Raw genomic sequence first — 49725 nt, 5'->3', positions numbered from 1 at the left:
CGTTGTCGCCCTCGCCGCGGATGACGATCTCGCCCCGGGAAAGGAGGCTGTCGGTCTCATCTTCCGGGGTGTCGGGCAGGTTGGCCCGGCACATGGCCACGCCGTCCTTGAACAACACGTTGGCGGTCGCTCGGTCCTGCCCGATGGCATAGACCTCAGACCGTTTCACGCCGTGCCAGCCCATCATGTAAAGGCCGATGCCCGCCATGAGCGGCGACTTGGCCTGTCCCTTGCCGGTCTCCAGCCAGCCTTGGCGGAACCGGAGGCGGCCGCTTTCCTTCTTCCAGCCAAACAGCGAACCGACGGTGAAAGCGTGCCAGGGAAGCAGGGTGAACGGCTTCCCCTCGTGCGTCCCCGCGGTGATCGTCAGTAGAGCCGGGAAGAAGCCCAGCACCCGGGCCGCTGCCGCCTCATCGAAATAGAGTCCACGCGCGGCGCCGTCCTTCAGGTCGCGAAGGTGGCGCTCGGCAGCCAGGCCGACCAGCTCTCCCGCTATAATCCGCCCGGCGACGACGTCGGTTGCCCAGCGGGACGTGGGGTCACTTGGCGACGGGCCGGAGATACGAGTCCGAGGCACGCTCAGCCCTCGCTTTCTTCACGATCTTCGCGGCGCCGGAGCGGCGTCGCGGCGACAAGCCCAGTTCGGCCTCCAGCGCGGCGGCGTCCGACGCCGCTTCACGCATGGCCTGAAAGTGCGGGCTCAGTCGGGCGATGGCCTTCGGGTTGCCGCGCTTCGGTTTCAGCACCGCGCCGTTCTCGGCGACCTCGCGAGAGCAGCGGTCGTAGATGACGTAGGACAGGACGAGGCGCTGGACGGCGTGGCCGTTCGACGGCGACAGGATGTCCCGCTCCTTCATCTCCGTGGCGATGCGCCGCCAGTGATCACCGGCGGCCTCGATCTCCAGATCGTCGGTCAGGAGCATGCGCCAGTGCGGCTCCGGCACGATGTCGCCCGTCCCCGGCACTATGTTCATGCTGCATCTCCCCCCTACGGGGGGAGCCCCCAACTTTTAGGTTCGAAACTACTCTCGGTGCGAATGCAGCTAGGCCGCCGGTGTCCGTCCGAAAGGTCTGGAGCTTTTGACTCCCCCCTCCCAGTGCGGTCAGGCGGGGCGGGCGCGGTTCCAGGGGTGCGCCGGGTCGAGTGGTCGACCCGAAATGCTGACTGGACTGGCTTGCCGCTGACCAAACTGCTCCCTGGTCCTGATGGTGTGACAATCCGCGCAGAGGCAGCGGATGTTGTCGTCCGTGTCTGGTCCGCCTTGGCTCAGCGGCTTGATGTGGTCAGGCACGGTCGAGGCGGTGACGACGCCTTTGACAAGGCAGTCCCTGCACAAGGGCTCGGCAGCAAGGCGGCGCTTGCGCTGCTCGACACCTCGGCGTCCTCGCAGGCGCTGAGTACCAATGGCCGAGATGTGGTCAGGTCGGCGGGCCATGCTGTCATCCAATCTCATCCGACCAGCTCGCGTCCGAGTCGGTTTGGTTGGCATGAAAGCGATCGGCGAAGAGACCGAACCTATTGACGGGATCGCCGCTCCGATAGGCGTCGCTCTTCCTCGTTCAATGCCCAACCTGCAGCCAGGGCGACCACAAAAATGATCCACCCAGGCACGTCGAAATGTAGCGCGCCGGCAGCCGCAAGCGCGCCGATGCAAAACATATCGCCGGGGCGAGAAAGCCTGATCATGCTGCGAACCCCGCTTCAGATAAGGTGACTATCTGAACTATGCGGGTAAAAGAAAAGGCCCGCCGGTTTCCCGATGGGCCTATCTTGTGGACGCGCGAAGCGACCTTGGCCTTTTGTACCACATATGGTGGCGTTGAAAAGCCCCCTATGCGGCTTGTGCGCGCCGCTCCTGAAACTCGCGGCGAAGGGTGGGCATCCGATCCCACACCCAAGCCAGATGCGCGCAGGTTTCTCGGACGCGGGAAGCTTGTGCGCGCGGATCGCTCTCAGCGGTGTAGCGTTCCACCACCGCCCGCCAACGCGTCATCAGATCAGCGTCCGGCTGCAGCAATGCCAGGATCATACGCCACTGGTCGGGGCGCATCGACTGGCCCACGATCTCAAGGTCTCGGCTGGCGGCGACCATAGCGTCGGTGATGTTCTGCCCCGGTGCGCCTGCGCCGCTGGAGCGGACATGATCAGGCCGGCGCTCCTCGACGTTCTCGCCGTTTGCGGTCCGCACCGTCTCTTCGAGCCAGTCGATCGCCTCCCGTTCGCGGGCCCCGGCCGTGAGCAAAGTGTTGAAGCAGTTCAGCCGCCAGGCGCCCGTCAGGCGGCCCGTCCGCTTATCCACGTTGACTGCCGTGCTGGGCTGGGCCCGCAGACGCGCTATCTCAGCTTGGCTCTCGGCGCGCTCCTGGCGATGCCGTGCGGCTGCGGCCGGATCATAAGGCTTCTTCTTCCGGCTCATGCGGCTTCTCCATACTGGTCGAGGTCGTATCGGGGCTGGATCGCCTTGCGGGTCTCCAGCTTGGCGCGCATCTCCGCGCTCATGTGGCTGCCGGCGGGCAGCGGCGCGGACGGCGTCGGCTTCATCGCCTGCTTCCGCGCCGCCAGCGCCTTCGCTGTCGGTGTCTCGGCCAGGGCGGCCAGCGTCTCGGCGACCATGGCCTTCACCTCCTCAGGCGAAGGGCGCTCCTCGACCGCCGGCTTGGGCTCTGCCGCCTTCTGGTTGGCGACCACCGCAGAGCGGGCGCGGTTATAGGCCCGGGTGAAGCGGCCGGTCGTCGGCGTGGTCTTCGCCAGTTCGGCCAGGCGGCCGGGCTTCGGCAGGAACTCGGCCTTGGGGTCCTTCACGTGCGCAGCCATGCCCGCCTCGATCATCGCCGGGGTCAGGCCCTCCAGCGCGTCGAAGTAGTCCGCCCAGAACGCCGCTGCCTCGCCCTCGGTGCGCTTGGGCTGCGGATAGGTCGGGAACCGCGAACCGATGATGGCGCGGATCTCGTCCGGGCTCGCCGGGCGCAAGGCTGCCGCGCGCAGCGCTGGCATGGCCATCGTCGCCTCGCTCCGCAGCAGGTCGCTCTTGGCGATGACCTCGATGGCCTTGGCGTCAGAGGTTTCGTCGAGCAGCCAGCAACTCAGCGCCCTGCTCAGCGCCGGACCAGTGGCGGTCGTAGTTGTCGAGGACGGCGACGTGGCGATCGGTGCGGCGGACATCGGAAGGGGCTGCATGGCGGGCCTCAGGAATGTTCAGGGCTTGGCGGTTGTCGGCGATGGACTGGGCGATGGGGGCGTCGAAGAACTTCCACGACGAGATCGGCTGGCCGGGCTTGGCGGCGATGGTGGTGACTACGGGCAGGACGTCGTGTTCCCAGCTCGCCCCGTCTCGGCGCCAGGCGGCCAGGCGGCCCAGCGTCGTGGTCAGGCCGGGCTGGCGGGATGGGTCGAGGCGGATCGTCTTGGCGGCCCGGCTCAGCAGCTCAGCGTGATGGCGGGCGTCGCCCTCGGGCCAGTCGCTGACCACCGTCTCGACGACCTGAGCCACCGGGACCGGATCGTTCGCCGGCTCGCGCGCAGCAACAGCATCTTCCCCTAACGGTTCCTCTAACGGTTCAAACGAAGTGGGCCCCGACACTGTGTCGGGTAGGTTTGGACAGGATGTCTGTTTGGTTTGGACAGGGTGTCTGTTAGGCGCGCGCCTACCCGACTTATTGTCGGTTTGGTCGTTCTCCCTCCGTTCAGGGTGTTTCGGACCCTTCGAGATGATCAGATCCGACGTCCGCGAACCGTCCTTCCGGTGGCGACGTTCACGCTCAATCCAGCCCGCCTTTTCGAAGGCCGCGAGCGACCGCTCGACCGTCTTGATCGAGCAGCACGCCTGTTCCGAAATGGTCTCCTGACCCACGAACGTCGTGCCGTCAGGCCCCACGTAGTTGGCCACGACCAGCAGCACGGCCTTCTCGGTCGCCGTCGCGCACGTCTGCTCCAGAGCCCATGTGATGGCCTGAACGCTCATGCCGCCAGCCTCGCCCTATCCACCCGCACGCGGGCTTCGTTGATCAGGGCTTCCAGATGCTTCGACGCGGCGTCGATTTGCGCCGACAGCATCAGGTCGCGCGGCTCGGTGCTGCTCAGCCGGAAATGAGCCACGACCTCGGCCACCTCTGCGCGGATCGCGTCATCGACCGGCAGCAGGCTCTCGATCTTTCGGATGCCGTGCAGAATGGTCGTGTGGTCACGCCCGCCCAGCAGCCTGCCGATCATCGCCGAGCTGACATGCGGGCACAGCGTGTGCGCGCAATACATCGCCACCTGACGGGGGCGGGCTATCCGGTAGGCGCGGTTGACCCCCGCCATGACCGCGAAGTCCAGACCATGCCTGGCCCCGACGTGCTCGATCACCGAGCGGGCCGAGATACGGTTGATGTGCATCATCGCTTCACCTTCCGGCGAAGCAGGCTGTACCGAGCCTCCGCCGTCCTCAGGTCGCAATCGACCGCTGTCGCGATGGTGTTGGCGCCGAACCCCTCCAGGTACAGGCGCTCCGACTCGGCCAGTTTCTCTTCCGTCCAGGCGAAAGGGCGTGGACGCGGACCGCCGACCGGCAAGCCTTCGTCGTTGGAGGCTTCCAGGCCCTGCAGGTCTTCACGACAACGCCCCATGACGTTGGCGATGGTCTGCCAACCCCGACCCTTGGACCGCATTTGGCGGGCCATCTGGACCTCTTGCGGCGTCAGGCCGCCTCGCCGGGACGTGGCGAAGGCGCCGGTGTTGGTGGTGTTGGCGCGATTGGTGGCGACTGTCATCGGGCACCTCGCAGGCACTCGTTGGTCACGATGTTGCGGGCAGCCTTCAGCTTTCCGACAGCGGTCATGTCGCGGCGCTCAGTCGCGCGCTGCTCGAGGGCGTCGAAGACACCCTGAACCGTGGCGAACGGGTCGGGCTGGCCGCGCAGGAGGCTGTCTTTGCCGGTCAGGGCCAGAACGGCGGCGTGAAGACGTGCGAGGAACGAGCCCATCAGGCGGCGTCCTTTCGCCGGGGCCAGAAGGCCGCGAGCGCCAGCAGGACCAGCGCAACGAAGACGCTGGGCGGCGGCGGCCCCTCCATCGAGTCGAGGAAGATCCGAGCCATCCGACCGGCCACGGCCGGGGCGATGGTCAACAAGGCAATGCCTGCGAGGATCGTTCGCATCAGGCCACCACCCGAAGCGTCGGCCGGATGTTCATGGCGGCGTCGTACTGGCGCTGCGCGGCCTCAAGGTTCTCCCGCGCCCGGTCCTTGATCGCCTCATCCTCAAGCGGATCGATGATCCCATCGGCCTTCGCGGCGTGGATGGCTGTCAGGGCGGCTGAACTCGCGGCAGTGGACAGGACGGCCGCAGCAAGGGTGTCCGCCGCGGGGTCGCCCTCGACTTCACGCGCTAGCGTGCCAAAGACGAGCGACTGACCGCAGACCTGCTCCAGCTTGGCGATCTGCATCACCGTGGGCAGGTCGTTGTTGGTCGTGCTGATCAGTTGGCCTACGCGCTGGCGGCTGATGCCCAGGAACACCGCCGCTGCGTCCTGGGTGCCGACCGCCGCGACCAGTTGGTCGAACAGGGCCTTGATGTGGGTGGGGTTCAGCTCGCGCATTGCGAAGTTCCGGTCTGGGGCAAGGTGACGACCGGGAAGCCCGGCCATACGGTCAAAGGGTCAGGCCGCCCGAGGTGGCGGCTCATCGGGAGGTGAAGGGTGGTCGGTGTTGGCGACGGTCATGGAGGGCGGCAGTCCAGCCAGCGCGGCGCGTTGCAGGCGCTCGGCGCCGTCGGCTGTCGACTGAGCTGTCAGGGCGGTGTCGAGAACGATCCGCCTCGCCCGCGCGATGGTGAACTCGTCCGCTCGGTCAGCCAGCAGGCTTTCCAGCGCCAGCGTCGCCTCGGCCTGCGACCGGATCGTGCTGATCAGGATGTCGACCACCGACCGCGTCGGCCTCGTCCCCTTGATGTTGCCCCCCGCCATGGTCAGGCCGCTCGCTGTCGGGCTTCGGGGTCTTCGGCCCCGGGGTCTTCGTCGGCGGCTCCGTCGTTTGCCGCGCGAAGTTCGGCGCAGACCGAGGCCGCCTTCACCTCGCCCTTGCTCCAGCGCTCGATCCTGAGCGCCAGTCGAAGAGAGGCGTCGCGCTTCCCGTTCTCGATTTCGGAGAGCCAGCCCTTGCTTGAAGGGCTGAGGCCGAGGGCCACGGCGCACTGCTCAAGCGAGAGGCCGAGGGCTGCGCGATGCTGAGCGAATGTCATGCAGAGAGGTTCACATAGTTTGAACCTCTCGTCAATCTCACATGTTCACATGGTGGCGGGCGACTTCCTGTGGAGAAGTTCGCATCATGTGAACATGGAACAGCCCGATGGCCCCGACTGGTATTTGCACGAGTGGTTCGCCACGGCGGGCCTGAAGCAGCATGACCTTGTCACGAAGCTGGACTATCCGAAGAACACGGCGAACCGCTTGTGGCACGGCCTCCAGCCGTTCCGGCGTGATCACATCCAGGCCATTTCCGAGCTGCTGAATATCCGGCCGCACGAGCTTCTGATGCATCCAGAGGAGGCTATGCGTATCCGGCGCCTAGAGGCCGCTGTGCGCGAGGTGGCAAAAGAAGAAGCAGTGCCAGTCGTAAAGGCGACGGCTGAGAGCAAAAAGCCGACCGGCCGCGCCGCATAAACATTCACTGGTGAATGTCGAATGACCTCGGGGGAGAGGTAAGTGGGCAATGTTGATCCAGCGGCCGTGAAGCTGCCGCCGTGGACGGCCGCCAGAAGGCCGAGGCCGCACCTACGCCCGATCGTCAAGAAGAACGCGATGGCTATCGGTTCTCTTCTGATGGCCTGGAATGAGGCGCATGGAAGCCTCTTCGACGTGTTTCAGTGGATGGTCGTGGACGGCGACACCGTCGTGGCCCGCAACCTCTGGCTGGCGCTCCAGTCCGACGACATGCGCCGTAAGGCGGTTCGGGCGGGAGCTGCGGCGATCGATCACAAGAAGACGCTCCACTCGGCCCTCATCTGGTCGCTTGATCAGCTCGACAGCGCGAATGAACAGAGGAAGTTTGCCGCACACGTCTATCTTCGAGACTGGGGCGACACGATCACTCCCGATTATTTCACGACGGACATCAAGAAGATCAATCGCCATGAGAGCGATCCATGGATGGACGACGCTGACGCGCTCGTCGGTGATCTTTACGCTATCGCCGACTACATCCGAGGCATTGGCATGGCGATGCGGCCAACCGGCCGACCACGGCCGTATGTTCGAAAGCCACGCCTTCAAAGCCGCCGGCTGGGTCAGGCCGCCCAGGGTGCGACTAAAGCTAAGGTCGCGAAGAAGGGGCGTCGAAGCGCGCCGGGAAATAGCTCGAGCTGAGCATCCCTCCGCAAGGGTTTCCGTCGTCGTTTTCCATGGAGTCGGCGCTGATGACCTCAAGGCCGACGGTATCATCGCGCATTATGACAAGGCGCGGGACATCGCCATCCTCAAGCGGGTAGGGCAGACGGCCGAGCGCAGCAGCCAAAAGCGCTTCGTAGCGCTCAACAATCTCTCTGGCTTCGGCTTCGGTCATAGTGGCATGCTGCCATAGGAACGAATTCCTGTGAACCTCAGGCGGCATCCTCGGCTTCCTGCGGGACGTCTCCTACTGTCGCCAGCGTTTCGACAGCGCTCCAGATGTCCCCTTCCTCGCCGCACTCAATCTTGAAGAAGACCAGGCCGTCTACGCGACCCATCATCGCTTTGCCCTGGCGAAAGGCCGCCGCCTCGTCTGGGAAGGTCAGCAGATCGCCTTCGGCCAGTTTGCCTCGGCGACGCTTGAACTGCGCCACGTGGTAAGTCCGATCCCTTCGCATCCCGCCCTCAGAAGTTAACGCACACTGATCGCTGACCTATCGGGCGGTGTCGAGGGGCGATGCGTCAGTCTCGGTCGTTAGTTCAAAAGGTGTGAACTAATCTCTTGACGTTCAGTTCAAATGATGTGAACCATCTCTCAACATCAAAGGGGGAGACGTTCGTGGCCCAAGACGCCTACATCGACATGCGCCCGCATCCGCTGGGCATCGGCTTCCATCCGAACTGGCAAGCTGTTCGCGACCGGCGCGCTGAGCGCGAGTGCAACCTGATCCTGCGTCAGGCCGCCGAGGCCCAGCGTCAGGAGCGCCGCGAAGCCGCCGCCAAGTCCGCCGCCGGCCGCGCCGGCAGGGCCTTCGTCATCACCTGGCAGGCGGGGACCTGCCTCGGCCTCGCCGCCTGCTTCTGGTGGGCCCTGGTCTGATGCGAGAGTTCTATTCCATCGTCAGCACCGGCACGCCGAAGCGCGACATCGACCTGTTCGGCCCTACGACCGTCCGCATCGACGGCGCCCGCGAGCCGGGCGGGGCAGGGGTGCCTGTCCTCTACCTGTCGGCTTATGTCGACGACGCCGGGGTGTTCGCACAGCGCCTGTGCGACGCCATGACCTGGCTGAACGACAACCAGAACCTCGCCAACCCGGCGCCGCCGCCTGTTCAACACGTCGCGGCGGCCGTCGTCGAAGAGGTCGGGCCCTACAGCCTGCCCGAGTACGTCGAGGACGTGGACTGGTCCGAGCGCCTGTTCCTGCCCGAAGACCTGACCGCCACCGACTGGCGCGGCTGGGCCGAGGCCTTCGAGCGCCGTGTGGATCTCGCCACCTCGGACAGCCAGCTCGCCATGCTGGAGGCCGAGAACGGTCTGGGCCTCAAGGCCTGCCCCTTCCGCTACCGCGGCCCCATCGGCCGTAAGCTCCAGACCCGCTACGTCGAAACCGCCAGTCAGGAAGCGGCATGATCCACGAGCATCCCCGCCGACTGCTGGCCGACGAGGCCGACCTACTGCGCGCCGTCAGGCCGCTCCAGCAGTTGAACCGCTGCGCCTTCGCAGGCGTGCCTTTCCGCCTGCTGCCCGAGGTCATGGGCGGCTATGACGACCGCCTGACCTTCCCCGAAGAGCTGGTCCTGCGCCTGATCGCCAAGGGCTATCTCCTCGCTGTCCAGCAGGCCGCCGCATGGCCTGAGCGCGGCATCCCCGCCCGGCCTTTCACGGTCCTGCTCACCCCAGAGGGCGAGCGCACCCGCAACAGCCTCCTGAAGCAGAGCTGCACGGTCACCATCGACAGGGCCGCCGCATGAGTCGGTCGCTGTTCCATATCAACGCCGATCTCACGCGGTTGCGCGAGGAGAAGCGGGCGCTCAAGCGCAAGCACTTCGCCCCGGGCCATGTCCGGTCCCGGTCCTTCCGGCCCGAGGGCCCCGGCCAGCGCCAGCCGCGCGAGCGCGACAACAAGCATCTGGCCTTCATCCGCCGGCTGCCCTGCGCCGCCTGCCGGGTTCCGGGCCCCTGCGACGCCGCCCACCTGAGGGCAGGGGACATCACCATCGGCAAGCGCCACACCGGCAAGGCTGAGAAGCCGTCCGATCGCTGGACCGCGCCCCTTTGCCGGGACTGCCACACCAAGCAGCACTCCGGCGCCGAACTGACCTTCTGGCACGCCCTGGGCATCGACCCCTTCGAACTGTGCCAGGCCCTCTACGCCGTCTCCGGCGACATCACCGCCGGTGAGCAGATCATCCGCAACCACCGCCCCCAGGAGTCCCAGCCATGACCACCCCAACGGAAGTGCTTGAGGCGGATTCGGTTCGCTTGATTGTTGATTTCATCGATTGGGTCGACGACTTCACCGGAACTATCCCCGAAGCTCAGTCGGACAAGCTGTTCGCACTCTACGCCAGAGCGAGAAGCTTCTACTTCGCCGCCGATCCGGCCGGGCATGACGCCCAGCGCGAGGCTAGAATCCGCCAAGCCTCCCGCCGTGGGGGTGAGGCATGAGCCGCCGATATAGCTACAGCACCTGCCTGTCGTTCGGGACGGATGGCGAGGCGGACTACTGCGAGCTGGACGCGACGATCAGCTATGTCGTCCGCCAGGGCCGGGCCGAAACGCCCCCCGCCTACGCTCATGGCGGACTGCCAGCCGAGGATGCGGAGATCGAGGACATCCGCGTCGAGAAGATCGACGGGCATCCCGTCTCGACGGGCGACGAGGCCACGGAAGAGGCGATCCTGGCCAGGTTCGACACGGGCGACCACGACGCCTACCTGATGGCCGAAGCCGCCGAGACAGACATCTATCGCCGGGAGAACCGCGCATGACCGTCACCCCAACCACCCAGAGCGTCGTCGTTCCGGTTCGCGGCCCCGGCCATTGCGATGATGACGCCGCATGGGCCGAGTTCGTCCGCCAGTATGACGGACAGCCCCGTTCGCGGCCCGACCTGACCGACTTCGCACTGGCGAACCGCGTCTTCATGGCGGATCGGAACGACCTCGACCTGATCGTCTGGCAGACCGCTGCCAAGGAGCGCATCCGCTGGCTGTCGATCGAACTGGCGAAGGCTCAAGCCGCCCCCGCCCCGTCATCGCTGGCGGGTGGGGAGGACGTGCAGAATCGCGTCGAGCGGATCGTGTTCGAGGATTTCTACGCCACATCTCTAACGGGCTCGAAAGAGCGGCTGGCAAAGGCGCTGATCCGCGAGTTTGGCCTCGCCGCCCTATCCCCGGAAGCCCCAGAGCGGGAGGGGGTGGAATGGGCCTGCATGACCTGTAACTCGCCGCGCGCCGTCGATCCCTGCCAGAAATGCGGGACCGCGCTGACGAAGCCCGCTGACGGGTGGGAATGGCCCGGCCTTCCTGACATCGACCGCATCCGCGAACTGGCGCGGGAAGTCGGCTACGCCATCGGCGTTCATGGCACGATGGAGCGCGACCTGGACCTGATCGCCGCACCTTGGGTGGCTGAGGCAGTTGGAGCGTCCGAACTGGCGCAGCACATCGCGTATGGGCTTGGCGGATCGATCGTCAACGGCGACCAGCAGGACAAACCATGTGGCCGATGGTCCTGCAACATCCACACGCCGGACTGGACCAAGCTGATTGACCTATCAGTCATGCCGCCAGCTCTCACCCCCCGCCATGAAGCCCCAGCCTCACCGGCATGGCGAGACGAATACAACCGCGTAGAGGCCATCAGAGAGGCCGCTGAGGGGCAAGATCGGATCGCACGAAGCGCGGCGGACCCGACAGCCCGGTCTGACGCTGAGACGCAGGCGGCGGGGCACTGGAAACGGTACGACCGAGAGCTTGCCAAGTTCAACGCTCTCAACGCGGAAGCCGCGCCTATCACGGAAGCCATGGTCGAAGCGGGAGAAGGAGCGCTTCGAGACTTTACCGACACATACATGGACGGCTCCGAAGTTGTGGGGGCTGGGGCTGTAGAGGCGATATTCGCCGCCATGGTTGCCGCGAGCCATGAAGCCCCAGCCGAGGGGGCGGGGGAGCGTGAAGGCCGAGATGCGGAAGTTCGCGTGGCCGCCGTCGCGGCGGGCGCGCAGGTTGAGCAGGTCTATGGCGGCGAATGGTGCCTCGACCCGGCAGTCGAGTTTCGCTCGGACCTGATCAAGGTTCTCGCCCTCCGCGCCCGTTCGTCTGCGCCGGAAGCCCGCTCATGAAAGCGGAGATCATCACCTATCTGCCCTGGCTCCTGTCCGCGATCACGATCTGGATGACCGTGCTGGCGGGCAACAAGCATCGCTCCGCATGGGCCATCGGCCTCGGCAATCAGGCGCTTTGGCTTGGCTGGATCGTCACGTCAGCGACTTGGGGTCTGCTCCCCATGAACGTCGCGCTCTGGGTCGTTTACGCCCGCAATCACCTGAAATGGAGGGCCTGACGATGGCCGATGAACGCCCCGCCTTTCAGGTCATCAACGACCTGTTCGCCAAGCACGGGCTCAGCGCCCCGCCGTGGAAGCTGCGCGATGAACTTGCATCGCATCTGTTGTCTCATCGTCGCCAGCCGGAAGCCCGCGAGGGGCATTTCACCCAGCCCCTCTACCCCCACCCAGCCGCCCCGAGCGCCGACAAGCTGCGGGAGGTCCGCCAAGACGTCATCAACCAGATGGCCGACAACATCGAAAAGCTGGCGCTGACCCCTGCCAAGCGCGAACTAGTCAAGGCTGCGTTCCGCGCGTGCATCGGCCCCCTCTCCACCCCTGACGCCCTGAAGGGGGATGCGAAATGAGCGTGATCGCAACACCGAAGGCGCTGACCGGCGCAGAATGGGAAGTCATGTGGTGCTTGTTCAAGCACGGGCCGACATGGGACGGCGAGGTTCCCAGCAAGGCCGGTCGCTCTGACCTCTTTGACCGTGGTCTGGTTCAGCGCGCGGACGGCTGGAACTGGCTGACCGACGATGGAGTGAAGATCGCAGTTGAGATCGGCATGGGCGAGCGCAAAGATCGTGAGGCACGTAAATGACCGCCCCCACCACCCGAGAGACAGCCGACCATGCGGAACTGCTGGCGTCTTTGCGTGCATCGAAGCGGGACCGCCACGGCATCTATGGCCGCGTTTTAGCCAACCCTGATGGCCCGCGTGCTGCCGACGTCCTCGAAGCCCTCCTGTCCGAGATAGCGGCGCTGCGTGGCTACGGACGCGATGTTGCGAAAGAGGCGCTCGAATACCGACGCCAGCGCGACGAGGCCGTAGGGCTGCTGCGAAAGGCGACGGGCCTGAAATGCGACGACTGGCGCGGCTTCGCGTCGTTCAAGACCAATGCCCGCGCGCTGCTAGCCAACCAGGGAGCCGACCAATGACCGTGCGGCTGATTGTCTGCCTGATTTGCGGGCTTCACTACGCAGCAAACATGAACAGCCTCCATCCGAGGTTGTGTCCGTCATGCCGAAGAAAGAAGAAGGACGCGTGGAAATGACCGACCATAGCGCGCTCATCGAACGGCTGGAGCCGACAGACGATCAGATCGTCACCGCACTGCGCGACGGCGGGCGAACGGCACACGTTGCTGACCGCCTCGGTATGCTCATTCGCCGCCCCTACATCCTTCGCCGTATGCGGCGGCTCGAAAAGGCGGGCCGTGTCGTCCGGGCGGATCGCTACACGTCCGCCAACGACATTTACTGGCTCCCCCTCCCATCCGCCCCTAACCAAGCAAAGGAGGCTGGAGAGTGATGGTACATTCCGCCGAAGACGGCTCCATCCCTGTGCCTGACAATCTCGCCGTCATCACTGAGCTTCAGGCCGTGGCGCTGGCAATCCGCATGTTCGGCCTCGATGGTCTGGACAAGGTGATCGTGCGGCGACGGAACGAAGGCGCTGAAAGCGGCGTAGTCTCCCCTATTCTCAAAGCCAAGGCACAGGGCGGATGAGCGAAGTCGTCAGGCTATACGACAAACAGGAGGCCGCGATTGCTCGTGAGTTCGCGCGGACATTGGCTGAGGACGGGCCGCTCGCCGCGACCGAACTGGTGCAGGAATGGTCCGAGCGCCGCGCCCGTCTTCGCGCCCCCACCACGCCCCCTGATGGAGAGGGACGATGAGCGCCGCGAACGACAGCACGCCGACCCGCCGCGTCCGTCTGGAGGGCGCCGCCGACATCGCCAGCTATCTCGGCCGCCCCGAGCGCTGGGTCTACCACGCGCGGGAGAAAGGCTGGACCTGCCCGATCCGGAAGCGGGACGGGATCGGGCTCTATGCCTTCCCCGACGAGCTGGACGCATGGCTGGAGGCTGACGAGACCCTAGCGCCGAATGTGCGGGTCGCGTGACGGATGACATCGGCGGCCTGACGTGCCTGTATGCGGCACGCTCAGGGGCTTCGCATGGCTAACGTCCGCAAGATCAAGAACCGGCCGCGCCAGGACGGTAGCGTCAAGGTCAGCTGGCGCGCGACCTGGGCTGGCCCTGACGGCGTCAGGCAGTCCAAGAACTTCGACCTGAAGGGTGAGGCCAAGGCGTGGCTCGACAGCGTTTCGGCCGGGCTGGTCGGCGGGTCGTCCACCATGACAGTGACGCAGCTGGCCGAGGCCCACATCGCGAACTTCCACGGCCTGGTCAGGGCGGGCGCCCGACGCACCGGGACGGCGGACGGCTATCAGTCGATCCTCGACACCCATATCCGCGACCACAAGATCGGACGCACCCGGCTCTCCAACCTGCGGTCTCCCGACATTCAAGGTTTCCTCGACGAGGTCGTGCAGAGCGGCGGCTCCATCAACCTCGCGCGCCAGATCAGGCGCTCTCTGGTGACGTGGTGCCGGTTCGGAGCTCGCCGCGGCTGGCTGCTGGCGAACCCGGCTCAGGCCTGCGCCGTCGAGGGCGATGGGGAAAAGGCCGACAGCGAGCCCTTCTCTTTGCCGTCGAAGGATCAGCTCGCCGCATTGGTGAAGGCCGCGACCGAGAGCGCCAACCCTGAACGCGACAGCGCCGTGGTGCGCATCCTCATGTTCGGAGGGCTGCGGATCTCGGAAGCTCTTGGCATGGCAGACGATGCCGCAGCTGTTCGGACGACGGGCGGCAAGCTGCGCGTGAAGGAGCGGCTAGACCGGACGCACCGGACACTGGACCCGCCGAAGACGAAGAAGGGCCAACGCGACGTGCCGATCGGGCAGACGACAGCCCTTGCCGTGCGCGCCTGGCGCCTGAAGCGCGGGCCGGTCGGCCACTTCCAGCACGTAGACGGCCGCCGGGAGCGCCGAATGATGCCGGGCCGGCTGTTCCCGAACCCGAAGACCGGCGAGGGCGTGTGGGGCTATGAGGACTTCATCCGCGATTGCTGGATGCCGCTGATGCGCGCCGCCGGGCTGGTGATGATGCTCCCCGACAGCAAGGGCAAGAACCGCCCGGTTGCCGAGTTCAAGCCCCACGTCCTGCGCCATGTCGCCGTCAGCCTCTGGCTGGCGCAAACGCCGCAGCCCAAGCCGAAGAAGGTTCAGGAGCTGGTCGGACACGCCACGCTGAAGATGACGATGGACACCTACGGCCATCTCTGGCGCGACGAGGAAGAGGACGACGCCATCGCCCAGGCCAGCGAGCGGCTCATAATCTGATAGCGCCGCGCCAGCGCCGCAAATCCGGCAAAGTGTTGAAATTGCTCAGGGCGTCTCAGACTTAAAATCTGCCGACCTCGGTCTTGCGGGTTCGACCCCCGCCGCTCGCACCAATTTTTGCGCCGATGAGAAGTCCCCCGGTCAGCCTCCGGGGGCTTCGGTAATCGCGTCTAGCGGGGTTTCCTGATGAAGGACGCTGTCACTATCACGGCGCCAGCAATGATGGATCCGATCGCCGCATAAGCAGCTGTTATGGTCCAGCCCAAGGCGTCGTTGGCCACTATGTCGAGCCAGTATTTTGCGAATACTAGACGGCAGGCGATGTATGCGATGACGCCGAACAGGCTGACTGCCATGCCAAAGGTGCGGCCGCGACGAGAAATCCAGGTGTCAGTCATGATGGCCTCTCATTGATTGGCTGCAATGGGCTTCGGCTTCCCTTCCCATTGTGGCTCCAAAAAACTGTAGAACGGCGTTCTATTGGTGCAAGCGGTAATAGTGTTCGCGCGCGGCGAAACTGATCGGCGAGTGATGCCGGGCCTCCGGTCATGCAAGGCGGATGTCACGGCCCGACGCTTCTGGAACCGGCTGAGCCGCTCATCTGAGCCGTTGTCTTGGCGCCGTTACGCTGGGGGGGTAGTCACCCTTCATCCTGTCGTGTTTCCGGTGTCCAAGATGATCCGCAGCCGTGTTCTGGCCTCCACCCTGACGTTCGCTCTTCTGTCGGGCGCGTCCCTGCCGGCTCTGGCGCAGCAGGCGGCCCAGCCCGCAGCGACGACGGCCCCGGTCGCCGCTTCGACCGCGCGTGCGGCGCCGCCGCTGGTAGTGACCATCGTGGTGGACCAGTTCAGCGCCAATCTGTTCAGCCAGTATCGCAGCCGGTTCACCGGCGGTCTGAAGACTCTGGCGGATCAGGGGCTGGTGCATGTCAACGGCTATCAGACGCACGGCCTGACCGAGACCTGCCCGGGCCACTCCACCATCCTGACCGGGATGCACCCGACCGAGACCGGCATCCTCGCCAACGACTGGGTCGATCCGGCCACGGGCAAGGAAGTCTATTGCCTGGCCGCGCCGCAGAACACGCTGGCGCACGGCAAGAACACCGACAACGGCCCGGTCGGCCCCGACCAGCTGATGGTTTCGACCCTGGCCGACTGGTTGAAGGAAAAGAACCCGCAGAGCCGGATCTTCGCCGTTTCGGGCAAGGATCGCGGCGCGATCAACCTGAACGGGCACAAGGGCGACGGGGCCTACTGGTTCACCGACGGCTTCGGCCTGACCACCTATGTCGAGCCGGGTCAGAGCGCCGAGGCGCGGCTGGCGCCGGTGGCGGCCTTCAACGCCCGCTTCCGCGCCATGAGCGAGGCGTCGAACCCGGCGCCCTACTGGACGGGGGCGTTCAGCGACTGCCAGGGGCTGGACGGCGACTGGACCATTCGCGGCCAGACCTTCCGCGCGGCCGTGCCGCCGGCCAACCCGGTGTTCGACACCTCGCCGGCCCTGGACGAAGCGACCCTGGTGGCGGCGGCGGACCTGCTGCAGTCGCAGCAACTGGGCCGGCGCGGGACCACGGACATGCTGGGCGTCAGCCTGTCGGCCACCGACCGCATCGGCCACAGCTTCGGCACCCAGGGGCCGGAAATGTGCGAGCAGATGCACCGCCTGGATGCAGCCCTCGGCCTGTTCCTGAACAAGCTGCCGGAAGGGACGCTGGTCGTGCTGACGGCGGACCACGGCGGATCGGACTTCGTCGAGCGCCTGCACGACCACGGCTATCCGCACGCGCATCGCGCCGATCTGGAGCGGGTGGCGCGGGTCAATCTGGCGCTGAAGGAACGTTTCAACCTGGAGGTCAATCCGCTGCAGCAGGGCGGCAGCGGCCTGATGGTGGCCGGGCGCGGCGGCGTGGCCCTGGCCGATCCGCTGCGGACCGAGGTCGCGAATGCGGCGGTCGAGATGCTGAAGACCAATCCCGAGATCGCCTTCGTCGCCACGCGCGACGCGGTGCTGACGGACCCGATCCCGGCCTCGGACAATCCCGACATGCTGACCCTGCGCGAGCGCGCGCGCCTCAGCGCCGTGGCGGGACGTTCGCCCGACATCCTGATCTTCTACGCCCAGAACGTGGTGCCGGGCGGCAGCGTCGGCCGCGCCATCAGCGGCCACGGCACGCCCTTCGACTATGACCGTCGCGTGCCGATCATCTTCTGGACCAAGGGGGCGGAAGGTTTGGGGCAGGAACGCTTCCTGCCGATCCGCACCCTCGACATCGCCCCGACCCTGGCCCACGTCATGGGCGTGACCGCCCCCAAGGTCGAAGGCCGATGCATCGACCTGCCCGGCTTCGCGACGGGGCGTTGCGAGACGGTGCAGCCGTAAGGTCGTGTTCCAAGGCTCATAAACTCGTGTTTCCGGCCGGAGGCGTGGTCTTACGCCCTCGGCGTTTCGTTGGCACAAGGGACCTCAAGGCCTCTGAGGGGAGGTCATGGCCGTGAGAGCCGCCTGAGGAAGCACCATGAACAGAGCCCGCCGCGCGCGCATCGTCGCGACCCTTGGACCCGCCAGCCGCGCCCCGGGCACGGTCAAGGCGCTGGCCCAGGCAGGCGTCGATGTCTTCCGCCTGAACTTCAGCCACGGCTCGCATGAGGATCACGCCGCCGCGCTGAAAGCCGTGCGCGGCGCCGAGATGGCGCTGAAGCGCCCGCTGGGCGTGCTGGCCGACCTGCAGGGTCCCAAGCTGCGGCTGGGCCGCTTCGCCGACGTCGAGATCGCCATCAAGCCGGGCCACAGGATGCGCTTCGACCTGAACCCTGCGCTCGGCGACGAGACGCGGGTGCAGATGCCGCACCCGGAAATCTTCAAGGCCCTGCGCACCGGCATGCTGCTGCTGATCGACGACGGGCGCATCCGCCTGCGGGTCGGCGAGCGCAGCGACAAATGGGCCGATGTGACGGTCGAAAGCGGCTCCAAACTGTCCGACCGCAAGGGCGTGGCCGTGCCTGAGGCCGTCATTCCTGTGTCGGCCCTCACGCCCAAGGACCGCGAGGATCTGGCCTTCGCCCTTCGTCTCGGCGTCGACTGGGTGGCGCTCAGCTTCGTGCAGAAGGCCGAGGACATGGCCGAGCTGAAGCGCATCGTGAACGGTCAGGCTGCCTGTCTGGCCAAGATCGAGAAGCCCCAGGCCCTGAACGATCTGGAGAGCATCCTCGACTACTGCGACGGGGTCATGGTCGCGCGCGGCGACCTGGGCGTCGAGATGGACCCGGAAGAAGTGCCGGTGGCGCAGAAGAAGATCCTGCGCGCTGCTCGCCAACGCGGCGTGCCCGCCATCGTCGCGACCCAGATGCTGGAGTCCATGACCAGTTCGCCGGCCCCGACGCGGGCCGAGGCGTCCGACGTGGCCAACGCCGTCTATGAGGGCGCCGACGCCCTGATGTTGTCGGCGGAAACGGCCTCGGGCGACTATCCGATGGAGTCGGTCCAGATCATGAACCGCATCATGGAGCGGGTGGAGCGCGACCCCCTGTGGCCCGGCCTGATGGACGCCGAGCACGCGGGCATGGACATCCACGACGTCGATGCTTTGGTGGCGGCGGCGAGGAAGGCGGCGGAGGCGGCCTCGACCGCCTGCATGGTGGTGTTCACGACCCTGGGCGGCACGGCGCGGCGGATGTCGCGCGAGCGCCCCTTGCAGCCGGTGCTGGCCCTGACGCCCAAGCCCGAGACGGCGCGCCGCCTGGCCCTGGTCTGGGGGCTGGAGCCGCGCCTGGGCGAGCAGCCGACCTCGCTGGAAGGCCTGACCGATGATGCGGTCGAGGCGGCCATGATCTATGGCCTGGCCGAAGCCGGTCAGCGCATCCTGATCCTGGCCGGAACGCCTTTCGGCGCGCCGGGGGCCGCGAATCTGTTGCGTCTGGCCCATGCTCCGGCCCATGTTCCGCAAGGGGCGAAGCGCGCCCGGAAGACCTGACGGGGCGGAATGATCAAGTACATCGGCTCAAAGCGCGCGCTTCTGGGCCATGTCACGGGTGCGGTGCGCGCCGCCCTGCCGGACGGCGGGACGGTGTGCGACCTGTTTTCCGGTTCGGCCCGCGTCGGTCACGCCCTGAAGGGACAGGGGTTTCGCGTCTGGTCGAACGACCACAACGCCTACGCCCACACCCTGGCCACGGCCTATGTCCAGGCCGACCGCGAACGCTGGGCGAGCCAGGCCGAGATGGTTCTGGCCGAGCTGCGGACGCTGACGCCCGAGGCCGGCTGGTTCACCAAGGCCTTCTGCGAGGACGCCCGCTTCTTCCACCCCGACAACGGCGCCCGCATCGACGCCATGCGCACCCGCATCGAGGCCATGGGGCTGGAGCCGGAGCTGAAGGCCGTGGTTCTGGTCGCCCTGATGGAGGCGGCGGACCGGGTGGATTCCACCGCCGGGCTGCAGATGGCCTATATGAAGCAGTGGGCGCCGCGCGCGCTGAAGCCGCTGGAGCTGCGACTGCCAGACCTGCTGCCGGGCGTGGCGGCGGGGCCGTGCAAGGCCACCCAGGACGACGCGGTCGAGATCGCCGATCAGGTCGCGGCCGATCTCGTCTATCTGGACCCGCCCTACAACCAGCACTCCTATCTGGCCAACTACCATTGCTGGGAAAGCCTGATCCTGTGGGACAAGCCCGAGACCTACGGCGTGGCCAACAAGCGGGTGGACGTGAAGACCCGCAAGAGCCCGTTCAACAGCCGCCCCGGCATCGGCCCGGCGCTGCAATCCGTGGTCGAGCGGCTTCAGGCGCCCAACCTGATCGTCAGCTTCAACGACGAGGGCTATCTGAGCCGTGACGACCTGACGGCCATGCTGTCGGCGCGCGGCCATGTCCAGGTGGTCGAGATACCGCGACCCCGCTACGTCGGCGCCCGCATCGGCATCCACAATCTGAAGGGCGAAAAGGTCGGGGCGGTCGGGCGTCTGCGCAACGTCGAGCATCTGTTCGTCGTGACCCAGAAACCACTGAGCCTGCCCGTCGCCGCCTGACGCGGAACATTCTTGCGGGGGTCGGGTTATCGGCAGCATGAGTATGCCTGCCCAACGTCCGCCGTCCCATCACCGGGCTTCAACCGGCCTTCCCAACTGGGCGATCATCCTCGCCGTCGCCGTGGTCGTATTGGTGATCGGGTTGCTGGTCGGCGGGGCTCTGGGGGTCTAGGCGGTCTCCAGCAAGGCCTTGATCGGGGCCCAGCTGCGGCGGTGCGCCGGGCAGGGGCCGAGGGTGTTCAGAGCGTTCTGATGGATGGGGGCGTTGTAGCCCTTGTGGCTGGCGAAGCCGTAGCCGGGATAGACGGCGTCCATTTCGATCATCAGGCGGTCGCGCGCCGTCTTGGCCAGGATCGAGGCCGCGGCGATCGACAGGGACAGGGCGTCGCCGCCGACCACGGGCGTCACCGCGCAGGGCAGCTTGAAGCGGTAGTTGCCGTCCACCAGGGCGTGAACCGGCGGATGGGCCAGGGCCTCGACCGCGCGGCGCATGGCCAGGCCCGTGGCGTGCAGGATGTTCAGTTCGTCGATCTCCTCGACCGAGGCGAAGCCGACGGCCCAGGCCAGGGCGCGGGCCTTGATCTCGGGTTCCAGCGCGGCGCGGCGCTTTTCCGTCAGGGCCTTGGAGTCGTCGATGCCCGGCGGCAGGTCGTCGGGGTTCAGGATCACCGCCGCCGCCGACACCGGCCCGGCCCAAGGCCCGCGCCCCGCCTCGTCCACGCCGCAGACATGGCCGTTCCACGTCGCGCTGGCCTCAAGCTCCAGCATCAGGGTGGGGAAGGGGCGGTCGATCTTGGCGGCGGCTTTGGGCGGCTTCATCGCGCGTCAGTGCCATGAACGGGCGCGGGGCGGAAGCCGGTCGAGGGTAGGCGGCGCTAAGCAGGCACGTTGAACGTCAGCTGGGGGTGGGACGCGGACTCTGCCCGATCAGCCCGATTTCGGTCGGTAGCGATCTACCTCGGTTTGGGAATGCGAACATTTCCCTATCTCATCTAGGTACACTCCGCCGCTGTCGTAACAGGCGTCAACCTTGTCGAAGAAGATCAACGTGGCTCCTAACCCAGCGACGACAACTCCGAGACCGATCCCTAAAATGATCTTGTGGCGCTTGTTCATAAGGGAAGAACTCGCCATCGAGTGAAGGAAGTCAATGTCCGCAACGGGGCGAAAGCGGACGGCAGCGTCACGCCGGAAATCAGACCTTGGCGGCCAGCCCTGATCCGCCCGCCCCGCCCACCTCCCCATGCCGGAAGCACGTCGTCTGGTGGTCGTTGACCATGCCGACGGCCTGCATGAAGGCGTAGGTGATGACCGGGCCGCAGAATTTGAAGCCGCGGGCCTTCAGGGCCTTGGCCATGGCGAGGCTTTCGGCGGTCTGGGTCGGGGCCTCGCGGAAATGGCTCCACTGGTTCACCAGCGGCTTTCCATCGACGAAAGACCAGAGCCAGGCGGAGAAGTCCTCGCCGTTGTCGCGCATGTTCAGCCAGAGGCGGGCGCCGTTGATGGCGGCCTCGATCTTGGCGCGCGAGCGGATGATGCGTGGGTCGGCCAGCAATCGGGCGCGGTCGGCGTCGTCGTAGCGGGCGATGATCTCGGGATCGAAGCCGTGGAAGGCCTCGCGCATCCCTTCGCGCTTTCTCAGGATGGTGATCCAGGCCAGTCCGGCCTGAAACCCGTCCAGCACCAGCTTCTCCCACAGGGCGCGGGGGTCGTATTCGGGCACGCCCCATTCGGTGTCGTGATAGGCGATGTAGAGCGGGTCGGTCGTGCCGCACCAGCCGCAGCGGCCTTCAGCCTTTTCGGATTCGGTCATGGGGCGATGTTGCGGGAATGTTCTGGTGGCGCAAGTGAAAAGGCCCGGCGTTGCGGCCGGGCCTCTCGTCGCATCGGGCGTGCCGCTTACAGGCGTTCGACCGTGTAGCCGCGCGCCTTCAGCATATCCACGACGCTGTCCTGATCGGCCAGGTGGGCGACGCCGACGGCGACAGCAGCGGCCGGCGCAGCGGCCTGTTCGGCGTGAGCGGCGCCGGGGAAGGCGGCGAGGGCGGCGGCGTCGGCCGGGAGGGCTGGGAGGTTGGATCAGAAGGTGTTGGAAACATTGCTGGCGATGACGGCGACGGGCTGGGCCCGGCCGAAGGTGGGGACGGCCTCGATGGCCGTGGTGATCAGCAGGGCGCCGCAGAGGCCGAGGGCGAAGCCCGAGAAGCGGTCGACGATCGAGGAATAGAGATTGAACATGGGTCTGGTCCTGAAATGAGCTGAGGGCTTAGCGAGCGGTGACGGCGGCGGGGGCGTTGAACCAGGCGGCGGCCTGGCCGGGGCTGGGGAGGGTCATGACGGCGAGGCTGATCAGCAGGGCTCCGCAGACGCCCAGGGCGAGGTCGGAGACGTGTCTGGCCGCTTGGCCCATGCGGTTGGCGCAGGTCATTGGTTAATCCTTTGAATGTCGGTGTGTTTTTGGTAGCTGGCGGGCACTAGGGCTCGCCGGGATCACTGCACGAAGATGGCTTCGATCGGTCGGCCGAAGAGGCGGGCGATGCGGAAGGCCAGGGGCAGGGAGGGGTCGTAGCGGCCCTTTTCCAGCGCCTGAACGGTTTGACGGGAGACGTCGAGCCGTTCGGCGAGGTCGGCCTGGGTCCAGTTGCGCTCGGCGCGGCAGACCTTGAGGCGGTTGACGAAATCGCTGGTCATCGGCGGGCCGTCCACCAGGCGCACCAGGCGATGCCGTAGCCGATGGCCTGGGCGGCGAAGGCGGCGACGACGCCGAGGGCGATCAGGGCGGTGTCGGTGTGCGGCACGCGGGCCGGCAGCAGGTCGGCTCCGTTCAGGGCCGCGATGACGACGGCGGCGCCGCCGGCGATGAAGCCCAGATTGCCGCCCCACCACCAGGCCCACTTGTGGGCTTCCTTCGCGGCTTCATCGAGGGCGCGCCACCAGTAGAGGGTGTGCAGGGCCAGGAAGACGGCCAGACCGGCGGCCAGGACGACCACGCCGATCGACGGGGCCTGACCCCAGACGGCGGGCCAGAAGGGGGTGGCGGCGGTGGCGCTGACGCCGACCACGGTGAGGGCGCACAGGCCGACCGTCAGATCGTCCATCTTCTTCTTGTTGGCGGCGGCGGTCTTGGTTGCGGTGTTCATGACAAGCTCCCATGTCGTTGTGACAAGTGAACTTTACCAACGTCGCGTTTTGCGTCAAGCAACTTTTACATCATGACAAGCAGATTTTCCGTCTTTCCGAAATTAGCCTTGAAAATCAGGAATCCAGCCGGGCTTTTGGACGCGCACGGGACGGCCATCGACGCTCAATTCGCCCTCCAGGCGGTCCAGACGCATCAGGGCGATGGCGCGGCCGTCGTCTCCGGTCATGACCTCGCCGGCGCGAAGCTCGCCGTTCAGCACCTCGGCCCCGCGTTCGGGCGCGGGCCCGTCGAAGGCGATGGCCATCATGCGGTTCTTGATCGAGCCGCGCCGCTTCATCCGAGAGGTGGTCTCCTGACCGATGAAGCAGCCCTTGTGGAAGTCGATGCCGTTCAGCAGGTCGAAGTCCGCCTCGATCGGATAGGTCTTGTCGGTCAGGGCATCCGCCGTCGGGTCCGGCACGCCCAGGGCCAGGCGGTGCGCCTGCCAGTCGGCCTCGGTCGCGTCGATCTCGCACTGATCGCCCCAGCGGCGACCGCCGAGGTCCGGCAGGCGGGGGTCGGGGACGAAGCCCTCTGGCGTCTGGTTCCAGGCGACGAAGACCGCGTCGGGGATGGGCATGACCTCGACGTCGGAGCGCAGGCGATACATCGACAGACGCTGGACCAGGGCGTCGCGCCGCTCGGCGGCGACGTCCAGCACCACGCCGTTCTCCTCGCCCCACAGGAAGAGGTCGAACAGCAGCCGCCCCGGCGGAGACAGCAGGGCGCCGAAGCGCAGTGCGCCGGGCGTCAGGGTCTCCACGTCCTGGGTCAGCAGATTGTGCAGGAAGGTTCGGGCGTCAGGGCCGGTGACGCGGATCAGGGCGCGGCTGTCGAGGCGGGCGATGGACATAAGGCCAAGATAGGGAGGGGCGGGCGGCTACACCACCGCATACCGCGCCGTGACGCCGTCGGGCTGAAAGTCATGCTCGGCCAGCCTGTCCAGCGAAGCGATCACGCGGGCGACGAAGTCTTCGGGATCGCCCTCCTCGACGGCGGGGCGCAGCCAGTCGGTGACGACGGCGCGGGCCGGATAGGTCCCGACCGGGCCGGGCACGCTGAGGGCCACCTCGACCCCCTCGGCGATCCAGCCGGCGACCGCAGCGAAGAAGTCCATCCCCGCCAGGAAGTCGGAGCGGCGCACGACATAGAGGGTGATCTCGCCGCGCTCGACGCCGTCGGGGCGGATGATGACGCCGCTGCGATCGGGCCGCCAGTCGTCCGACAGCTCGACCGCCCGCCACAGGCAGAACCAGACGCGGCAGGTCTGGGGCCGGATTTCATGCACCGAACAGCCCGCCCCGTCGACGCAATAGCCGCACAGCTCGCCCGTCGGCTTGGCCAGTTCGGGCAGGTTCAGCGGGATCACGCGGCAGCACTCGACGCAGCCGCCGCAGGTCCGATCAGGAAGGAGAGGAAGGCTCATGGGCGGGGTCTAGCGCAAGGCGAGCGGAAATGCGCGGGCCGCTCGCCTTGCGTTAATCGAGCGCGAACGTCCGGTCAGGCGGGGTCGGCGTCGGTGACGCTGTCCTGGAATTCGTCAGCCGGGACGAAGGCGGCGCCCTCATGGTCCAGCACCCACATGCCGATGAAGGCGGGGTGTTCGGGGTCGAGGTCCTCGTCGATCAGGTCGCCGTCGTAGAGGCCGATATTGCTGTAGTCGAAGTCGAGAAGCAGTTGACCGGCCATGCCGACCATTTCTTCGGCCATGCGGCGCGAGTAGCCCAAGGCTTCGCTGACATCGACGAACTCGTCGGAAAGCGTGTTGACCTCGGCCGCCTCGCTGCCTTCGGTCGCGCTGGTGGTGACGATGGTATAGGCGGGCATGGGCGTCTCTCTTGGAATTGGATCTTCCCACTAACCCGTTTGCCGACGGGCGCCGCCTAGATTCTGCAAAACTGAACCGTTCGTGACCATGAGCATGGCGACGCCCCGTTGCAGGATCAGTCGCGCAGGCCCCGGTCGTTCCTCTTGGTGGCGCGGTAATGTTTCTGTAGGCCCGCGAGGCGGCGGCGTTCGACGTCCCTGGCGGCGCGTTCCGCCTTTTCTTCGGCCGCCGCCAGTTCCAGCTTCAGCTTCTGGAAGTGGGCCCAGCGTTCGGGGGCGAGGGCCCCGCTTTCAAGCGCCGCGCGCACGGCGCAACCGGGCTCGTTGGCGTGACTGCAATCGTTGAAGCGGCAGTCCTGGGGCAGGCGCTCGATGTCGTCAAACACCGCATCGACGCCCTCTTCGGCGTCGATCAAACCGACTTCGCGAACGCCGGGCGTGTCGATTATCATTCCGCCGCCGGGCAGGAGGATCAATTGGCGATGGCTGGTGGTGTGGCGCCCCTGGTCGTCGGCCTCGCGAATGGCCTGGGTCGCCATCCGGTCCTCGTTCAGGAAGGCGTTGACCAGGCTGGACTTGCCCACGCCGGACGAGCCGATGAGCACGCAGGTCTCGCCGGGCTTGACCTGGGCGAGCAGGGCGTCGAGGCCGAGATCTTGTCGGGCCGAGACCATGAGCACCGGACAGTCGGTCGCCAGGGCTGCGATCTCGGCGACCTGAGCCTGCGGATCATCGCAGAGGTCAGACTTGGTCAGCACCACAACGGGCCGGGCGCCGCTCTGCCAAGCGGCGGCGAGATAGCGCTGGATACGGCGCGGATTGAGGTCGGCGTTCATCGAGGTGACGACAAAGGCGACATCGATATTGGCGGCGATGATCTGCAGCCCGCGCGAGCTGTGCGCCGCCCGGCGGACAAAGGCCGTGCTTCGCGGCAGGATGGCCTGGATGACGCCGGTGCGTTCCTGCGGGGTCAGCGACACGGCCACCCAGTCGCCGACGGCCGGGTGGCCGATTTCCTTGGCCTCATGCAGCAGGCGGCCGGAGGCCTTGGCCCGCACCTCACCCTGATCCGTGACGACCAGATAGCCGTCCCGTTGCTGCAAAACGACGCGCCCGGGCGTGTGGCCGGCGCGCGCGTGCGGCGCAAAAGCCTGCGTCAGCAGGTCAGACCATCCGTATTGCTCGATCAACTCAGACGCATCCCTATCGCGGACAAGCTGCCGCTGACTCGCGTGTGTAACCCTCTATGAGGCCGCTGGCCCGCTGCGACCAGAATCCTCGTGACAGCCTCTCATCGCATCTACGCTGAATTCCGTAGAGAATCCCTCTAGGGTCAGCGTTATGCATGGGCGGTTCCCGATCCTCTATATCGCCGAGGCGGACGCCGAAGAGGCGGTCCTCTCGTCGGGGGCGCTCGCCCATCTGGTCGAGGCCATCCCGCAGGCCACCTTCACCGTCGTCGGATCGCCGGCCAGCGCGCCCCTGTTCGCGGACACGCCTCGGCTGGAGCGGCTGATCGTTCTGGACCGTGACGGGCGCTGGGACTGGATCGCCCTGTGGAACCAGGTGCGCGAGACCAACTGGGGCCTGGTGGTCGACATGCGCGGCTCGACCCTGTCGGGCAAGCTGCGGCGCCAGAAACGGGCGGTGAAGGGCAAGGTCCTGCCCGACGTCCATCTGGTCGAGCAGGCGGCGCGGGTGCTGCAACTGGACGAAATTCCGGCGCCGAAACTGTTTGTCGGGCGCGATGCGCAGGAAGCCGCAGACGCTCTGATCCCGCCGGGTGACGGCCCGATCCTGGCTGTCGGGCCGGGCGTGGACTGGATCGGCAAGCGTTGGCCCGCCGACCGCTACGCCAAGGTGGCCCTGTCCCTGCTGGGCGAGGACGGGCCTCTGGCGGGCGGGCGGCTGATGATCGTCGGCGAGGAGGCGGACCGCGACGCGGCCCACTCCATCCGTTTCGCCGTCAAGCGCGAGCGGGTGATCGAACTGCAGGGGCGGCTGACGCGGCTGCAGACGGTGGCGGCCCTGTCGCGGGCCGACTTCTATATCGGCGGGGACTCGCTGTGGACCCAGCTGGCGGTGGCGGCGGGCGTGCCGGCGGTCGGGGTGTTCGGCCCTTCGGACGAGACCCTGCGCCGTCCCTGGACGGGGGTGGCGGTGCGCGGCCCGCGCAGCCTGCAGGAGTTCATCGACCTGGACCCGCGTCTGAACCAGCACATCCAGCACATGATGGACCTGCCCTATGAGCGGGTGCTGAAGGCGTCGAAGAAGCTGCTGGCGCAACTGGCCGACTAGGCCTTCGGGGGTTGTCCCCTGGGCCGTCGGACGCGCATAAGCGCCTCGACCTCAGGAGATGCGCCGATGACCCAGACCTATGACCTGATCGTGCGGGGCGGCGAAGTCGCCAACCACGCCGGACGCGGCAAGGCGGACGTCGGCGTCATCGACGGGCGCATCGCCTTCATCGGCGACCTGAGCCAGGCCTCGGCGGGCGAGGTGTTCGACGCCACCGGCCTGACGGTCCTGCCCGGCGTCATCGACACCCAGGTCCATTTCCGCGAGCCGGGTCTGGAATGGAAGGAAGATCTGGAGACCGGCAGCCGCGCGGCGGCTTTGGGCGGCGTCGTCGCCGTGTTCGAGATGCCGAACACCAACCCCAACACCACCGACCCCGACACCATGGCCGACAAGCTGGTCCGGGCCAATAACCGGATGTGGACCGACCACGCCTTCTACGTCGGCGGCACGCATGAGAACGCCGAGCATCTGGCCGATCTGGAACGGTTGCCGGGCTGCTGCGGGGTCAAGGTCTTCATGGGCGCCTCGACCGGCGACCTGCTGATCGCCGACGACGAGGGGGTGAGGAAGGTCCTGTCGAACGTGCGCCGCCGCGCCACCTTCCACTCCGAGGACGAATACCGACTGGTCGAGCGCCGCGGCCTGGCCCGCACCGGCGACTGGACCAGCCACCCCGAGGTCCGCGACGCCGAAAGCGCCATCATGTCCACCCGCCGTCTGGTCGGACTGGCCAAGGAGACCGGCGCCCGCATCCACGTCCTGCACGTGACGACCAAGGACGAGATGGAGTTCCTGCGCTTCCACAAGGATGTCGCCACCGTCGAGATCACGCCGCAGCACCTGACCCTGGTGGCGCCCGAGGCCTATGAGCGGCTCGGCGCCTATGCCCAGATGAACCCGCCGATCCGGTCGCAGGAGCATGTCGACGCCCTGTGGCTGTGGGGGATGCAGCAGGGCGTCGCCGACGTCTTGGGATCGGACCACGCGCCGCACACCAGGGAAGAAAAGTCCAAGCCCTATCCGGCCTCGCCGTCGGGCATGCCGGGGGTGCAGACCCTGGTGCCGCTGATGCTGACCCATGTCGCTGAGGGCCGTCTGTCGCTGGAACGCTTCATCGACCTGACCTCGGGCGGGGCGCAGCGGGTGTTCGGCACGGCCAACAAGGGGCGGATGGCCGTCAGCTATGACGCCGACCTGACCATCGTGGACCTGAAGGCGAAGAAGACGATCACCCACGACCAGCAGGCCAGCCGCTGCGGCTGGACCCCGTTCGACGGCTTCGAGACGACGGGCTGGCCGGTGGCCACCATCGTGCGCGGCCGCGTGGTGATGAAGGACGGCGAACTGATCGGCCAGGCCCACGGCCAGCCGGTGCGGTTCCAGGAAACCCTGGCGGGGTGAGCGGCGCCAAGCCTACGCTCGGACTGATCGGCTTCGGCGCCTTCGGGCGGCTGACGGCCAAGCATCTGTCGCCCTGGTTCGACATCCTCGCCCATGATCCGGCGGCGAGCGACGGCGAGGGGCTGGCGCGGCTGACGACGCTGGAGGAGGCCGCCGCCTGTCCGACGGTGGTGCTGGCCGTGCCGGTCGGGGTGCTGGCGGAGACGGTCGCGGCGATAGCGCCGCATGTGTCGCCCGGCGCCCTGATCCTCGACGTGGGGTCGGTGAAGGTGAAGCCGGCTAAGGTCATGCTGCAGGGGCTGCCCGAGGGTGTCCAGATCGTCGGAACCCACCCCCTGTTCGGACCCCAGAGCGGCAAGGACGGCATCGCGGGCTTGCGCATCGCCGTCTGTCCGGTGCGCGGCGATAAGGCCGCGTGGCGCGTGGCGGCGTTTTGCAGGAAGGCGCTGGGCCTCAAGGTCTTCGTCGTCACGCCTGAGGATCATGACCGCGAGGCGGCCACGGTCCAGGGCCTGACCCACCTGATCGCCAAGGTGCTGCTGGCCATGGAGCCGCTGCCGACCCGCATGACCACGGCCAGCTTCGAGCGCGTCATGCAGGGCGTCGACATGGTCCGCCACGACAGCGCGGCGGTGTTCCGCGCCATCGAACACGACAACCCTTATGCGGCCGAGGTGCGGCGGCGGTTCTTTGATCTGGCCGAACAGGCGCGGGCGGAACTGGACGGGTAGGGCGCCTCAGCGCGACTGCAGCACGAAGTCCGCCACCGCCTCGACCACGCCGGGGGCCAGCGGCAGGGTCGGGTCCATGTAGGTGGCGGCGTTGGCGGCGCGGTCGGCGGGCGCGGTCTTCAGCACGTGGTTGACGCCGTCCCAGAGGACGAGCGTGGCGCGGGGCTGGGCGGCCTTGATCGCCTCGGCGTCGGCGACGCCGACCTGAAGATCGGTGGTTCCCTGACCGACGAAGATCGGGCCGTCGTAGGCGGCGGCCAGCTTGGCCGGGTCCAGCGCCAGCCACGAGATGAGGTAGGGCTGGACCGAGGGACGGAACAGGGCGGCCAGTTCGGCGGGCGGGTTCGCCACCGTGCGGCCAGCCTCCAGTTCGGTCAGGGCGGCGTCGGCCTGGGTCTTGAGCGGCTCGGGCAGGGCCGCCAGTTGTTCGCGCAGCACCGCGCCCGCCGGCCGCCCGGCGCCGGACAGCAGGATCAGGCCGCAGATCTTGTCGTCGCCGTTCGCCACGGCGGCCAAGGCGACCAGAGCGCCCTCGCTGTGGCCGATCAGCCAGGCGCAGGGGCGGCCGGTCTTCGCCGCCGCCTCGGCGGCCCAGGCGCGGGCGTCGTCGACATAGGCGTTGAAACGCAGGTTAGCCTCGGCGGGACCGGCGGCGGCGCTTTCGCCGACGCCGCGCTTGTCGATGCGGATGGTGGCGATCCCGCGCTCGGCCAGACCCTCGGCCAGCAGGCGATAGGGCGCGGCGCGGAGGCCGAACTGGGCGCTGTCGCCGTCGCGGTCGGTCGGGCCGGAGCCGGGCAGGACGACGGCGGCGGCCCGCGTCGGACCCTCCGGCGTCAGCAGGGTTCCGTGCAGGGGCGCAGGGCTGGAGGCCAGTTCGACAGGCGTCGCGACCGGCGAGAGCAGCAGGGCGGCGGCGAGGGTCAGCATGCTTGTCTCCGTCTTGAGGTTCGGGGTGAAATCAGAAGGGCTGCCGGTCGGGATCGGCGCGCCAGACACGCCAGCTCTCGAACACCGACCAGGCGGCGGCGATCAGGACGCCGACGATCAGGCTGATCAGTCCCGCGGGCTGGGGGATGAAGGGGCTGGCGATCAAGCCGACCGCCCCCAGCCAGAACATCAGTCGGCCGGCCAGGCGGTTGGAACGATCCCACGCCAGCCGCGACTTGTAGGCCCAGGGCGTCTTGACCCCGATGAAGGGGTTGGGGGTGACGCGGCCCAGAACCGCGCCCGTGATCAGCAGGATGAAGGCGGTAAAGGCCATGGCGACGCCCGGATGGCTCGCTCCGGAAGCGGCGGCGGGGCCGAGGCTGGCCCAGGCGATGAAGGCGGCCACCGCGCCGATGATGCCGATCGACAGCCATTGTCCGCGCCGAAGCCCCTTGCGTCGGACCGGGTCCACGACGGACTCGGCCTGGCGTCCGGTCATCCAGGCCGCCAGCACATTGAGCAGGGCCAGACCGGCCAGGGTGGCCGCGACTTCATATCGACTGCCGTAACGGTCGGCCTGCCCGGCGGCGTTGAAATGCACCGGAATCGGCGTCTCGGGGCCGTAGATCGCGATCCATGCCGCCCCGGTCAGGATCAGAAGCGAGACGATGGCTGCGGCCGTGTCGGCTGCGGTGAAAGGTTTCATAGGGGCTCCTCCTCGTCCATTTTGCCCGTTCTGCTCAGGTCCATCAGGAAGGCCAGGGCCTCCTCCACCGCCGAGATCTCCAGCCGATAGCGGATCGACTGGCCGTCGCGCTCGGTGCTGACCAGTTCGGCCTCCTTCAGCGCGTTGAGGTGTCCGGTGACGGTCGGCCAGCTCATGTCGAAGGCGGCGGCGATCTCGCCCGAGGACAGCGGACCAGCCCGCAGCATGGCGATGATGCGACGGCGCACCGGATGGGACAGGGCCTTGAACAGGTTGTTCATGAGGGAGAAGGCTAATTAGGAAGTATCCTAAATGCAACCCGCGTTCGTCCGCAGGAGTTCGCCGACGCGGTCCTGTTCTTCGCCTCGCCGTGGAGCCGGGCGGTGACGGGTCAGAATCTGGTGGTCGACGGCGGCCTGGTCAGGGACTAAGCCTGCCGCGAAATCCCTGACAGCGGAGCGGACATGAGCGGCACGATTCTGATCACCGGCGCGACGGCGGGCATCGGCCAGGCGGCGGCGCGCCGCTTTGTCAGCGCCGGCTGGAAGGTCGTCGCCACCGGCCGCCGTCAGGACCGTCTGGACGCCCTGGTCGCCGAACTGGGCGCGGACAAGGTCCATGCCGCCGCCTTCGACATGCGCGACGAGGCCGCTATCGACGCGGCGCTGGCGGCCTTGCCCGAAGGCTTCGGCGACATCGACGTGTTGCTGAACAACGCCGGTCTGGCGCTGGGCACGGCGGCGGCCCAGGACGCCGATCTGGATCAGTGGCGCCAGATGATCGACACCAACATCACCGGACTTGTGACCATCACGCGCCGCCTGCTGCCCCTCCTGATCGAACGCAAGGGGGCGATCCTGAACATCAGTTCGGTGGCCGCGACCTATCCCTACAAGGGCGGCAACGCCTATAGCGGGACCAAGGCCTTCGTGCGCCAGTTCTCGCTGGGGCTGCGCGCCGACTTGCACGGGACGGGGGTGCGCGTCACCTCGATCGAGCCTGGCATGACCGAGACCGAGTTCACCCTGGTCCGCACCGGCGGGGATCAGGCGGCCTCCGACGCTCTCTATGGCGGCGCGAAACCGATGACCGGCGAGGACATCGCCGAGACCCTGTTCTGGGTCGCAAGCCTGCCGCCGCACCTGAACATCAACGCCCTGGAGCTGATGCCGGTCAGCCAGTCCTTCGCCGGCTTCCAGGTGGCGCGGGGCTGACCCCGGGCCAGGCCGGTCGCCATTCCGGCCCATTGTCATTATAGGGGCGGGCCATGAGCCAACACCCGCCGCACAGACTGTCCGTCGCCCCGATGATGGACTGGACCGACCGCAACTGCCGGGCGTTTCACCGTGCGCTGAGCAGCCGGGCGCTGCTCTATACCGAGATGGTCACGGCCCCCGCGGTGATCCACGGCGACCGCGAGCGGCTGCTGGGCTTCGATCCGGTCGAGCATCCGGTGGCGCTGCAGCTGGGCGGGTCGGACCCGGCGCAACTGGCCGAGGCGGCGCGGATCGGCGAATCTTACGGCTATGACGAGATCAACCTGAACGTCGGCTGTCCCTCGGACCGGGTGCAGTCAGGCAGGTTCGGCGCCTGTCTGATGCGCGAGCCGGAGCTGGTGGCCGACTGCATGGCGGCGATCAAGGAGGCGGTCAGCGTCCCGGCCACCGTCAAATGCCGCATCGGCGTCGATGATCAGGACCCGCAGGAAAGCCTGTTCGCCACGGTGGACGCCTCGGCCGCCGTCGGTATCACCAGCTTCATCGTCCACGCGCGCAAGGCCTGGCTGAAGGGCCTGTCGCCCAAGGAAAACCGCGACGTGCCGCCGCTGGACTATGCTCTGGTGCGGCGCCTGAAGCGCGAGCGGCCGCATCTGACCATCTGCATCAACGGCGGCGTCGCGGACCTGGATCAGGCCGAGGCGCATCTGGACGACGCTGACGGGGTGCAACTGGACGGGGTCATGCTGGGCCGCGCCGCCTATCACGAGCCGGCCCTGCTGGGGCAGGTGGACCGGCGGCTGTTCGGGATGGATGTCGAGGACGTCGATCCCTTCGCCGCCATCGAACGCTATAGGCCCTACATGGCCGGACGGTTGGCCGAGGGGGCGCATCTGGCGAGCATGGCGCGGCACATGCTGGGTCTGATGCACGGGCGGGCCGGGGCGCGGGCCTTCCGTCGCATCCTGACCGTCGAGGGCGTCAAGGCCGGAGCCGGGCTGGAGGTCGTGGACCGCGCGGTCGAGGCCGTGCGCGAGGCCGAGGCGCGGCAGGCGCGGCTGGGCGAGAGCGAAGAAGCCGCCTGATCCTTCCATCCGTCATCCCGGCCTTGAGCCGGGACCGCCCAAGGCGGCGTCGTTTCTGCGGTCCCGGATAGCGGCTGCGCCGCTTCCGGGATGACGAAGGGCCGGGCGAGGGCTATGCCCAAGCCATGAGCGCCTTGCCCCTGTCCGAACTCCTGATGATGTTCGCCGCCCTGATCGCGGCGGGCGCGGTGGCGGGGGTGATCGGCGGCCTGTTCGGGGTCGGGGGCGGGACTGTGCTGGTGCCCGCGCTGTTTTACGCCTTTTCGGTGCTGGGCGTGGGGGGCGAGAGCAATCTGCACGTCGCCATCGGCACCTCTCTGCTGACCATCGTCGCCACCTCGCTGCGGTCGCTGGCGACGCACCGGACGCACGGGGCGGTGGACGAACAGGTGCTGAAGACCTGGACGCCCTGGGTGGCGTTCGGCGGTCTGGTCGGGGCGGCGATCGCGGGCTTCACCTCGATGGAGGGGCTGGCGATCGTCTATGGCGTCTGCCTGCTGCTGATCGCCATGCAGATGGGGCTGTTGCCGGAACATGTGACCCTGAGGAAGGACCTGCCGACGGGCTGGGGGCGGCGCGGCGTGGGGACGGGCATCGGCCTGCTGTCGGCCATGATGGGGGTGGGCGGCGGCAGCTTCGGCGGCATGACCATGACCCTGTGCGGGCGGCCCATCCATCAGGCGGTGGCCACGGCGAGCGGCTTTGGACTGGCCATCGGGGCGACGGCGGCCCTGGGCTTCGCCGCCTTCGGCTGGGACGCGCCGGGCCGGCCGCCCCTGTCGCTGGGTTATGTCAACGTGCCGGCGGCGGTGATCATGGGGCTGCTGACCGCCCTGACTGCGCCTTATGGCGCGCGTTTGGCGCACCGGCTGGACCGCAAGGTGCTGCGCCGGGCCTTCGCGGTCTATCTGCTGCTGACGGCCCTGTCAGTGGTGCTGAAGGCGCTCTAGCGGCGACTAAGTAAATTACCGCTGTCGGACGATAAGGCTTTGGCGAACAGCGAATGGGTAGGAAGCAGCTTCACTCCCCCCGTGAGCGTAGAAAATGCTGCAGAACCTGTCCGTTCCCAAGAAGCTGATGCTGTCTTTCGCAGCCGTGATCGCGGCCTGCGGGATGGCGACCCTGGTGGTGTTGTGGTGTGTCGCCGGTCTTCAGCGCGCCGACGCGGCCGACGCCGCTTCCCGAGAGATCTTCAAGGCTTCCGATCTGGTTCTGGCTTCGGCGGTGGAACAACAGAACGCCATGCGCGCCTTCGTCGCCACGCGCGATGAGGACTTCATTGCGAAGTATGAAGAGCCCGGTCGCCAGTTCACGGCCCGTCTGGCCGATCTTGCCGCCAGCGACGGGGCCGGCGCCTACCAGGCCGAGCAGACGGCGCTGAACGCCGCTGGCGTGGAGTTCCACAAGAGCGCCGACGCCCTGATCGCCCTGGCCCGCGATCCCGCCACCCAGGCGCAAGCTGTCGCGGCCATGGAGAACGCCGCCCGCCTGTCGGACATCCGGGCCGCCGTCGCCGCCATCCAGGAGAAGGAGGGCGTGGTCGCCGCCGCCCGCGCCAAGGCCAAGCAATCCGCCTATGCTCAGGCATACGTCAGCTTCGCCATCGGCGGGGTGCTGGCCCTGGCCATCGCCATGGGCGCCGCCCTGTGGCTGATCGGCGCCCTGAGTCGACCGATCGAGGCCATGACCCGCGCCATGAGCCGTCTGGCGGGCGGCGATCTGAACGTGACCATTCCCGCCGTGGGCCGTCGCGACGAGATCGGCCACATGGCTGACGCCGTCCTGACCTTCAAGCAGAACGCCGAGGAGAAGGTGCGCCTGGAAGCCGAGGCCTCGCTGCAACGCGCCGCCGCCGAACAGGCCCGCGTCGCCCAGGCCGAACGAGACGCCGAGGCCGCCCGCCAGCAGGCCCAGGTAGTGGACGGCATCGCCGCCGGTCTGGACCGTCTGTCGAACGGCCAACTGGCCTATCGCCTGAACACCGCCTTCGCGCCCGAGTACGAAAAGCTGCGCGCCGACTTCAACGCGGCGATGGCCAAGCTGCAGAGCACGATGAGCGTCATCGTCGACCGCTCCAGCGCCATCGGCGCCAGCGCCCATGAGATCAGCCAGGCCTCCAACGATCTGTCGCGCCGGACCGAACAGCAGGCGGCCGCCCTGGAAGAGACCGCCGCCGCGCTGGAGCAGATCACCGCCACCGTGGCGCGCTCGGCCGAGAACGCTGTCGAGGCCGGAGGCGTCGTCGAGGCCGCTCGCAGCGAGGCGAGTAACGGTCAGGCCGTCGTCGGCCGCGCCGTCAACGCCATGGGCGAGATCGAGCGCTCGTCGAACGAGATCGGCAACATCATCGGGGTGATCGACGAGATCGCCTTCCAGACCAACCTGCTGGCCCTGAACGCCGGCGTCGAGGCGGCCCGTGCCGGCGACGCCGGTCGCGGTTTCGCCGTCGTGGCGTCGGAAGTGCGGGCTCTGGCCCAGCGCTCGGCCGAGGCGGCCAAGGAGATCAAGACGCTGATCTCGGCCTCCAGCCGTCAGGTCGGCGAGGGCGTGCAACTGGTCGGCGACACCGGCGAGGCGCTGAAGCGGATCGGCGGTCAGATCGAGCGCGTCACCGCCATCACCGGCGAGATCGTCGCCTCGTCGCAGGAACAGTCCAGCGGGCTACAACAGGTCAACACCGCCGTGGCCCAGATGGACCAGGTCACGCAACAAAATGCTGCGATGGTCGAGGAAGCCACGGCCGCCAGCCACTCGCTGGCGCAGGACGCACGTGAGCTGGACCGGATGATGGGGCAGTTCTCGCTGGAAGATGCGGCGATGGACGCGCGCGGTCAGCAGCGGATGCTGGAACGCGCCGTGGCGTAACAAGAACAGCTTTCCTCCCCATGAATGGGGGTGGGGGACCGCGTAGCGGTGGCGGGGGCGACGCTGGCGGCTGACGTCGAGTCGCCCCCTCCGTCACGTCGGCTGCGCCGCCGCGCCCGTCGTCCAGGCGTGTCCTACGCCTGTTCCTCCACCCTATCGCTGCGCGACAGGGAGGGAAGCGCCTAAGCGTCAGGCGGCCTGTTGCAGCACCAGGGCGTCCAGCGCCTGAACCAGGTCGGCCAGGATGTCGTCCTGATGCTCCAGTCCGACCGACAGGCGGATCAGGCCGTCGGTGATGCCCGCCGTCACCCGAGCCTCAGGCGTCATGGCGGCGTGGGTCATGGTGGCCGGGTGGGCGATCAGGCTTTCCACCCCGCCCAGGGACTCGGCCAGGGTGAAGATGTCGAGGGCCTCGATCAGGGCGCGCACGGCGTCCGTGCCGCCGTTCAGCTCGAAGCTGAGCATGGCGCCCGGTCCTGACTGCTGGCGCGTCGCCAGGGCGTGGCCAGGGTGGGACGTGAGGCCCGGATAGTGGACGGCCTTGACCGCCGGGTGCTGTTCCAGGACGGCGGCGACCAGCCCGGCGGTGGCCTGCTGGCGTTCGATGCGGGTGAAGAGGGTGCGTAAGCCCCGCAGGGTCTGATAGGCGTCGAACGGAGATCCGGTGACGCCCAGGCAGTTGGCCCACCAGGCCAGTTCGGCGTGGTCGGCCGGGTCCGCCGCGATCACGGCGCCGCCGACCACGTCGGAGTGGCCGTTGATGTATTTGGTGGTCGAGTGGACGACGATGTCGGCGCCCAGCTCCAGCGGGCGTTGCAGAGCCGGCGACAGGAAGGTGTTGTCGCACACCACCTTGGCCCCGACGGCATGGGCGCGACGACAGACATCGGCCACGTCCACGACCCGCAGCAGGGGGTTGGACGGGGTCTCGATCAGCACCAGCTTCGCGTCGTCGGCCAGGGCCGCGTCCAGGGCCTCTGCGTTGTTCTGATCGACGAAGGCGACGCGGAAGTGCCCCTTCCTGGCGCGGGCGCACAGCAGGCGATGGGTGCCGCCGTAACAGTCGTGCGGCGCGATCAGCAGCTCGCCGGGGTTCAGCAGGGACAGCGGCAGATCGACTGCGGCCATGCCGGTGGCGGTGACGACGGCGCCGGCGCCGCCTTCCAGCTCGGCCAGGGTTTCGGCCAGGACGTCGCGGGTCGGATTGCCCGAGCGCGAGTAGTCGTATTTCCGCTTCTGGTCGAAGCCGGCGAAGGAGTAGTTGGACGACAGATAGAGCGGCGGCATGACCGCGCCGTGGGCCGTATCCGTATCGACGCCCGAGCGGGCGGCGATGGTGCGGGGGTCGGCGGGACGGGCGCGGCTCATTGGTCGATGTCCTTTAGTACGGAAGTCAGGATGTCGGCGACCAGGGCGTCTTCCTTCAAGAAGGCGTCGTGGCCGTAGAGGGAGGGGTGTTGTTCGAAGCGCCAGAGGTTGGGCAGGCGCGCGGCCAGCTCCCTCATGTCGTCGATGGGGCACAGGCGGTCGGTGGTGAAGCCGACCAGGGTGACGGGGGCGGTGATGGCCTCGGGCTCGACCCGGTGGCGGTCGATGGAGTCCGACAGGGTCAGCCAGCGCGACGGCGTGGTGCGGTCGCGGTAGGCCCGGCCGCGCGCCGTCAGATAGTCGCAGACGGGATAGGCTTGCCCTGCGTGGCTGGGGGCCTCGGAATCGAAGCGTTCGCCGAACTCTTCCTGGGTGCGATAGGTGGTCATGGCCAGCTCGCGGGCCAGACCCACGGCCTGATCGACGCGGCCGGTTTCCAGGCCCAGCTGCAGGATGCGGCGCTGGATGCCGCGCCAGGCCGTGGCCAGGGGGTGAGGGCGGTGGGCGGCGGACACCACCACCAGCTGCTCGGCCCAGTCGGGGAAGATCTCGCCGAAGGCCAGGGCGATCATGCCGCCGTAGGAGCAGCCGATGAAGGCCGCGACCTTGTCCACGCCGAGGTGATCCAGCAGCAGGGCCAGCAGCCGCGCCTGATCCTGGGTGGTGATGGTCAGCGGGGTCTTGGCGTCTTTGACGCCCTCGCCGAACTCCGGGGCGAAATCAAAGGCCAGGACGCGGAACCGGGTCAGGTCGATGGGGGCGCGCACGCCCACGGCGCCCGACCACCAGCCCAGGCCCTTGGTCTCGGTGCGGTGGACGTAGCGGTCGGCCGAGATGCCGCCGGCCACGACGATCAGGGGGGCGCCGGCCTTGCCGTGCAGGCGGCCCACGATCTGTTTCTGGTTCAGGGCGCCGCCGAAATCGAGCGGGAAGCCGTCTGGGATCGGGACGACGACGTCATGGGCTCCGTCGCGCGACAGCAGCTCGGACGGACGGCGTGCAGACGCAGGCCGACAGGCGGGCTCTTCGGCGGGGGCGACGGGTTCGATCAGGGCCAGGGTCATGGGTCTCGGTCACTCAGCAAAACGGCTCGCCAAGGAACCCATGCAGTGACAGACCGTGGAGCGCCGCCTCGTCGATGCTCCACCCATCTCTCGCGATTTTCAGGCAAGCCTGAAAACCCCGCAGGAGTTGGCACCGTTTCGGGCGGAACCCGATGGTTGCCCCGGCGTCAAAGGGCCTAATCCCTCAGCCGGTCTTGATGAGTGACCTTACGTTGCGGTTGCGAAGAGCGCCGGTCAAGCGGAAAAATTCACCTCATTTGGGCCTGGCTGCGTAATCCGTCGGTGAAATCGCGCCTATTTGGTCGGTTCGAGAAAAATTTGTTCTTTTCGGGGTTGACGCGGTGCGGGGTCCTGGAACACCTTGAGGTCAGATTTTCAACCGGACGCCGCCTGTGCTTCACCGCCTCGCCAGCATGCAGATGACCGCGATCGCCGCCTCGGCGACGGGTCTCTTCGCGTCCATGATTACGACCACCGGTACCACCACCATGCCCTCGCGGGCGGGGACCGGATGATGCGCGCCGTCTAGGCGAAAAACGCAGAAAACCGATCACCCGCCCGGGACCCCCGGGCGGGTTTTTTTATGGCCCGAGCCCACCTCGACCTTCTCCCCGACCTCCCCGTCAGACCCCGCCTTCAGGAACACCCCGATGCCCGCCTCTCTCGCTCTCGTCGCCGATCAACAGAAACCGCAAGCGGCCCTCGACGCCCCCGTGGCCGCCGAAGTCGTGGTGCTTAAGTTCGGCTCCTCCGTCCTGCGCAACGCCGCCGAAGCCCCCGCCGTGGCCTCGGAAATCTACGGTCACGTCCGCGCCGGGCGGAAGGTGGTGGCGGTGGTTTCAGCCCTGTCGGGGCACACCGACCGGCTGCTGGCCGACGCCCGCGCCCTGGGTCTGGATCACGAGAACGAACTGCTGCCCGCCTATGTGGTGCTGGGCGAGGAGAAGGCGGCGGCCCTGGTCGCCATCGCCTGCGACCGGGTGGGTCTGGACGCGGTGGGTCTGTCGGTGCGGGAACTGGGGATCGTGGTCGAGGGTCCGGCCCAGCACGCCCGGCCGGTCAGCCTGAAGGGCGAGCGGCTGCACGGCGCCCTGGCCGAGCATGAGGTGGTGGTGGTTCCCGGCTTCGGCGGGGTGCGCGCGAACGGCCGCGTGGCCCTGCTGGGGCGCGGCGGATCGGACCTGACGGCGGTGGTTCTGGCCGCCGAGCTGGGCCTGGACCGGGTGCGCCTGGTGAAGGATGTCGACGGCCTCTACGACCGTGATCCGGCCTCGGAGACGGGGACGCCGCTGCGCTATCGCCGCGCCAGTTGGGAGACGGCGCGCCGTCTGGGCGGGGCCCTGGTCCAGCATGACGCCATCGACCTGGGCGAGGCGCGCGGGGTCGAGATCGAGGTGGCCGCCCTGGGCCGCGCCGAGGGCACGGTGGTCGGCGAGCGCGGGGCGCCTCCCGGCCCGGTGCAGTCGAACGCGCCGTTGCGGGTGGCCCTGGCCGGTTGCGGCGTGGTCGGCGGCGGCCTGCTGAACCGCCTGCTGCCGGACAAACGCTATGAGGTGGTGGGGGTTCTGGTCCGCAATCCGGGCAAGAAACGCGACGTGGCGGCCCCGGCCGACCTGTTCACCAACGACGTCGAGGCCCTGCTGGCCAAGAAGCCGGACCTCTTGCTGGAGGCCCTGTCGGAAGGCGAGGCCGGTCACGCCCTGATCCGTCGCGCGCTGGAGGCCGGCTGCGACGTGGTCAGCGCCAACAAGCAGGCCGTGGCCCGCGATCCGGCGGGGCTTCAGGCCCTGGCCGCCGCCAACGGCTGTCGCGTCGCCTGGTCGGCCTCGGTCGGCGGCGGGGCGCCGATGATCGAGACCTTGCGCGCCGCCCGCGCCGCCGGTCCCGTCGCCGGGTTCGAGGCGGTGCTGAACGGCACGGTCAACTTCATGCTGCAACGTCTGGGCGAGGGGGCGGCCTTTGCCGACGCCCTGTCCGACGCCCGCGTGGCGGGCTTCGCCGAGGAAGACCCATCCTCGGATCTGGAGGGCCACGACGCCGCCGCCAAGGTCAAGCTGCTGTCCTTCGAGGCCTTCGGCCGCGCCCCCGCCGACCTGCCGCGCGACGAACTGTCGGCCGAAACGCCGCTGGGCGACCGCCAGGTGCGCCAGATCGGCGCCTGTCATGATAGGGGCGGCCATCTGGACGCCTCGGTCCGCCTTGACGGCGACCTGAAAGACGCGCTCTTCCAGTCGCTGAACGGAGAGAGAAACGCCTTGAAAGTCTATGGTCAGGACGGTCGCGTCTGGACGTGCAAGGGGCGCGGAGCCGGGCGCTGGGCCACGACCGAAAGCGTGCTGGCCGACGTGGCCGACGTGGTGCGCGCCCGTCGCGCGGCGGCGGAGCTGGTCTAGACATGGCTGTCTTCACGCCCGTCACGCCCGATCAGGCCGCCGACTATCTCATGCGTTACCCCCTGGGCGATCTGGTCGCGCTGACGCCGATCGCCGAGGGGGTCGAGAACACCAACTACAAGCTGGAGACCACGTCGGGGGCCTATGTCCTGACCCTGTTCGAGGGGCGGACGGACGCGGCGTCTCTGCCCTTTTGCCTGGGTCTGACCCGGCATCTGGCGGCGCGCGGCTTCCCGACGCCGTCGCCGGTGGCGGACCGTCAGGGCGAGATCATCGGCCGTCTGAACGACCGCGCCGCCGCCATCCTGCACTGGGCGCCGGGCGCCTGGAAGCGTCAGCCCTCGGACAAGGAGCAGTATCGCGCGGGACAGGTGCTGGCCCTGCTGCACCTCGACGCCGCCGATTTCGCGATGGAGCGGAAAAACCCCGTCGGGCCCGAGGCCTGGGCGGCCCTGGTTGCGCGCTGTGACGGGCCCGCCAAGGGGATCGACCGCAAGATGCTGGACCAGATCAAGGCCCTGCTGCCGCGTCTGGCCGAGCCGTGGAGCGATCCGGCCCTGCCGCGCGGACCGATCCACGCCGACTACTTCCCCGACAACGTCCTGTTCGCCACGAACGAGCACGGCCAGAGCGACGTCGGCGGGGTGATCGACTTCTATTTCGGCTGCACCGACGTCCTGGCCTATGACCTGGCCATCGCGCTCAGCGCCTGGGGCTTCGACGCCGAGGGCCGGCCCATGCCCGTGGCCCTGCGCGCCTTCCAGAAGGGATACGAGTCCGTGCGTCCCCTGACGCCGGCCGAGGCGGACGCGCTTCCCGGACTGGGCGCGGCGGCGGCGGTGCGCTTCACCCTGACCCGCCTGCACGACCGCATCTTCCACGACCCCGCCAACCTGGTCACGCCAAAAGACCCGGCCCCCTTCTTCCGACGGCTGGACTACTGGAAGGCGGCGGAGACGGTTTGAGGAGGGCGGCTTCTTGCGTTCGGGCGAGGGGCCGCTTTCGGACCCATTGCGGACCTTCGCACTTGCTTGCAATCATGGCCCCATGAAGCCGCTGACGGCCTACGCATTTCGCGATCTGAATTTCAGCCCTGATGGCGATACGCATGTCTGCGTCGTCGAGCGTGGGGCCTTATCGAAGTTCATGAGGGTGAAGGAACTCTCCAAGACTTTCAGCGGCGCGGTCTTTTACAGGCGCGGACTTTTCACTTGCTACGTCGGTGTATGGGGGCGACGAAACGGCAAGCGCCTGCGTCGGTTTCTTCAGGAGCGGGGAGCGACGGTCATGATCGAACGCGCCAAGCCTGACCGCGCCCGCTTGGCGCTTTGGTCAACACAGAAGGCCCGAGCGAACCTCCGTCAACTGCCCCCAAAGACAGCTAGCTGACGGTATGCTCAGAACCTACTCGATGATCTCCCACGCGGCCCAGCTTGTGGGCATGCTGGTGCTGATGGGGTCACTCGTTCTGGCCATCGCCTTCCTGCGCGATGGGGACAAACTCTCCGCGTTTTTCTGCGCGACCATGACCTTGGTTTCCGCCGCCTTCATCATCCTCGCAGGCTGGATGCGGAAGCGGATGAAGGTGTGGTCCGATAAGTTCCCGCCTAGCGACCGCTATCCTTGGCGGACATTAAGCAGGCCCGCTTCCGGTCTGGGGCGGTTCGCCATGCAACGATCCCGCCGCGCGGGATTTTGAGGCAGGGGGCAGGCGAGGAGGCTTCGGATGGCGGCGCGCGCGAACGCATGGCCCGAACTGTCGGCGGCGAGGCTGTGGCCGACGATGGAAACGCTGCAGCTGTGGGCGCAGATCGTCGGCAAGACGCGGCTGTCGCAGACGCCCTGGCTGAACCACGGCTGGCACGTGACGCTGCGGGTCTCGGCGCGGGGGCTGACGACCGGCCTCATTCCCCACGGCGGCGTCGGTTTTTCGATGGAGTTCGACCTTGTCGCCCAGGCCCTGGTCATCCGCGTCAGCGACGGGGGCGAGCGCCGGATCGGGCTGAAATCCGGGACGGTGGCTGACTTCTACGCCGAGGTGCAGGACGCTCTGAGCGCGCTGGGCGTGGCCTGCCGCATCGACCTGACGCCGGACGAAATGGCCGAGGCGACGCCGTTTCCGCTGGACGAGCGGTTCCGCACCTATGATCCCGAGGTCGCACGCGACTACTGGCGGGCGCTGGTGCAGGTGGACCGGGTGTTCAACCTGTTCCGGACCGGGTTTCTGGGCAAGTGCAGCCCCGTCCAGCTGTTCTGGGGCGCGTTCGATCTGGCGGTGACGCGGTTCTCGGGGCGACCGGCGCCCCTGCATCCGGGCGGGGTGCCGAACCTGCCGGACGACGTAACGCGCGAGGCCTATTCGCATGAGGTTTCCAGCGCCGGCTTCTGGCCCGGCGATCCGGGGCGCGAGCCCAGCTTCTACGCCTACGCCTATCCCGCGCCGCCGGGGTTCGACGCGGCGCCCGTCTCGCCGGTGGCGGCCCATTGGGACGCAGGGCTCGGCGAGTTCGTCCTGCCCTATGCGGCGGTGCGGGCCGAGGACGATCCCGACGCCGCCCTCTGCGCCTTTCTGGAGACCACGTATGAGGCCGCCGCCGATCTGGCGGCCTGGGACCGGGCGGCGCTGGAATGCCCCCAGGGGGCGCCGCGCCACCCCCGCCCGGTGGGTTAGGGTTTAGCCGGCGAAGCCCCTGACCGCGGCCAGCGCGGCCTCGGCCGTGTTGTCGATGATGGTCAGGCGCTCGGGCTGGTCGCCCAGGGCGCGGATGACGGGGGCGGGTTCCGGCTCGAAGCCCAGGACATCCGAGACAAAGGCGCCGAACTTGGACGGGTGGGCGGTCGACAGGGCGACGACGGGGCCGTTGGCGCGGTCCAGTTGGCGCGCGGCGGCCAGGGCCACGGCGGTGTGCGGGCAGACGACGCGGCCCCAGGCGGCGTGGGCGTGGGCGATCTCGGCCTTGGTCGTCGCCTCGTCGATCGAGACCCCGGACACCTCGGCGCGCAGGGCGGCCAGCAGGTCCGCAGGCAAGGTGACGGACCCCTCGCGGGCGAAGGTCTCGAACACGGCGCGGGTCGCCTCGGCGTCGCGGCCCGAGGCCTCATAGACCAGGCGTTCGAAGTTGGACGGCGCCTGCACGTCCATCGACACGCTGCCGCTCTCGACGGCGGGGCGGCGGGCGTAGACGCCCTCGTTCAGAGCGCGGGCCAGGGCGTCGTTCTGATTGACGGCGGCGACGAAGCCCTTGACCGGCAAGCCCATCTTCTTCGCCGCGATGCCCGCGAAGGCGTCGCCGAAATTGCCGGTGGGGACGACGAAGGTCGCCGCCTGACCCAGCTGGGCCGTGGCCGAGACATAGTAGGGGATCTGGCCCGCCAGCCGGCCCCAGTTGATCGAGTTGACCGACGACAGGCGGCGGCCGTCGCGCAGGGATTCCTCGGCCAGCAGACCCTTCACCAGACGCTGGCAGTCGTCGAAGTCGCCGCGCACGGCCAGATTCAGCACGTTGTCGGCCTGAACCGTCGTCATCTGCTTGCGCTGCACCGGCGAGACGCGGTCCAGCGGGTGCAGCACAACCAGGTTGATGCGTTCGGCGCCGGCGAAGGCGCGCACGGCGGCGGCGCCGGTGTCGCCGCTGGTGGCCGTCAGCAGGGTCAGCTTCTGGCCCGTCGCGGCCAGGGCCTCGTCCGACAGGGCGGCGACCAGCTGCATCGCCAGGTCCTTGAAGGCGGCGGTCGGGCCGTGGAACAGCTCCAGCACGAACAGGCCCGGCTCCAGCTCGACCAGAGGCGTCACCGCCGGATGATCAAAACCCTTGGTCAGCCGGTCCAGTGCGCGGTCGAACGCGCCCGCAGGGAGCGCGTCGCCGATGAAGGGCGAAATCGCCTCCTTGGCCATCTCGGCATAGGTGCGGCCCGGACGCGCCGCGTCGGCGGGCAGGGTCGGCCAGGCCTGAGGCATGTAGAGGCCGCCGTCGGGCGCGATGCCGCGCAGCAGGGCGTCGGCGAAATTGGTCGGGGCGGCGTCGCCGCGCGTCGAAAGGTAACTGTCGGGGGAGGTGCTCATGACGGGTCGTTTCTAGCCGCCGTGCGGCGCTTCGTCATGATTATTTTGCGCCTGCGAAGGGATTTTCGTGGTTTTGCGCAACAAGATGGCGATGGGGCGGTGCGGCCTCGGAAGGGCTGGCGCATCCTCGCCGTCCGGTCCATGTCAGGGGCGATGAGACGCCGTTCCTTTCTGATCCGCGCGGGCGCCGCCGCGGCCGCCGTCGGCGGCGGCCTGTGGCTGAAGGACCATGTGATCTGGCGTCGGCCAAGGCTGGCCTTTCCCGAGGGCGGGACCAGCGGCTGGATGCCCTTCGTCGTCGCCGACGCCGCCACGCCGACGGTGCGGGTGCGGATCGCCGGGCGTGAGGTCACGGCCCTGATCGACAGCGGCGCCCAGTATTCGGTGATCGACCGAGCCCTGGTCGAAGCCCTGGGTCTGACGCGCTTCTTCGACATGCCGCTGGTGGCCTATGGCGTCGGCGGTCAGCCCCAGGTCGGGCGCGGGGTGACGCTGGACGTGACGCTCGGATCCCTGGGCGTCGGAGGGTTGCGCGCCGCCATTCTCGACCTGGGTCCGCTGGCGGCCGAGGCCGGACTGGGCGCGCCCCTGGTGCTGGGTCAGGATATTCTGAGCGAGGCGGTGTTGGACCTGGACATGAAGGGCCGGCGCGCCCGGCTGGCGGATCCGGGCGCTCATGTCATCTCGCCCGCGCTGCGGCCTGTGCCGGTTCGGCGCTCGGGCACGGCCCTGACGACCGAGGTAACGATCGAGGGCGCGGTGATCCGGGCCGTGGTCGACACGGGCTTTTCCTCGCTGGTCGCCCTGGGCCAGGGCGCGGCCGAGGCGGCGGGCCTGCTGGACGGACGGCCCGAGACGTCGGGGTCCAGCATCGTCCTGGGCGGGGTGGCGCGGGCGCGGGTCATCGAGGCGCGAACCGTAACCTTCGGCGACGATCTGTGGCGGTCGGTAGGGGTGCCGGTTTTCGCCGACGGACCCTTGCCCCATGCGCCCGAGGCCCTGCTGGGCGTGGCCGCCTTCGAGGATCGGCAGGCAGCGCTGGATCTGGGCCGAGGGCGCCTGCATGTCTCACCCCAGATGGACCTGACGGTGGGTTGAAGCCTCGATCCTCCCTCCCTTGTGTCGAAGACATGGGGAAGGATCAGTTTAGAGCCCCTTGAAGGTGTCGCACGAGGCCGGATCGCCAGTCTGATAGCCGCGTTGCAGCCATTCGACGCGCTGGGCCGAGGAGCCGTGTGTGAAGCTTTCGGGCGAGACGCGACCGCCGCCGCGACGCTGCAGCGCATCATCGCCGATGGCCTGGGCGGTTTTCATGCCTTCTTCCAGATCGCCGGGCTCCAGCGCCACCTGACCGCCGGAGACGGCGGCGGCGTTGCGGGCCCAGACCCCGGCGTAGCAGTCGGCCTGAAGCTCCAGCGCGACGGAATACTTGTTGCCCTCGGCCTGAGACCGGGCCGACTGCTGGGCGCGCTGCACCTGATCGCTGGCGCCGGTCAGGTTCTGGACGTGGTGGCCGAACTCGTGGGCGATGACATAGGCCTTGGCGAAGTCGGCGCCCGAGGCTCCCAGCTTGGTCTCCATCTCGCGCCAGAAGCCGAGGTCCAGATAAACCTTCTGATCGGCGGGGCAGTAGAAGGGCCCCATGGCCGACTGGCCGAAACCGCAGCCGGTCTGGGTGCCTTGTTCGTAAAGCACGGTGGTCGGCGGGGTGTAGCCGCGCAGCTTGGTCTTCCACACGTCGTTGATGTTGGAGCCGACGACCTCGACGAACTGGCCCGCCTGATCCTCGGGCGAGCCCAGCTTGCCGGCCTGTTCGGACTGGCTGGCGCCGCCGAACTGGCTGGCGACCTGCTGGGTGGTGTTGGGGTCGATGCCGAAGACGAAGTAGCCGATGGCCGCCAGCACCAGAACGCCGATGCCGCCGCCCGCCACGGCGCCGCCGCCCATGCCGCGCCGGTCCTCGATGCCGCCGCCGCGCCGTCCGCCCTGCCAACGCATGATGTCGTCTCCGCCCTGAAGTCTCGCCCGAAGCTAGGCGAAAACGCCGGGGGCAGGGAAGGGATGCAATTGTAACGAAGGGCTCAGTGCGGGCGGCGGTCCAGCCAGGCGTCGATCTCGGTGACGCCGCGCACCATCTGCTCGCGCCGCGCATCCTGCGCCTCGCGCGCCTGCCGCTCCTGTTCCAGCGTGCGCGGGGCATAGGCCGTCGGCGGGGGCAGGGGCGGCGTCGGCTGGCGCGCGGCCTGAAGCTGCAGGATGGTCAGCCGGGTCTGCAGCCGCTGCTGCTGGGCCAGGGCCTCGCGCTCGGCGGCCTGATTGCGCAGGCGGTCCATCTCGATCCGGTGCTGGTCGGCGATGGCCGAACCGGGATCGTATCCGGGCGGCGGCGGACCCGGCCAGCCGGGCCAGGTTTGGGCCTTCGCGGCCAGCGGCGCGGCGGCCAGCATCAGGGTCGTGAGGATCAGGCGGCGCATGACGCCTAAATGGGCGCCCATCCGCCCTGAGCCAAGCGTGGCCTAGATGGCGAAGCTGACGCCGCAGCCGCAGCTGGACGAGGCGTTAGGGTTGCGCACCACGAACTGCGCCCCCGCCAGTTCGTCGACGAAGGCGATCTCCGAGCCCTTGAGGAAGGGGATGGAGACGGGGTCGATCACCGCCGCCTGACCGTCACGACGGATGATCAGGTCATCGGCCTCGGCCGCATCGACCAGTTCGAGCCGGTACTGGAAGCCCGAGCAGCCGCCGCCGTCGACGGCGACGCGCAGCATGACCGGCCTGCCCTCGACCTCGGCCAGTTTGGCCAGACGTTTCGCCGCGCTTTCGGCCAGAAGAATGCCTTCCGGGGCGCGGGGGGAAACCGAAAGCGACAGGTCGCGGACTGATTCTGTGGATTGGACGGTGCTCACGGCTCTCTATATGAGGAGCTGACAGGCGTTCGCAAAGGCCTGTGCTGCAATAGAAGTGCTGTCCGCCTTGAGCCAGACCCGCGCGTCCTTCGCCGAAGATCCCGCCGCCAGCCGCGGCCGCCACGTCTTTGAGCCCGCCAGCCGCACCCGCACCCCCTTCGCCCGCGACCGCGACCGCATCATTCACGCCACCGCCTTCCGCCGTCTGAAGGAGAAGACCCAGGTCTTCGTGGCGCACGAAGGCGACCACTATCGCACCCGCCTGACCCACAGCCTGGAGGTGGCCCAGATCGCCCGGTCGCTGGCCCACGCCCTGCGGCTGGACGACGACCTGGCCGAGACCATCGCCCTGGCCCACGACCTGGGTCATCCGCCTTTCGCCCACGCCGGCGAAGATGAGCTTCAGGCCCAGATGGCCGACTACGGCGGCTTTGATCACAACGTCCAGAGCTTCCGCGTCATCACCGAGCTGGAAGTCCGCTATCCCAAGTTCCCCGGCTTGAACCTGAGCTGGGAGACGGTCGAAGGCGTCATCAAGCACAACGGCCCGGTGATCCATCACCTGGACGATCCGGCTTGGCGGAGGGTGGCGGCCTATGCGCCGGGCGGGACGGCGAACTGGGACCTGCGGCTCGACACCTTCGCCTCGCTGGAGGCCCAGTGCGCGGCCATCGCCGACGACATCGCCTATAACAACCACGACGTGGACGACGGGGTGCAGGCGGGGCTCTTCACCCTGGCCGATCTGGCCGAGGTGCCCCTGATCGGGCCCTGTCTGGCCGAGGTGCGCCGCGACTGGCCCGCGCTGGACGATCGCATGGTGCGTCTGGAGGCCGTGCGCCGCATGATCGGCATCATGGTCGACGACGTCCTGGCCGAGACCGAGCGTCGGCTGGCCGAGCACCGCATCGTCACCGTCGAGGACGTGCGTCTGGCCCCGCAGATGATGGTGCAGTTCTCAGCCACCATGATGGCCGACCTGGGCGTGCTGCGCCGCTTCCTGTTCGAACGGATGTATCGCCACTATCGGGTCAACCGCACCCGCAGTCAGGCGCGCCGCGTCCTGTCGCAACTGTTCCAGCTGTTCATGGCCGAGCCCGAGGTCATGCCGCCCGAATGGTCGGCCCCGGCCCTGTCGGAGGACCCGGTCAAGCGGGCGCGGGCGGTGTGCGACTATATCGCCGGCATGACCGACCGTTACGCCATCGAGGTGCACGGCAAGCTGTTCAGTCTCGACCTGGCGCTTGATCTGTGATTCGAAAGCGGCCACGGGCGGGCTAGACTGATGCTTCTCCGCGCCGATTCGCGCGGGGCCGATCCAGAAAGCGCGACCCATGTCCTACGACGACGATCACCGAGGCAACCCCAACGCCGGCCGCGAGCGGGGGGCCTACACGCCGCCCACCGACGACGACCTGCCGTTCGAGCGTCGCAGCTATGATCCCCGTCGCGCGCCTGCCGCCAAGTCGCCGCCGATCACCCTGATCATCAGCGCCGTCGTCCTGCTGCTGCTGATCGTGGCCGTGGTGGTCTTCTATCGCTCGGGCGTGCGCTCCTCGACCGACGCCCCGCCCGCCGTCGGCACCCCGGTTGAAAGCATGAAGGTCGAGGCGCCGCTGGACGCCCAGCCGATCGACCCGGAGGCCGGCGTGCGCGTCTATCGCGACGGCGGAGAGGCGGCGGACGCCGTCCCCACCTTCACCCCCGAGCCGGAAGCCGTCGCTCCGCGCCCCGCGCCCCAGCCTCTGCCCGCCGCGCCCACGGCTCTGCCGCCCGCCGC

Annotated in this window: 72 protein-coding genes, 2 pseudogenes and 1 riboswitch (1 of these 75 only partly in view); of the genes and pseudogenes, 38 read left to right on the top strand and 36 right to left on the bottom strand. The window is 68.0% G+C overall.

Translation table 11 applies throughout. The annotated features are described in order from the left end of the window. The 13 genes from VGE49_RS01080 to VGE49_RS01025 all read right to left on the bottom strand — a co-directional run. Window positions 1-577: the start of a terminase large subunit gene (locus tag VGE49_RS01080; protein ID WP_331032742.1), read on the bottom strand. It extends 1262 nt beyond the left edge of the window; 577 of the gene's 1839 nt are visible here — the first part of the coding sequence; its start codon is at window positions 575-577; its stop codon lies beyond the left edge, outside the window. Next, window positions 540-974, bottom strand: a complete 435-nt coding sequence (locus VGE49_RS01075) for a P27 family phage terminase small subunit (protein WP_331032741.1) — start codon at window positions 972-974, stop codon at window positions 540-542. The genes VGE49_RS01080 and VGE49_RS01075 overlap by 38 nt, the downstream gene beginning before the upstream one ends. A gap of 129 nt (window positions 975-1103) precedes the next feature. Next, complete coding sequence (locus VGE49_RS14200) at window positions 1104-1436, bottom strand: HNH endonuclease signature motif containing protein (RefSeq protein ID WP_414643581.1); 333 nt, start codon at window positions 1434-1436, stop codon at window positions 1104-1106. Window positions 1437-1832: 396 nt separating this feature from the next. After that, on the bottom strand, window positions 1833-2417 hold the full coding sequence (locus VGE49_RS01070; RefSeq protein ID WP_331032740.1) for a hypothetical protein: 585 nt from the start codon (window positions 2415-2417) through the stop codon (window positions 1833-1835). Continuing rightward, entirely contained in the window at window positions 2414-3001 is a 588-nt protein-coding gene (locus VGE49_RS01065) for a hypothetical protein (protein ID WP_331032739.1), read from the bottom strand. Before VGE49_RS01065 ends, VGE49_RS01070 begins: the two co-directional genes overlap by 4 nt. A gap of 55 nt (window positions 3002-3056) precedes the next feature. Then, a complete protein-coding gene (locus tag VGE49_RS01060) occupies window positions 3057-3962 on the bottom strand; it encodes a helix-turn-helix domain-containing protein (RefSeq protein WP_331032738.1) in 906 nt (301 codons plus the stop codon). Further along, a complete protein-coding gene (locus VGE49_RS01055; RefSeq protein ID WP_331032737.1) occupies window positions 3959-4381 on the bottom strand; it encodes a helix-turn-helix domain-containing protein in 423 nt (140 codons plus the stop codon). Before VGE49_RS01055 ends, VGE49_RS01060 begins: the two co-directional genes overlap by 4 nt. Continuing rightward, the gene (locus tag VGE49_RS01050; RefSeq protein ID WP_331032736.1) at window positions 4378-4752 is read right to left on the bottom strand and encodes a hypothetical protein; all 375 of its coding nucleotides are present in this window, start codon (window positions 4750-4752) and stop codon (window positions 4378-4380) included. Before VGE49_RS01050 ends, VGE49_RS01055 begins: the two co-directional genes overlap by 4 nt. Continuing rightward, complete coding sequence (locus VGE49_RS01045) at window positions 4749-4964, bottom strand: hypothetical protein (RefSeq protein WP_331032735.1); 216 nt, start codon at window positions 4962-4964, stop codon at window positions 4749-4751. The genes VGE49_RS01050 and VGE49_RS01045 overlap by 4 nt, the downstream gene beginning before the upstream one ends. After that, window positions 4964-5107 carry a hypothetical protein gene (locus tag VGE49_RS01040; protein ID WP_331032734.1) on the bottom strand — a complete coding sequence of 48 codons (144 nt, stop codon included), beginning with the start codon at window positions 5105-5107 and terminating at the stop codon, window positions 4964-4966. The genes VGE49_RS01045 and VGE49_RS01040 overlap by 1 nt, the downstream gene beginning before the upstream one ends. A gap of 29 nt (window positions 5108-5136) precedes the next feature. Next, window positions 5137-5577, bottom strand: a complete 441-nt coding sequence (locus VGE49_RS01035) for a hypothetical protein (RefSeq protein ID WP_331032733.1) — start codon at window positions 5575-5577, stop codon at window positions 5137-5139. Window positions 5578-5637: 60 nt separating this feature from the next. Then, a complete protein-coding gene (locus tag VGE49_RS01030; protein WP_331032732.1) occupies window positions 5638-5943 on the bottom strand; it encodes a hypothetical protein in 306 nt (101 codons plus the stop codon). A 2-nt stretch (window positions 5944-5945) separates the two neighbouring features. Continuing rightward, a complete protein-coding gene (locus tag VGE49_RS01025) occupies window positions 5946-6218 on the bottom strand; it encodes a helix-turn-helix domain-containing protein (RefSeq protein ID WP_331032731.1) in 273 nt (90 codons plus the stop codon). A 94-nt stretch (window positions 6219-6312) separates the two neighbouring features. Here VGE49_RS01025 and VGE49_RS01020 point away from each other — a divergent pair, with 94 nt between their 5' ends. Next, window positions 6313-6639: a helix-turn-helix domain-containing protein gene (locus VGE49_RS01020; RefSeq protein WP_331032730.1), complete on the top strand. Its 327-nt coding sequence runs from the start codon at window positions 6313-6315 to the stop codon at window positions 6637-6639. 42 nt (window positions 6640-6681) lie between these two features. Further along, window positions 6682-7341 carry a hypothetical protein gene (locus VGE49_RS01015; RefSeq protein ID WP_331032729.1) on the top strand — a complete coding sequence of 220 codons (660 nt, stop codon included), beginning with the start codon at window positions 6682-6684 and terminating at the stop codon, window positions 7339-7341. Here VGE49_RS01015 and VGE49_RS01010 read toward each other — a convergent pair. Together VGE49_RS01010 and VGE49_RS01005 are read right to left on the bottom strand one after the other, a co-directional pair. Continuing rightward, window positions 7289-7537: a hypothetical protein gene (locus VGE49_RS01010; protein WP_331032728.1), complete on the bottom strand. Its 249-nt coding sequence runs from the start codon at window positions 7535-7537 to the stop codon at window positions 7289-7291. The genes VGE49_RS01015 and VGE49_RS01010 overlap by 53 nt on opposite strands. A gap of 37 nt (window positions 7538-7574) precedes the next feature. Beyond that, a complete protein-coding gene (locus VGE49_RS01005) occupies window positions 7575-7796 on the bottom strand; it encodes a hypothetical protein (RefSeq protein WP_331032727.1) in 222 nt (73 codons plus the stop codon). Between the two features lie 185 nt (window positions 7797-7981). On the opposite strand from VGE49_RS01005, the gene VGE49_RS01000 reads away from it, so the two are divergent. The 16 genes from VGE49_RS01000 to VGE49_RS00925 all read left to right on the top strand — a co-directional run bounded on the left by VGE49_RS01000 (window position 7982) and on the right by VGE49_RS00925 (window position 14884). Next, complete coding sequence (locus VGE49_RS01000; RefSeq protein WP_331032726.1) at window positions 7982-8242, top strand: hypothetical protein; 261 nt, start codon at window positions 7982-7984, stop codon at window positions 8240-8242. Further along, on the top strand, window positions 8242-8775 hold the full coding sequence (locus VGE49_RS00995; protein WP_331032725.1) for a hypothetical protein: 534 nt from the start codon (window positions 8242-8244) through the stop codon (window positions 8773-8775). The genes VGE49_RS01000 and VGE49_RS00995 overlap by 1 nt, the downstream gene beginning before the upstream one ends. After that, the gene (locus tag VGE49_RS00990) at window positions 8772-9116 is read left to right on the top strand and encodes a hypothetical protein (protein WP_331032724.1); all 345 of its coding nucleotides are present in this window, start codon (window positions 8772-8774) and stop codon (window positions 9114-9116) included. Before VGE49_RS00995 ends, VGE49_RS00990 begins: the two co-directional genes overlap by 4 nt. Next, window positions 9113-9589 carry a DUF968 domain-containing protein gene (locus tag VGE49_RS00985; RefSeq protein WP_331032723.1) on the top strand — a complete coding sequence of 159 codons (477 nt, stop codon included), beginning with the start codon at window positions 9113-9115 and terminating at the stop codon, window positions 9587-9589. Before VGE49_RS00990 ends, VGE49_RS00985 begins: the two co-directional genes overlap by 4 nt. Next, the gene (locus VGE49_RS00980) at window positions 9586-9813 is read left to right on the top strand and encodes a hypothetical protein (RefSeq protein WP_331032722.1); all 228 of its coding nucleotides are present in this window, start codon (window positions 9586-9588) and stop codon (window positions 9811-9813) included. The genes VGE49_RS00985 and VGE49_RS00980 overlap by 4 nt, the downstream gene beginning before the upstream one ends. Further along, entirely contained in the window at window positions 9810-10136 is a 327-nt protein-coding gene (locus VGE49_RS00975; RefSeq protein ID WP_331032721.1) for a hypothetical protein, read from the top strand. The genes VGE49_RS00980 and VGE49_RS00975 overlap by 4 nt, the downstream gene beginning before the upstream one ends. After that, window positions 10133-11491: a hypothetical protein gene (locus tag VGE49_RS00970; RefSeq protein WP_331032720.1), complete on the top strand. Its 1359-nt coding sequence runs from the start codon at window positions 10133-10135 to the stop codon at window positions 11489-11491. The genes VGE49_RS00975 and VGE49_RS00970 overlap by 4 nt, the downstream gene beginning before the upstream one ends. Further along, the gene (locus VGE49_RS00965; protein ID WP_331032719.1) at window positions 11488-11712 is read left to right on the top strand and encodes a hypothetical protein; all 225 of its coding nucleotides are present in this window, start codon (window positions 11488-11490) and stop codon (window positions 11710-11712) included. Before VGE49_RS00970 ends, VGE49_RS00965 begins: the two co-directional genes overlap by 4 nt. A 2-nt stretch (window positions 11713-11714) precedes the next feature. After that, a complete protein-coding gene (locus VGE49_RS00960) occupies window positions 11715-12062 on the top strand; it encodes a hypothetical protein (RefSeq protein ID WP_331032718.1) in 348 nt (115 codons plus the stop codon). Continuing rightward, window positions 12059-12298, top strand: a complete 240-nt coding sequence (locus VGE49_RS00955; protein WP_331032717.1) for a hypothetical protein — start codon at window positions 12059-12061, stop codon at window positions 12296-12298. Before VGE49_RS00960 ends, VGE49_RS00955 begins: the two co-directional genes overlap by 4 nt. Next, window positions 12295-12636 (top strand): HK97 family phage prohead protease, encoded by a 342-nt coding sequence (locus VGE49_RS00950; RefSeq protein WP_331032716.1) that lies wholly within the window; start codon window positions 12295-12297, stop codon window positions 12634-12636. Before VGE49_RS00955 ends, VGE49_RS00950 begins: the two co-directional genes overlap by 4 nt. 112 nt (window positions 12637-12748) lie before the next feature. Further along, window positions 12749-13009: a hypothetical protein gene (locus VGE49_RS00945; RefSeq protein ID WP_331032715.1), complete on the top strand. Its 261-nt coding sequence runs from the start codon at window positions 12749-12751 to the stop codon at window positions 13007-13009. Beyond that, window positions 13009-13206, top strand: coding sequence for a hypothetical protein (locus tag VGE49_RS00940; protein WP_331032714.1), 198 nt, complete (start codon window positions 13009-13011; stop codon window positions 13204-13206). Before VGE49_RS00945 ends, VGE49_RS00940 begins: the two co-directional genes overlap by 1 nt. After that, complete coding sequence (locus VGE49_RS00935) at window positions 13203-13376, top strand: hypothetical protein (protein WP_331032713.1); 174 nt, start codon at window positions 13203-13205, stop codon at window positions 13374-13376. The genes VGE49_RS00940 and VGE49_RS00935 overlap by 4 nt, the downstream gene beginning before the upstream one ends. Further along, complete coding sequence (locus VGE49_RS00930) at window positions 13373-13603, top strand: hypothetical protein (RefSeq protein ID WP_331032712.1); 231 nt, start codon at window positions 13373-13375, stop codon at window positions 13601-13603. The genes VGE49_RS00935 and VGE49_RS00930 overlap by 4 nt, the downstream gene beginning before the upstream one ends. Window positions 13604-13657: 54 nt before the next feature. Continuing rightward, window positions 13658-14884: a tyrosine-type recombinase/integrase gene (locus VGE49_RS00925; protein ID WP_331032711.1), complete on the top strand. Its 1227-nt coding sequence runs from the start codon at window positions 13658-13660 to the stop codon at window positions 14882-14884. Between the two features lie 170 nt (window positions 14885-15054). Here VGE49_RS00925 and VGE49_RS00920 read toward each other — a convergent pair whose 3' ends face one another. Continuing rightward, the gene (locus tag VGE49_RS00920) at window positions 15055-15282 is read right to left on the bottom strand and encodes a hypothetical protein (RefSeq protein ID WP_331032710.1); all 228 of its coding nucleotides are present in this window, start codon (window positions 15280-15282) and stop codon (window positions 15055-15057) included. A gap of 277 nt (window positions 15283-15559) precedes the next feature. On the opposite strand from VGE49_RS00920, the gene VGE49_RS00915 reads away from it, so the two are divergent. The 4 genes from VGE49_RS00915 to VGE49_RS00900 all read left to right on the top strand — a co-directional run bounded on the left by VGE49_RS00915 (window position 15560) and on the right by VGE49_RS00900 (window position 20079). After that, window positions 15560-17266: an alkaline phosphatase family protein gene (locus tag VGE49_RS00915; protein WP_331032709.1), complete on the top strand. Its 1707-nt coding sequence runs from the start codon at window positions 15560-15562 to the stop codon at window positions 17264-17266. A gap of 136 nt (window positions 17267-17402) precedes the next feature. Beyond that, complete coding sequence (gene pyk / locus VGE49_RS00910) at window positions 17403-18857, top strand: pyruvate kinase (RefSeq protein WP_331032708.1); 1455 nt, start codon at window positions 17403-17405, stop codon at window positions 18855-18857. A 9-nt stretch (window positions 18858-18866) separates the two neighbouring features. Then, window positions 18867-19907, top strand: a complete 1041-nt coding sequence (locus VGE49_RS00905; protein ID WP_331032707.1) for a DNA adenine methylase — start codon at window positions 18867-18869, stop codon at window positions 19905-19907. 43 nt (window positions 19908-19950) lie between these two features. Then, window positions 19951-20079 (top strand): hypothetical protein, encoded by a 129-nt coding sequence (locus tag VGE49_RS00900; RefSeq protein WP_331032706.1) that lies wholly within the window; start codon window positions 19951-19953, stop codon window positions 20077-20079. On the opposite strand, the gene VGE49_RS00895 is transcribed toward VGE49_RS00900, so the two are convergent. The 11 genes and pseudogenes from VGE49_RS00895 to rsgA all read right to left on the bottom strand — a co-directional run bounded on the left by VGE49_RS00895 (window position 20076) and on the right by rsgA (window position 26105). Then, complete coding sequence (locus tag VGE49_RS00895) at window positions 20076-20726, bottom strand: ribonuclease HII (RefSeq protein WP_414643580.1); 651 nt, start codon at window positions 20724-20726, stop codon at window positions 20076-20078. The two genes, VGE49_RS00900 and VGE49_RS00895, sit on opposite strands and share 4 nt — an antisense overlap. A 376-nt stretch (window positions 20727-21102) precedes the next feature. Beyond that, window positions 21103-21720 (bottom strand): DNA-3-methyladenine glycosylase I, encoded by a 618-nt coding sequence (locus tag VGE49_RS00890; protein ID WP_331032705.1) that lies wholly within the window; start codon window positions 21718-21720, stop codon window positions 21103-21105. Between the two features lie 86 nt (window positions 21721-21806). Continuing rightward, window positions 21807-21887: pseudogene (locus VGE49_RS14195) on the bottom strand (TraB/GumN family protein); the annotation flags it as partial. A gap of 99 nt (window positions 21888-21986) precedes the next feature. Beyond that, window positions 21987-22145: a hypothetical protein gene (locus VGE49_RS00885; RefSeq protein ID WP_331032704.1), complete on the bottom strand. Its 159-nt coding sequence runs from the start codon at window positions 22143-22145 to the stop codon at window positions 21987-21989. A 28-nt stretch (window positions 22146-22173) separates the two neighbouring features. Beyond that, on the bottom strand, window positions 22174-22335 hold the full coding sequence (locus VGE49_RS00880) for a hypothetical protein (RefSeq protein WP_331032703.1): 162 nt from the start codon (window positions 22333-22335) through the stop codon (window positions 22174-22176). Between the two features lie 62 nt (window positions 22336-22397). Beyond that, complete coding sequence (locus VGE49_RS00875) at window positions 22398-22598, bottom strand: helix-turn-helix transcriptional regulator (protein WP_331032702.1); 201 nt, start codon at window positions 22596-22598, stop codon at window positions 22398-22400. Further along, complete coding sequence (locus VGE49_RS00870; RefSeq protein WP_331032701.1) at window positions 22595-23047, bottom strand: hypothetical protein; 453 nt, start codon at window positions 23045-23047, stop codon at window positions 22595-22597. The genes VGE49_RS00875 and VGE49_RS00870 overlap by 4 nt, the downstream gene beginning before the upstream one ends. Window positions 23048-23149: 102 nt before the next feature. Then, window positions 23150-23941, bottom strand: a complete 792-nt coding sequence (gene ygfZ, locus VGE49_RS00865) for a CAF17-like 4Fe-4S cluster assembly/insertion protein YgfZ (RefSeq protein WP_331032700.1) — start codon at window positions 23939-23941, stop codon at window positions 23150-23152. Window positions 23942-23968: 27 nt separating this feature from the next. After that, window positions 23969-24514 carry a hypothetical protein gene (locus VGE49_RS00860; RefSeq protein ID WP_331032699.1) on the bottom strand — a complete coding sequence of 182 codons (546 nt, stop codon included), beginning with the start codon at window positions 24512-24514 and terminating at the stop codon, window positions 23969-23971. A gap of 74 nt (window positions 24515-24588) precedes the next feature. Continuing rightward, a complete protein-coding gene (locus VGE49_RS00855; protein WP_331032698.1) occupies window positions 24589-24915 on the bottom strand; it encodes a hypothetical protein in 327 nt (108 codons plus the stop codon). A gap of 116 nt (window positions 24916-25031) precedes the next feature. Next, on the bottom strand, window positions 25032-26105 hold the full coding sequence (gene rsgA / locus VGE49_RS00850; RefSeq protein WP_331032697.1) for a ribosome small subunit-dependent GTPase A: 1074 nt from the start codon (window positions 26103-26105) through the stop codon (window positions 25032-25034). A gap of 151 nt (window positions 26106-26256) precedes the next feature. Between rsgA and VGE49_RS00845 the strand changes: the two genes are divergently transcribed. The 3 genes from VGE49_RS00845 (at window position 26257) to VGE49_RS00835 (ending at window position 29348) form a co-directional block, all read left to right on the top strand. Next, window positions 26257-27213, top strand: coding sequence for a glycosyltransferase family 9 protein (locus tag VGE49_RS00845; RefSeq protein WP_331032696.1), 957 nt, complete (start codon window positions 26257-26259; stop codon window positions 27211-27213). Between the two features lie 66 nt (window positions 27214-27279). Then, the gene (locus VGE49_RS00840; RefSeq protein ID WP_331032695.1) at window positions 27280-28617 is read left to right on the top strand and encodes a dihydroorotase; all 1338 of its coding nucleotides are present in this window, start codon (window positions 27280-27282) and stop codon (window positions 28615-28617) included. Next, window positions 28614-29348, top strand: coding sequence for a prephenate dehydrogenase (locus tag VGE49_RS00835; protein WP_331032694.1), 735 nt, complete (start codon window positions 28614-28616; stop codon window positions 29346-29348). Before VGE49_RS00840 ends, VGE49_RS00835 begins: the two co-directional genes overlap by 4 nt. Window positions 29349-29354: 6 nt before the next feature. Here the strand turns inward: VGE49_RS00835 and VGE49_RS00830 are convergent, their stop codons facing one another. From VGE49_RS00830 to VGE49_RS00820, 3 genes are read right to left on the bottom strand one after another with little or no spacing between them, the layout of a single operon-like run. Then, entirely contained in the window at window positions 29355-30278 is a 924-nt protein-coding gene (locus VGE49_RS00830) for an alpha/beta hydrolase (protein WP_331032693.1), read from the bottom strand. A gap of 31 nt (window positions 30279-30309) precedes the next feature. Beyond that, complete coding sequence (locus tag VGE49_RS00825; RefSeq protein WP_331032692.1) at window positions 30310-30984, bottom strand: SdpI family protein; 675 nt, start codon at window positions 30982-30984, stop codon at window positions 30310-30312. Then, window positions 30981-31265 carry a metalloregulator ArsR/SmtB family transcription factor gene (locus tag VGE49_RS00820; protein WP_331032691.1) on the bottom strand — a complete coding sequence of 95 codons (285 nt, stop codon included), beginning with the start codon at window positions 31263-31265 and terminating at the stop codon, window positions 30981-30983. The genes VGE49_RS00825 and VGE49_RS00820 overlap by 4 nt, the downstream gene beginning before the upstream one ends. A 24-nt stretch (window positions 31266-31289) precedes the next feature. Here VGE49_RS00820 and VGE49_RS00815 point away from each other — a divergent pair, with 24 nt between their 5' ends. The 5 genes from VGE49_RS00815 (at window position 31290) to VGE49_RS00795 (ending at window position 36151) form a co-directional block, all read left to right on the top strand. Beyond that, a complete protein-coding gene (locus VGE49_RS00815; protein WP_331032774.1) occupies window positions 31290-31415 on the top strand; it encodes an SDR family oxidoreductase in 126 nt (41 codons plus the stop codon). A 33-nt stretch (window positions 31416-31448) separates the two neighbouring features. Then, window positions 31449-32198 (top strand): SDR family NAD(P)-dependent oxidoreductase, encoded by a 750-nt coding sequence (locus tag VGE49_RS00810; RefSeq protein WP_331032690.1) that lies wholly within the window; start codon window positions 31449-31451, stop codon window positions 32196-32198. Window positions 32199-32251: 53 nt separating this feature from the next. Next, window positions 32252-33286, top strand: a complete 1035-nt coding sequence (gene dusA / locus VGE49_RS00805; RefSeq protein WP_331032689.1) for a tRNA dihydrouridine(20/20a) synthase DusA — start codon at window positions 32252-32254, stop codon at window positions 33284-33286. Between the two features lie 125 nt (window positions 33287-33411). Beyond that, window positions 33412-34236 carry a sulfite exporter TauE/SafE family protein gene (locus VGE49_RS00800; RefSeq protein ID WP_331032688.1) on the top strand — a complete coding sequence of 275 codons (825 nt, stop codon included), beginning with the start codon at window positions 33412-33414 and terminating at the stop codon, window positions 34234-34236. 127 nt (window positions 34237-34363) lie between these two features. Next, the gene (locus VGE49_RS00795) at window positions 34364-36151 is read left to right on the top strand and encodes a methyl-accepting chemotaxis protein (RefSeq protein WP_331032687.1); all 1788 of its coding nucleotides are present in this window, start codon (window positions 34364-34366) and stop codon (window positions 36149-36151) included. 189 nt (window positions 36152-36340) lie between these two features. Here VGE49_RS00795 and metB read toward each other — a convergent pair whose 3' ends face one another. Together metB and metX are read right to left on the bottom strand one after the other, a co-directional pair. Then, window positions 36341-37519: a cystathionine gamma-synthase gene (gene metB, locus VGE49_RS00790; RefSeq protein ID WP_331032686.1), complete on the bottom strand. Its 1179-nt coding sequence runs from the start codon at window positions 37517-37519 to the stop codon at window positions 36341-36343. Then, window positions 37516-38583 (bottom strand): homoserine O-succinyltransferase MetX, encoded by a 1068-nt coding sequence (gene metX, locus VGE49_RS00785; protein ID WP_331032685.1) that lies wholly within the window; start codon window positions 38581-38583, stop codon window positions 37516-37518. The genes metB and metX overlap by 4 nt, the downstream gene beginning before the upstream one ends. 80 nt (window positions 38584-38663) lie before the next feature. Beyond that, window positions 38664-38787: riboswitch (SAM riboswitch) on the bottom strand. Window positions 38788-39233: 446 nt separating this feature from the next. On the opposite strand from metX, the gene VGE49_RS00780 reads away from it, so the two are divergent. The 5 genes from VGE49_RS00780 to VGE49_RS00760 all read left to right on the top strand — a co-directional run bounded on the left by VGE49_RS00780 (window position 39234) and on the right by VGE49_RS00760 (window position 43647). Continuing rightward, complete coding sequence (locus tag VGE49_RS00780; RefSeq protein WP_331032684.1) at window positions 39234-40976, top strand: amino acid kinase family protein; 1743 nt, start codon at window positions 39234-39236, stop codon at window positions 40974-40976. 2 nt (window positions 40977-40978) lie between these two features. After that, the gene (locus tag VGE49_RS00775; protein WP_331032683.1) at window positions 40979-41941 is read left to right on the top strand and encodes a homoserine kinase; all 963 of its coding nucleotides are present in this window, start codon (window positions 40979-40981) and stop codon (window positions 41939-41941) included. 82 nt (window positions 41942-42023) lie between these two features. Beyond that, complete coding sequence (locus tag VGE49_RS00770; RefSeq protein ID WP_331032682.1) at window positions 42024-42365, top strand: hypothetical protein; 342 nt, start codon at window positions 42024-42026, stop codon at window positions 42363-42365. Between the two features lie 22 nt (window positions 42366-42387). After that, the gene (locus VGE49_RS00765; RefSeq protein ID WP_331032681.1) at window positions 42388-42675 is read left to right on the top strand and encodes a hypothetical protein; all 288 of its coding nucleotides are present in this window, start codon (window positions 42388-42390) and stop codon (window positions 42673-42675) included. A 27-nt stretch (window positions 42676-42702) separates the two neighbouring features. Continuing rightward, on the top strand, window positions 42703-43647 hold the full coding sequence (locus VGE49_RS00760) for a DUF5996 family protein (protein WP_331032680.1): 945 nt from the start codon (window positions 42703-42705) through the stop codon (window positions 43645-43647). 3 nt (window positions 43648-43650) lie between these two features. Here the strand turns inward: VGE49_RS00760 and thrC are convergent, their stop codons facing one another. Then, on the bottom strand, window positions 43651-45039 hold the full coding sequence (gene thrC, locus VGE49_RS00755) for a threonine synthase (RefSeq protein ID WP_331032679.1): 1389 nt from the start codon (window positions 45037-45039) through the stop codon (window positions 43651-43653). Between the two features lie 153 nt (window positions 45040-45192). Here thrC and VGE49_RS00750 point away from each other — a divergent pair, with 153 nt between their 5' ends. Then, window positions 45193-46137, top strand: a complete 945-nt coding sequence (locus VGE49_RS00750; protein ID WP_331032678.1) for an aspartyl protease family protein — start codon at window positions 45193-45195, stop codon at window positions 46135-46137. 48 nt (window positions 46138-46185) lie between these two features. Here the strand turns inward: VGE49_RS00750 and ypfJ are convergent, their stop codons facing one another. From ypfJ to VGE49_RS00735, 3 genes are all read right to left on the bottom strand, one after another. Beyond that, window positions 46186-47037, bottom strand: a complete 852-nt coding sequence (gene ypfJ / locus VGE49_RS00745; protein WP_331032677.1) for a KPN_02809 family neutral zinc metallopeptidase — start codon at window positions 47035-47037, stop codon at window positions 46186-46188. An 83-nt stretch (window positions 47038-47120) separates the two neighbouring features. Next, window positions 47121-47534, bottom strand: a complete 414-nt coding sequence (locus tag VGE49_RS00740) for a hypothetical protein (RefSeq protein WP_331032676.1) — start codon at window positions 47532-47534, stop codon at window positions 47121-47123. Window positions 47535-47555: 21 nt separating this feature from the next. Beyond that, window positions 47556-47909 (bottom strand): HesB/IscA family protein, encoded by a 354-nt coding sequence (locus tag VGE49_RS00735; RefSeq protein WP_331032773.1) that lies wholly within the window; start codon window positions 47907-47909, stop codon window positions 47556-47558. Window positions 47910-48012: 103 nt separating this feature from the next. On the opposite strand from VGE49_RS00735, the gene VGE49_RS00730 reads away from it, so the two are divergent. Continuing rightward, window positions 48013-49200: a deoxyguanosinetriphosphate triphosphohydrolase gene (locus VGE49_RS00730; RefSeq protein WP_331032675.1), complete on the top strand. Its 1188-nt coding sequence runs from the start codon at window positions 48013-48015 to the stop codon at window positions 49198-49200. A gap of 79 nt (window positions 49201-49279) precedes the next feature. Further along, window positions 49280-49725: pseudogene (locus VGE49_RS00725) on the top strand (SPOR domain-containing protein); the annotation flags it as partial.

It is taken from the genome of Brevundimonas sp. (assembly GCF_036405315.1).
Lineage (GTDB): Bacteria > Pseudomonadota > Alphaproteobacteria > Caulobacterales > Caulobacteraceae > Brevundimonas.
Note: the sequence above shows the minus strand (reverse complement) of the source record. Positions and strands in the feature narration are given on the sequence as shown.

Coding starts and splice junctions, on each gene's coding strand:
- VGE49_RS01075 (WP_331032741.1), bottom strand. CDS start 974: ATGAACATAGTGCCGGGGACGGGCGACATCGTGCCGGAGCCGCACTGG.
- VGE49_RS14200 (WP_414643581.1), bottom strand. CDS start 1,436: ATGGCCCGCCGACCTGACCACATCTCGGCCATTGGTACTCAGCGCCTG.
- VGE49_RS01070 (WP_331032740.1), bottom strand. CDS start 2,417: ATGAGCCGGAAGAAGAAGCCTTATGATCCGGCCGCAGCCGCACGGCAT.
- VGE49_RS01065 (WP_331032739.1), bottom strand. CDS start 3,001: ATGGCCATGCCAGCGCTGCGCGCGGCAGCCTTGCGCCCGGCGAGCCCG.
- VGE49_RS01060 (WP_331032738.1), bottom strand. CDS start 3,962: ATGAGCGTTCAGGCCATCACATGGGCTCTGGAGCAGACGTGCGCGACG.
- VGE49_RS01055 (WP_331032737.1), bottom strand. CDS start 4,381: ATGATGCACATCAACCGTATCTCGGCCCGCTCGGTGATCGAGCACGTC.
- VGE49_RS01050 (WP_331032736.1), bottom strand. CDS start 4,752: ATGACAGTCGCCACCAATCGCGCCAACACCACCAACACCGGCGCCTTC.
- VGE49_RS01045 (WP_331032735.1), bottom strand. CDS start 4,964: ATGGGCTCGTTCCTCGCACGTCTTCACGCCGCCGTTCTGGCCCTGACC.
- VGE49_RS01035 (WP_331032733.1), bottom strand. CDS start 5,577: ATGCGCGAGCTGAACCCCACCCACATCAAGGCCCTGTTCGACCAACTG.
- VGE49_RS01030 (WP_331032732.1), bottom strand. CDS start 5,943: ATGGCGGGGGGCAACATCAAGGGGACGAGGCCGACGCGGTCGGTGGTC.
- VGE49_RS01025 (WP_331032731.1), bottom strand. CDS start 6,218: ATGACATTCGCTCAGCATCGCGCAGCCCTCGGCCTCTCGCTTGAGCAG.
- VGE49_RS01020 (WP_331032730.1), top strand. CDS start 6,313: ATGGAACAGCCCGATGGCCCCGACTGGTATTTGCACGAGTGGTTCGCC.
- VGE49_RS01010 (WP_331032728.1), bottom strand. CDS start 7,537: ATGACCGAAGCCGAAGCCAGAGAGATTGTTGAGCGCTACGAAGCGCTT.
- VGE49_RS00995 (WP_331032725.1), top strand. CDS start 8,242: ATGCGAGAGTTCTATTCCATCGTCAGCACCGGCACGCCGAAGCGCGAC.
- VGE49_RS00990 (WP_331032724.1), top strand. CDS start 8,772: ATGATCCACGAGCATCCCCGCCGACTGCTGGCCGACGAGGCCGACCTA.
- VGE49_RS00985 (WP_331032723.1), top strand. CDS start 9,113: ATGAGTCGGTCGCTGTTCCATATCAACGCCGATCTCACGCGGTTGCGC.
- VGE49_RS00980 (WP_331032722.1), top strand. CDS start 9,586: ATGACCACCCCAACGGAAGTGCTTGAGGCGGATTCGGTTCGCTTGATT.
- VGE49_RS00975 (WP_331032721.1), top strand. CDS start 9,810: ATGAGCCGCCGATATAGCTACAGCACCTGCCTGTCGTTCGGGACGGAT.
- VGE49_RS00970 (WP_331032720.1), top strand. CDS start 10,133: ATGACCGTCACCCCAACCACCCAGAGCGTCGTCGTTCCGGTTCGCGGC.
- VGE49_RS00965 (WP_331032719.1), top strand. CDS start 11,488: ATGAAAGCGGAGATCATCACCTATCTGCCCTGGCTCCTGTCCGCGATC.
- VGE49_RS00960 (WP_331032718.1), top strand. CDS start 11,715: ATGGCCGATGAACGCCCCGCCTTTCAGGTCATCAACGACCTGTTCGCC.
- VGE49_RS00955 (WP_331032717.1), top strand. CDS start 12,059: ATGAGCGTGATCGCAACACCGAAGGCGCTGACCGGCGCAGAATGGGAA.
- VGE49_RS00950 (WP_331032716.1), top strand. CDS start 12,295: ATGACCGCCCCCACCACCCGAGAGACAGCCGACCATGCGGAACTGCTG.
- VGE49_RS00945 (WP_331032715.1), top strand. CDS start 12,749: ATGACCGACCATAGCGCGCTCATCGAACGGCTGGAGCCGACAGACGAT.
- VGE49_RS00940 (WP_331032714.1), top strand. CDS start 13,009: ATGGTACATTCCGCCGAAGACGGCTCCATCCCTGTGCCTGACAATCTC.
- VGE49_RS00935 (WP_331032713.1), top strand. CDS start 13,203: ATGAGCGAAGTCGTCAGGCTATACGACAAACAGGAGGCCGCGATTGCT.
- VGE49_RS00930 (WP_331032712.1), top strand. CDS start 13,373: ATGAGCGCCGCGAACGACAGCACGCCGACCCGCCGCGTCCGTCTGGAG.
- VGE49_RS00925 (WP_331032711.1), top strand. CDS start 13,658: ATGGCTAACGTCCGCAAGATCAAGAACCGGCCGCGCCAGGACGGTAGC.
- VGE49_RS00920 (WP_331032710.1), bottom strand. CDS start 15,282: ATGACTGACACCTGGATTTCTCGTCGCGGCCGCACCTTTGGCATGGCA.
- VGE49_RS00915 (WP_331032709.1), top strand. CDS start 15,560: ATGATCCGCAGCCGTGTTCTGGCCTCCACCCTGACGTTCGCTCTTCTG.
- pyk (WP_331032708.1), top strand. CDS start 17,403: ATGAACAGAGCCCGCCGCGCGCGCATCGTCGCGACCCTTGGACCCGCC.
- VGE49_RS00905 (WP_331032707.1), top strand. CDS start 18,867: ATGATCAAGTACATCGGCTCAAAGCGCGCGCTTCTGGGCCATGTCACG.
- VGE49_RS00900 (WP_331032706.1), top strand. CDS start 19,951: ATGCCTGCCCAACGTCCGCCGTCCCATCACCGGGCTTCAACCGGCCTT.
- VGE49_RS00895 (WP_414643580.1), bottom strand. CDS start 20,726: ATGAAGCCGCCCAAAGCCGCCGCCAAGATCGACCGCCCCTTCCCCACC.
- VGE49_RS00890 (WP_331032705.1), bottom strand. CDS start 21,720: ATGACCGAATCCGAAAAGGCTGAAGGCCGCTGCGGCTGGTGCGGCACG.
- VGE49_RS00885 (WP_331032704.1), bottom strand. CDS start 22,145: ATGTTCAATCTCTATTCCTCGATCGTCGACCGCTTCTCGGGCTTCGCC.
- VGE49_RS00880 (WP_331032703.1), bottom strand. CDS start 22,335: ATGACCTGCGCCAACCGCATGGGCCAAGCGGCCAGACACGTCTCCGAC.
- VGE49_RS00875 (WP_331032702.1), bottom strand. CDS start 22,598: ATGACCAGCGATTTCGTCAACCGCCTCAAGGTCTGCCGCGCCGAGCGC.
- VGE49_RS00870 (WP_331032701.1), bottom strand. CDS start 23,047: ATGAACACCGCAACCAAGACCGCCGCCGCCAACAAGAAGAAGATGGAC.
- ygfZ (WP_331032700.1), bottom strand. CDS start 23,941: ATGTCCATCGCCCGCCTCGACAGCCGCGCCCTGATCCGCGTCACCGGC.
- VGE49_RS00860 (WP_331032699.1), bottom strand. CDS start 24,514: ATGAGCCTTCCTCTCCTTCCTGATCGGACCTGCGGCGGCTGCGTCGAG.
- VGE49_RS00855 (WP_331032698.1), bottom strand. CDS start 24,915: ATGCCCGCCTATACCATCGTCACCACCAGCGCGACCGAAGGCAGCGAG.
- VGE49_RS00845 (WP_331032696.1), top strand. CDS start 26,257: ATGCATGGGCGGTTCCCGATCCTCTATATCGCCGAGGCGGACGCCGAA.
- VGE49_RS00840 (WP_331032695.1), top strand. CDS start 27,280: ATGACCCAGACCTATGACCTGATCGTGCGGGGCGGCGAAGTCGCCAAC.
- VGE49_RS00830 (WP_331032693.1), bottom strand. CDS start 30,278: ATGCTGACCCTCGCCGCCGCCCTGCTGCTCTCGCCGGTCGCGACGCCT.
- VGE49_RS00825 (WP_331032692.1), bottom strand. CDS start 30,984: ATGAAACCTTTCACCGCAGCCGACACGGCCGCAGCCATCGTCTCGCTT.
- VGE49_RS00820 (WP_331032691.1), bottom strand. CDS start 31,265: ATGAACAACCTGTTCAAGGCCCTGTCCCATCCGGTGCGCCGTCGCATC.
- VGE49_RS00810 (WP_331032690.1), top strand. CDS start 31,449: ATGAGCGGCACGATTCTGATCACCGGCGCGACGGCGGGCATCGGCCAG.
- dusA (WP_331032689.1), top strand. CDS start 32,252: ATGAGCCAACACCCGCCGCACAGACTGTCCGTCGCCCCGATGATGGAC.
- VGE49_RS00800 (WP_331032688.1), top strand. CDS start 33,412: ATGAGCGCCTTGCCCCTGTCCGAACTCCTGATGATGTTCGCCGCCCTG.
- VGE49_RS00795 (WP_331032687.1), top strand. CDS start 34,364: ATGCTGTCTTTCGCAGCCGTGATCGCGGCCTGCGGGATGGCGACCCTG.
- metB (WP_331032686.1), bottom strand. CDS start 37,519: ATGAGCCGCGCCCGTCCCGCCGACCCCCGCACCATCGCCGCCCGCTCG.
- metX (WP_331032685.1), bottom strand. CDS start 38,583: ATGACCCTGGCCCTGATCGAACCCGTCGCCCCCGCCGAAGAGCCCGCC.
- VGE49_RS00780 (WP_331032684.1), top strand. CDS start 39,234: ATGCCCGCCTCTCTCGCTCTCGTCGCCGATCAACAGAAACCGCAAGCG.
- VGE49_RS00775 (WP_331032683.1), top strand. CDS start 40,979: ATGGCTGTCTTCACGCCCGTCACGCCCGATCAGGCCGCCGACTATCTC.
- VGE49_RS00770 (WP_331032682.1), top strand. CDS start 42,024: ATGAAGCCGCTGACGGCCTACGCATTTCGCGATCTGAATTTCAGCCCT.
- VGE49_RS00765 (WP_331032681.1), top strand. CDS start 42,388: ATGATCTCCCACGCGGCCCAGCTTGTGGGCATGCTGGTGCTGATGGGG.
- VGE49_RS00760 (WP_331032680.1), top strand. CDS start 42,703: ATGGCGGCGCGCGCGAACGCATGGCCCGAACTGTCGGCGGCGAGGCTG.
- thrC (WP_331032679.1), bottom strand. CDS start 45,039: ATGAGCACCTCCCCCGACAGTTACCTTTCGACGCGCGGCGACGCCGCC.
- VGE49_RS00750 (WP_331032678.1), top strand. CDS start 45,193: ATGAGACGCCGTTCCTTTCTGATCCGCGCGGGCGCCGCCGCGGCCGCC.
- ypfJ (WP_331032677.1), bottom strand. CDS start 47,037: ATGCGTTGGCAGGGCGGACGGCGCGGCGGCGGCATCGAGGACCGGCGC.
- VGE49_RS00740 (WP_331032676.1), bottom strand. CDS start 47,534: ATGGGCGCCCATTTAGGCGTCATGCGCCGCCTGATCCTCACGACCCTG.